Annotated in this window: 49 protein-coding genes and 2 pseudogenes; 15 read left to right on the top strand and 36 right to left on the bottom strand. The window is 72.8% G+C overall.

Going from position 1 to position 54524, the window contains the following annotated elements; genetic code table 11:
• The 4 genes and pseudogenes from AB0D29_RS35025 to AB0D29_RS35010 all read left to right on the top strand — a co-directional run.
• Positions 1 to 128 (top strand): annotated as a pseudogene (locus AB0D29_RS35025) (4-hydroxy-3-methylbut-2-en-1-yl diphosphate synthase); the annotation flags it as partial.
• A 33-nt stretch (positions 129 to 161) separates the two neighbouring features.
• The gene (dxs, locus tag AB0D29_RS35020) at positions 162 to 2159 is read left to right on the top strand and encodes a 1-deoxy-D-xylulose-5-phosphate synthase (RefSeq protein WP_362859845.1); all 1998 of its coding nucleotides are present in this window, start codon (positions 162 to 164) and stop codon (positions 2157 to 2159) included.
• 14 nt (positions 2160 to 2173) lie between these two features.
• Complete coding sequence (locus tag AB0D29_RS35015) at positions 2174 to 3172, top strand: 4-hydroxy-3-methylbut-2-enyl diphosphate reductase (RefSeq protein WP_362859848.1); 999 nt, start codon at positions 2174 to 2176, stop codon at positions 3170 to 3172.
• 96 nt (positions 3173 to 3268) lie between these two features.
• Complete coding sequence (locus AB0D29_RS35010) at positions 3269 to 4411, top strand: alpha/beta hydrolase (protein ID WP_362859844.1); 1143 nt, start codon at positions 3269 to 3271, stop codon at positions 4409 to 4411.
• A 168-nt stretch (positions 4412 to 4579) separates the two neighbouring features.
• On the opposite strand, the gene AB0D29_RS35005 is transcribed toward AB0D29_RS35010, so the two are convergent.
• The 5 genes from AB0D29_RS35005 to AB0D29_RS34985 all read right to left on the bottom strand — a co-directional run bounded on the left by AB0D29_RS35005 (position 4580) and on the right by AB0D29_RS34985 (position 9597).
• Positions 4580 to 5440 carry a methyltransferase domain-containing protein gene (locus AB0D29_RS35005; protein ID WP_362859842.1) on the bottom strand — a complete coding sequence of 287 codons (861 nt, stop codon included), beginning with the start codon at positions 5438 to 5440 and terminating at the stop codon, positions 4580 to 4582.
• The gene (locus tag AB0D29_RS35000; RefSeq protein WP_362859841.1) at positions 5437 to 6438 is read right to left on the bottom strand and encodes an NAD-dependent epimerase/dehydratase family protein; all 1002 of its coding nucleotides are present in this window, start codon (positions 6436 to 6438) and stop codon (positions 5437 to 5439) included. Before AB0D29_RS35000 ends, AB0D29_RS35005 begins: the two co-directional genes overlap by 4 nt.
• A gap of 224 nt (positions 6439 to 6662) precedes the next feature.
• Positions 6663 to 7469, bottom strand: a complete 807-nt coding sequence (locus AB0D29_RS34995) for a class I SAM-dependent methyltransferase (RefSeq protein WP_362859839.1) — start codon at positions 7467 to 7469, stop codon at positions 6663 to 6665.
• 82 nt (positions 7470 to 7551) lie between these two features.
• Positions 7552 to 8439, bottom strand: coding sequence for a methyltransferase domain-containing protein (locus AB0D29_RS34990; protein WP_362859837.1), 888 nt, complete (start codon positions 8437 to 8439; stop codon positions 7552 to 7554).
• 45 nt (positions 8440 to 8484) lie between these two features.
• Positions 8485 to 9597, bottom strand: a complete 1113-nt coding sequence (locus tag AB0D29_RS34985) for a cytochrome P450 (RefSeq protein WP_362859836.1) — start codon at positions 9595 to 9597, stop codon at positions 8485 to 8487.
• Positions 9598 to 9818: 221 nt separating this feature from the next.
• On the opposite strand from AB0D29_RS34985, the gene AB0D29_RS34980 reads away from it, so the two are divergent.
• From AB0D29_RS34980 to AB0D29_RS34970, 3 genes and pseudogenes are all read left to right on the top strand, one after another.
• Entirely contained in the window at positions 9819 to 10409 is a 591-nt protein-coding gene (locus AB0D29_RS34980) for a helix-turn-helix domain-containing protein (RefSeq protein ID WP_362859835.1), read from the top strand.
• A 537-nt stretch (positions 10410 to 10946) separates the two neighbouring features.
• Positions 10947 to 11552 (top strand): annotated as a pseudogene (locus AB0D29_RS34975) (cation:proton antiporter); the annotation flags it as partial.
• The gene (locus AB0D29_RS34970; RefSeq protein ID WP_362859833.1) at positions 11531 to 12226 is read left to right on the top strand and encodes a cation:proton antiporter; all 696 of its coding nucleotides are present in this window, start codon (positions 11531 to 11533) and stop codon (positions 12224 to 12226) included. The pseudogene AB0D29_RS34975 and the gene AB0D29_RS34970, both read left to right, overlap by 22 nt.
• A 104-nt stretch (positions 12227 to 12330) precedes the next feature.
• Here AB0D29_RS34970 and AB0D29_RS34965 read toward each other — a convergent pair whose 3' ends face one another.
• The 8 genes from AB0D29_RS34965 to AB0D29_RS34930 form a co-directional block, all read right to left on the bottom strand.
• Positions 12331 to 12543 carry a helix-turn-helix transcriptional regulator gene (locus AB0D29_RS34965; RefSeq protein ID WP_362859832.1) on the bottom strand — a complete coding sequence of 71 codons (213 nt, stop codon included), beginning with the start codon at positions 12541 to 12543 and terminating at the stop codon, positions 12331 to 12333.
• 80 nt (positions 12544 to 12623) lie between these two features.
• Positions 12624 to 13490, bottom strand: coding sequence for a TauD/TfdA family dioxygenase (locus AB0D29_RS34960; RefSeq protein WP_362859830.1), 867 nt, complete (start codon positions 13488 to 13490; stop codon positions 12624 to 12626).
• Between the two features lie 68 nt (positions 13491 to 13558).
• Positions 13559 to 14866 carry an NAD(P)/FAD-dependent oxidoreductase gene (locus tag AB0D29_RS34955; RefSeq protein ID WP_362859829.1) on the bottom strand — a complete coding sequence of 436 codons (1308 nt, stop codon included), beginning with the start codon at positions 14864 to 14866 and terminating at the stop codon, positions 13559 to 13561.
• A complete protein-coding gene (locus AB0D29_RS34950; RefSeq protein ID WP_362859827.1) occupies positions 14863 to 16587 on the bottom strand; it encodes a prenyltransferase/squalene oxidase repeat-containing protein in 1725 nt (574 codons plus the stop codon). Before AB0D29_RS34950 ends, AB0D29_RS34955 begins: the two co-directional genes overlap by 4 nt.
• Before the next feature lie 39 nt (positions 16588 to 16626).
• Positions 16627 to 17625 (bottom strand): UbiA family prenyltransferase, encoded by a 999-nt coding sequence (locus AB0D29_RS34945; protein WP_362859825.1) that lies wholly within the window; start codon positions 17623 to 17625, stop codon positions 16627 to 16629.
• 1 nt (position 17626) lies between these two features.
• Positions 17627 to 18658 carry a polyprenyl synthetase family protein gene (locus tag AB0D29_RS34940; protein WP_362859824.1) on the bottom strand — a complete coding sequence of 344 codons (1032 nt, stop codon included), beginning with the start codon at positions 18656 to 18658 and terminating at the stop codon, positions 17627 to 17629.
• On the bottom strand, positions 18655 to 19491 hold the full coding sequence (locus AB0D29_RS34935) for a fumarylacetoacetate hydrolase family protein (RefSeq protein ID WP_362859822.1): 837 nt from the start codon (positions 19489 to 19491) through the stop codon (positions 18655 to 18657). Before AB0D29_RS34935 ends, AB0D29_RS34940 begins: the two co-directional genes overlap by 4 nt.
• A gap of 135 nt (positions 19492 to 19626) precedes the next feature.
• Positions 19627 to 20694, bottom strand: coding sequence for a cytochrome P450 (locus AB0D29_RS34930; protein ID WP_362859821.1), 1068 nt, complete (start codon positions 20692 to 20694; stop codon positions 19627 to 19629).
• 787 nt (positions 20695 to 21481) lie between these two features.
• On the opposite strand from AB0D29_RS34930, the gene AB0D29_RS34925 reads away from it, so the two are divergent.
• The 8 genes from AB0D29_RS34925 (at position 21482) to AB0D29_RS34890 (ending at position 28698) form a co-directional block, all read left to right on the top strand.
• Positions 21482 to 23017, top strand: a complete 1536-nt coding sequence (locus tag AB0D29_RS34925) for an AMP-binding protein (RefSeq protein WP_362859819.1) — start codon at positions 21482 to 21484, stop codon at positions 23015 to 23017.
• A 2-nt stretch (positions 23018 to 23019) separates the two neighbouring features.
• The gene (locus AB0D29_RS34920; RefSeq protein WP_362859817.1) at positions 23020 to 23277 is read left to right on the top strand and encodes a phosphopantetheine-binding protein; all 258 of its coding nucleotides are present in this window, start codon (positions 23020 to 23022) and stop codon (positions 23275 to 23277) included.
• Complete coding sequence (locus tag AB0D29_RS34915) at positions 23274 to 23858, top strand: flavin reductase family protein (protein WP_362859815.1); 585 nt, start codon at positions 23274 to 23276, stop codon at positions 23856 to 23858. Before AB0D29_RS34920 ends, AB0D29_RS34915 begins: the two co-directional genes overlap by 4 nt.
• A complete protein-coding gene (locus AB0D29_RS34910; RefSeq protein WP_362859813.1) occupies positions 23855 to 25063 on the top strand; it encodes a cytochrome P450 in 1209 nt (402 codons plus the stop codon). Before AB0D29_RS34915 ends, AB0D29_RS34910 begins: the two co-directional genes overlap by 4 nt.
• Before the next feature lie 75 nt (positions 25064 to 25138).
• Positions 25139 to 25990, top strand: coding sequence for an alpha/beta hydrolase (locus tag AB0D29_RS34905; RefSeq protein ID WP_362859811.1), 852 nt, complete (start codon positions 25139 to 25141; stop codon positions 25988 to 25990).
• A gap of 44 nt (positions 25991 to 26034) precedes the next feature.
• A complete protein-coding gene (locus tag AB0D29_RS34900; protein WP_362859810.1) occupies positions 26035 to 26766 on the top strand; it encodes a tryptophan 2,3-dioxygenase family protein in 732 nt (243 codons plus the stop codon).
• A gap of 38 nt (positions 26767 to 26804) precedes the next feature.
• Positions 26805 to 28385, top strand: coding sequence for a tryptophan halogenase family protein (locus AB0D29_RS34895; RefSeq protein WP_362859809.1), 1581 nt, complete (start codon positions 26805 to 26807; stop codon positions 28383 to 28385).
• Positions 28386 to 28389: 4 nt separating this feature from the next.
• A complete protein-coding gene (locus AB0D29_RS34890) occupies positions 28390 to 28698 on the top strand; it encodes a DUF6059 family protein (protein ID WP_362859807.1) in 309 nt (102 codons plus the stop codon).
• On the opposite strand, the gene AB0D29_RS34885 is transcribed toward AB0D29_RS34890, so the two are convergent.
• From AB0D29_RS34885 to AB0D29_RS34775, 23 genes are all read right to left on the bottom strand, one after another.
• The gene (locus AB0D29_RS34885) at positions 28622 to 29332 is read right to left on the bottom strand and encodes a hypothetical protein (RefSeq protein WP_362859806.1); all 711 of its coding nucleotides are present in this window, start codon (positions 29330 to 29332) and stop codon (positions 28622 to 28624) included. The two genes, AB0D29_RS34890 and AB0D29_RS34885, sit on opposite strands and share 77 nt — an antisense overlap.
• Positions 29329 to 33432, bottom strand: a complete 4104-nt coding sequence (locus AB0D29_RS34880; RefSeq protein ID WP_362859805.1) for a CHAT domain-containing protein — start codon at positions 33430 to 33432, stop codon at positions 29329 to 29331. The genes AB0D29_RS34885 and AB0D29_RS34880 overlap by 4 nt, the downstream gene beginning before the upstream one ends.
• Before the next feature lie 62 nt (positions 33433 to 33494).
• Entirely contained in the window at positions 33495 to 33968 is a 474-nt protein-coding gene (locus AB0D29_RS34875) for a S26 family signal peptidase (protein WP_362859803.1), read from the bottom strand.
• Positions 33969 to 34042: 74 nt separating this feature from the next.
• Complete coding sequence (locus AB0D29_RS34870) at positions 34043 to 35914, bottom strand: ABC transporter ATP-binding protein (protein WP_362859802.1); 1872 nt, start codon at positions 35912 to 35914, stop codon at positions 34043 to 34045.
• Between the two features lie 14 nt (positions 35915 to 35928).
• Positions 35929 to 36462 carry a hypothetical protein gene (locus AB0D29_RS34865; protein ID WP_362859800.1) on the bottom strand — a complete coding sequence of 178 codons (534 nt, stop codon included), beginning with the start codon at positions 36460 to 36462 and terminating at the stop codon, positions 35929 to 35931.
• 19 nt (positions 36463 to 36481) lie between these two features.
• Positions 36482 to 37051, bottom strand: coding sequence for a MauE/DoxX family redox-associated membrane protein (locus AB0D29_RS34860; RefSeq protein WP_362859799.1), 570 nt, complete (start codon positions 37049 to 37051; stop codon positions 36482 to 36484).
• Positions 37052 to 37130: 79 nt separating this feature from the next.
• Positions 37131 to 37337 carry a hypothetical protein gene (locus AB0D29_RS34855; RefSeq protein ID WP_362859798.1) on the bottom strand — a complete coding sequence of 69 codons (207 nt, stop codon included), beginning with the start codon at positions 37335 to 37337 and terminating at the stop codon, positions 37131 to 37133.
• A gap of 82 nt (positions 37338 to 37419) precedes the next feature.
• Positions 37420 to 38280, bottom strand: a complete 861-nt coding sequence (locus AB0D29_RS34850) for a helix-turn-helix domain-containing protein (protein ID WP_362859797.1) — start codon at positions 38278 to 38280, stop codon at positions 37420 to 37422.
• A gap of 25 nt (positions 38281 to 38305) precedes the next feature.
• On the bottom strand, positions 38306 to 38629 hold the full coding sequence (locus AB0D29_RS34845) for a hypothetical protein (RefSeq protein WP_362859796.1): 324 nt from the start codon (positions 38627 to 38629) through the stop codon (positions 38306 to 38308).
• A gap of 320 nt (positions 38630 to 38949) precedes the next feature.
• Positions 38950 to 40011, bottom strand: coding sequence for a hydrogenase expression/formation protein HypE (gene hypE / locus AB0D29_RS34840; protein WP_362859794.1), 1062 nt, complete (start codon positions 40009 to 40011; stop codon positions 38950 to 38952).
• The gene (gene hypD, locus AB0D29_RS34835; RefSeq protein WP_362859792.1) at positions 40004 to 41146 is read right to left on the bottom strand and encodes a hydrogenase formation protein HypD; all 1143 of its coding nucleotides are present in this window, start codon (positions 41144 to 41146) and stop codon (positions 40004 to 40006) included. The genes hypE and hypD overlap by 8 nt, the downstream gene beginning before the upstream one ends.
• Entirely contained in the window at positions 41143 to 41478 is a 336-nt protein-coding gene (locus tag AB0D29_RS34830; RefSeq protein WP_362859791.1) for a HypC/HybG/HupF family hydrogenase formation chaperone, read from the bottom strand. The genes hypD and AB0D29_RS34830 overlap by 4 nt, the downstream gene beginning before the upstream one ends.
• A complete protein-coding gene (gene hypF, locus AB0D29_RS34825) occupies positions 41447 to 43828 on the bottom strand; it encodes a carbamoyltransferase HypF (RefSeq protein ID WP_362859789.1) in 2382 nt (793 codons plus the stop codon). Before hypF ends, AB0D29_RS34830 begins: the two co-directional genes overlap by 32 nt.
• Positions 43829 to 43836: 8 nt before the next feature.
• The gene (hypB, locus tag AB0D29_RS34820; RefSeq protein ID WP_362859788.1) at positions 43837 to 44637 is read right to left on the bottom strand and encodes a hydrogenase nickel incorporation protein HypB; all 801 of its coding nucleotides are present in this window, start codon (positions 44635 to 44637) and stop codon (positions 43837 to 43839) included.
• Positions 44638 to 44640: 3 nt separating this feature from the next.
• Positions 44641 to 45036 carry a hydrogenase maturation nickel metallochaperone HypA gene (locus AB0D29_RS34815; protein WP_362859786.1) on the bottom strand — a complete coding sequence of 132 codons (396 nt, stop codon included), beginning with the start codon at positions 45034 to 45036 and terminating at the stop codon, positions 44641 to 44643.
• Between the two features lie 214 nt (positions 45037 to 45250).
• Positions 45251 to 45805 (bottom strand): hydrogenase maturation protease, encoded by a 555-nt coding sequence (locus AB0D29_RS34810; protein ID WP_362859784.1) that lies wholly within the window; start codon positions 45803 to 45805, stop codon positions 45251 to 45253.
• Entirely contained in the window at positions 45802 to 47244 is a 1443-nt protein-coding gene (locus AB0D29_RS34805) for a hypothetical protein (protein WP_362859782.1), read from the bottom strand. The genes AB0D29_RS34810 and AB0D29_RS34805 overlap by 4 nt, the downstream gene beginning before the upstream one ends.
• Complete coding sequence (locus AB0D29_RS34800) at positions 47241 to 47945, bottom strand: DUF6084 family protein (RefSeq protein ID WP_362859846.1); 705 nt, start codon at positions 47943 to 47945, stop codon at positions 47241 to 47243. The genes AB0D29_RS34805 and AB0D29_RS34800 overlap by 4 nt, the downstream gene beginning before the upstream one ends.
• An 86-nt stretch (positions 47946 to 48031) precedes the next feature.
• The gene (locus AB0D29_RS34795) at positions 48032 to 48691 is read right to left on the bottom strand and encodes a DUF5947 family protein (RefSeq protein WP_362859780.1); all 660 of its coding nucleotides are present in this window, start codon (positions 48689 to 48691) and stop codon (positions 48032 to 48034) included.
• The gene (locus tag AB0D29_RS34790; protein WP_362859778.1) at positions 48688 to 49215 is read right to left on the bottom strand and encodes a hypothetical protein; all 528 of its coding nucleotides are present in this window, start codon (positions 49213 to 49215) and stop codon (positions 48688 to 48690) included. The genes AB0D29_RS34795 and AB0D29_RS34790 overlap by 4 nt, the downstream gene beginning before the upstream one ends.
• On the bottom strand, positions 49212 to 50996 hold the full coding sequence (locus AB0D29_RS34785) for a nickel-dependent hydrogenase large subunit (protein ID WP_362859776.1): 1785 nt from the start codon (positions 50994 to 50996) through the stop codon (positions 49212 to 49214). The genes AB0D29_RS34790 and AB0D29_RS34785 overlap by 4 nt, the downstream gene beginning before the upstream one ends.
• Before the next feature lie 79 nt (positions 50997 to 51075).
• The gene (locus AB0D29_RS34780) at positions 51076 to 52131 is read right to left on the bottom strand and encodes a hydrogenase expression protein HypE (protein WP_362859774.1); all 1056 of its coding nucleotides are present in this window, start codon (positions 52129 to 52131) and stop codon (positions 51076 to 51078) included.
• Positions 52132 to 52203: 72 nt separating this feature from the next.
• Positions 52204 to 53913 carry a hydrogenase maturation protein gene (locus AB0D29_RS34775; RefSeq protein WP_362859772.1) on the bottom strand — a complete coding sequence of 570 codons (1710 nt, stop codon included), beginning with the start codon at positions 53911 to 53913 and terminating at the stop codon, positions 52204 to 52206.
• Between the last annotated feature and the right edge of the window lie 611 nt (positions 53914 to 54524).

Below are 54524 nucleotides of genomic sequence, written 5' to 3'. Positions count from 1 at the left end.
GCGAGGTCATCAAGACCGTCCCCGAGTCGAAGATCGTGGAGACCCTCATCGAAGAGGCCATGAAGATCGCCGAACAGATGGAGAAGGACGGCGTCGAAACCGGCGCACCCGCCGTACTCGTTCCCTGACCCCCACCCGCCACGGCATACGAAGGGCGGAACATGTCACTACTCTCTTCCATTCGGGGACCGCGCGACCTCGATCGGCTCGGCCCGGCACAACTCACCGCGCTGGCCGCGGAGATCCGCGGCTTCCTGGTCGAGGAGGTCTCCAAGACCGGTGGCCACCTCGGGCCGAACCTCGGCGTCGTCGAGCTGACGATCGCCCTGCACCGGGTCTTCGACTCGCCGCGCGAGCGCATCCTCTTCGACACCGGCCATCAGAGCTACGTGCACAAGCTCCTCACCGGCCGGCAGGACTTCTCCGGGCTGCGCGCCAAGGGCGGCCTGTCCGGCTACCCGTCCCGCGCCGAGTCCGAACACGACGTGATCGAGAACTCCCACGCCTCAACCGCGCTCGGCTACGCCGACGGCCTGGCCAAGGCCAACCAGATCCTGGGCCACCGGGGCCGTCCCGTGGTCGCCGTCATCGGCGACGGCGCGCTCACCGGCGGCATGGCCTGGGAGGCGCTCAACAACATCGCCGACGCCAAGGACCGTCCACTGGTCATCGTCGTCAACGACAACGAGCGCTCATACTCCCCTACCATCGGCGGCCTCGCCAACCATCTCGCGACCCTGCGGACCTCCCAGGGGTACGAGCGCTTCCTGTCCTGGGGCAAGGACGCGCTGCAGCGCACCCCCGTGGTCGGCCGGCCGCTCTTCGGGACGCTGCACGGAGCCAAGAAGGGACTCAAGGACTTCATCGCCCCGCAGGGCATGTTCGAAGACCTCGGCCTCAAGTACATCGGCCCGATCGACGGCCACGACCTCGAGGCCATGGAGTCCGCGCTCGTCAGGGCTCGCGGATTCGGCGGCCCGGTGATCGTGCACTGCCTCACCGAGAAGGGCCGCGGCTACCACGCCGCCGAGAGCCACGAGGAGGACCGCTTCCACGCGGTCGGCGTGATCCACCCGGAGACCGGGCTGCCGGTCAAGACCGCGGGCAAGGACTGGACCTCGGTCTTCGGCGAGGAGATGGTCGCCCTCGGCCGCGAGCGCACGGACATCGTCGGCATCACCGCGGCCATGCTGCACCCGGTGGGCCTGGCGCCGTTCGCCGAGGTGTTCCCGGAGCGCACCTTCGACGTCGGTATCGCCGAGCAGCACGCCGCGGTGTCCGCCGCGGGGCTCGCCACCAACGGCCTGCACCCGGTCGTCGCGCTCTACGCGACCTTCCTGAACCGGGCCTTCGACCAGGTCCTGATGGATGTCGCCCTGCACCGGCTCGGCGTCACCTTCGTACTCGACCGCGCGGGCGTCACCGGCGCCGACGGCGCCTCGCACAACGGCATGTGGGACATGTCGATCCTGCAGGTCGTCCCCGGCCTGCGGCTCGCCGCCCCGCGCGACGCCGATCAACTCCGGGCCCAGCTGCGCGAGGCCGCGGGGGTCGGCGACGCGCCCACCGTGGTGCGCTATCCCAAGGGCGCGGTCGGTCCCGCGGTGCCGTCGCTGGGCAGGATCGGCGGCATGGACGTGCTGCGCGCCAAGGCGGGATCGGGCGGCGTGCCGCATCGAGCCGACGCGCTTGACGACGTACTGGGCGGCGCGCTGGTCGGTGTACGGGCCGACGCATCACCCGACGTACTGGCCGACGTACTGATCGTCTCGGTCGGTGCCATGGCCCCCGTCTGTCTGGAGGCCGCCGAGCTGCTGGCCGCCCAGGGCATCACCTCCACCGTGGTCGACCCGCGTTGGGTCATACCGGTGGACCCCGCCCTGCCGGGCCTCGCCGCGCGGCACCGGATCATCGTCACGGTGGAGGACAACGGCCGGGCCGGCGGCGTCGGTTCGGCGATCGCCCAGGCCCTGCGCGACGCCGATGTGGACCTGCCGCTGCGCGACTTCGGCATACCGCAGCAGTTCCTGGACCACGCGAGCCGGGAGCAGATCACGGCCGGGATCGGACTGACCGCCCCGAACATCGCCCGCCGGGCCGCGGCCCTCGTGAGGGCCGGCCGCCCGACCCTCGAACACAGCGGAGGAATAGCATCGTGACCACGAGCCAGCGTGTGCCGGATCCGGACCCCGCCCCCGTCCCCGCGGCGGCCCCGGCACCGCGACGCCGCGTCCTGCTCGCGTCCCCGCACGGCAGCTGCGCGGGCGTCGACCGTGCGGTCGCGACCGTCGAGCGGGCCCTGGAGATCCACGGCCGGCCCGTGTACGTCAGGAAGCAGATCGTCCACAACTCCTTCGTCGTGAAGGACCTGGAGGACAAGGGCGCGGTGTTCGTCGAGGAGACGGACGAGGTGCCCGAGGGCGCCGTGGTGATCTTCTCGGCGCACGGGGTGGCCCCCGCGGTGCGCGGCGAGGCCGCGTCCCGCAACCTCCGCGCCATCGACGCGACCTGCCCGCTGGTGGCGAAGGTGCACCACGAGGCCAGGCGGTTCGCCGACGACGGCTACGACATCCTGCTCATCGGGCACGAGGGCCACGAGGAGGTGGTCGGCACCCTCGGTGAGGCCCCCGGCCGCATGCAGCTGGTCGACGGGGCGGACGACGTGGCCCGGGTGGAGGTGCGAGATCCGGCGAAGGTGGCCTGGCTCTCCCAGACCACCCTGTCGGTGGACGAGACGAGGGCGACGGCGGAGTTGCTGAGCCGGCGGTTCCCGCAGATCGTCGCACCGCCGAGCGGCGACATCTGCTACGCGACGCAGAACCGGCAGCAGGCCGTCCGTGCCATCGCCGGCGACAGCGATCTCGTCCTGGTCGTCGGCTCCCCAAACTCCTCGAACTCGATCCGCCTGGTCGAGACCGCCCTCGCCGCGGGCGCCCCCGCGGCCCGGCTCGTCGACGGTTTCCGCGACATCGACCCCGCCTGGCTCGCCGGGGTGTCGACGGTCGGCCTGACCAGCGGCGCCTCGGCACCGGAGGTGTTGATCACCCAGGTGCTCGACTGGCTGGCGGAGCAGGGGTACCTCGAGACGGTGAGGGTCAGCCCGGTCGAGGAGAACGTGACCTTCGCCCTGCCCGCGGAGGTGCGTGGGGAACGCGGTACGTCGACCGCGTGAGCACTGCCCCGGCCGCTCTCCGCGCCCCCGCGAACACTCGCACAGGCCTTCGAAAATCAAGGCGGGCGGGCGGGGCTCGCGTTGTAGCGTGAGGCCATGTCGCAACGATTAATTCGCCTTGTTGCCACGCTGGTTGCCCTCTTCGGCGTCCTGGTGACCGTGGCAACACCGTCCTCCGCCGCCGCCCCCCGCCCGCCCGTCGTGCGGACGGCCGCCAGTGGTCCCGAGCTTCCCGCGCCGACGGGCAGGTACCTGGTCGGCGCCAGGACTCTGCATCTGAAGGACACCTCACGGCCCGACCCGTGGAAGCCCGGCACGGCCTTCCGCGAGCTGATGACCACCGTCTGGTATCCCGCGCTCGTCCCCTCGGACCGCGAGACCCCCTTCATGTCCGCGCCGTTGTCCACCGCGGCGTTCGGCACGGCCGAACTCAGCACCGTACGCACCCACTCCACCACCGACGCGATCGCCCTCCCCGGCCGCAGGCCGCTGGTCGTCCTGTCCCCCGGCTTCGGGATGAGCCGCGCCTCCCTGACCGGGCTGGCCGAAGACCTCGCCTCCCGGGGGTACGTGGTCGCCGCGCTGGACCACACGTACGAGGCGGTCGTGGAGTTCCCCGGGGGCCGTCTGGAGCCCTGCCTGAACTGCACCGGCCAGGGTGGTCCCGATGTGGTCCGCAGCCGCGTGAAGGACATCCGCTTCCTGCTCGACCAGCTGACCAGTCCCTCCTCCGGACTGCCCGTCGACTGTTCACGCATCGCCGTCGTCGGCCACGCCATCGGCGGTACCAGTGCCGTCGAGGTCCTGGGCGAGGACGCGCGTGTCGACGCCGCCGCCAATCTGGACGGCACCTTCTTCACACCTCCGCCCGCACGGCCGGTGACGCGGCCGGTCCTGCTGATGGGTGCCCAGTGGCCCACGGCCAACGGGACCCCCGCCGCCAACTGGGTCGACCGCTGGTCCGCCCTCGGCGGATGGAAGCGGTGGCTGAGCGTACCCACCGCCGGCCACATGTCCTTCAGCGACGCCCACTGGCTCTACGAGCACATCGACCTGACGGGAACGATCCCGCCCGTCCTGGCACCGGCCCTGTTCGGGACCGTCGGTGGCGAGCGCGCCACGGCGATCACCCGGAGCTACGTCGGTTCCTTCCTCGACCTCCAGCTGCGCGGGGTCCCGAGCCCGCTGCTCGACCGCCCCTCACCGGCGCATCCCGAGGTCTCGTTCGTCCGCCCGTGACGGACGCGGCGGCTTCGACCGTGCCGTCGGCGCCGCCGTGGCCGTAAGTCGTAGCCGTAGCCGTAGCCGTAGCCGTAGCAACGAACCGGCCCGCATCCGCCCCCGTAGGGGACCGGTGCGGGCCGGTTCGGCTCGTTGCGACGGCCGGTTCCGGCCGGGTGGACGGCTCTACGGACGGCCGCCGGGGCGCTCGGCGACGACGATGCCGTAGCCGAATCCGGCCGCCTCCAGCCGCAGGACGATGCCGTCGAACTGGTCGACGACCTGGGCACCGAAGCGCCGGGTGAGCGGGGCGCGGTCGGCCACCAGCTTCTGCCGCATGGAGGCCATCGTCCGGGCCACCGTACGGTCGCTCACGTCGGTGATCTCCACGGGGACCAGACCTGCCTCTTCGAGCAGCGACGGGTAGTCCCGCAGTGCCATCAGTTTGTCGGCCAGGACGGCGTACTGCGGTGCCGCCGCGTCGCGTTGGACGCCGTCCCCGGACACCGTACGGTCCAGGAAGTCGGTGAGGGCGAGGCGGCCGCCGGGTCTGAGGACGGATGCCGCCTGCCGGAGCACGGCGAGCCGGTCCGGCATCGCCATGATCGACTCGAACAGCCAGACCGCGTCGAACGACTCCGCTGCGAAGCCGAGGTCCACGGCGTCCTCGCACCGAAAGCTCACCAGGTCGGCCGCTCCGCTCGCTTCGGCGTGCTGCGTGGCCAGACGTGCCTGCACCGGGCTGTTGGTGATGCCGACGACCGAGGCGCCCGTCGACCGTGCGAGCTGGACGGCAGGCGCGCCCGTGCCGCAGCCGATGTCGAGGACCCTGGTCCCAGGGCCGGCCTTGATCCGTTCCGCCATGAGATCGGTGAGGCGGCGGGACGCCTCGGCCATCGTCGCCCGGTCGGACGGGGAGTCCCAGTAGCCCATGTGGAGGCTGCCGCCCGACAGTTCGGCGAGGAACTCGCTCGTGTCGTTGTAGAAACCGTCCTCCGCCTCCTGCTGCGAGAGGTGTTCCGCCGGGGCGCCGGACCCGCGCGTCATCGCCCCTCACCGCCGATGCCGTCGAGCACGCGCTGCTCGACGGCGGGCTCCAGCCCGCGGGTGCCCCCCGCCTGCCACGGCGGCTCGCCCTCCCGCTCCAGCCAGGACCATGAATCGGCCAGGGTGTCCCGGAGCGGTCGGGTGGTGTCGAGTCCCGCGCCGTGGGCGGCGGAGACGTCGACGTCGTTGATGCCTCCCCGCATCGCGGCGGGCAGCCACAGGGGGATGTCGAGATAGGGGCGGATCCCGGCGGCCAGGAGTTGCTCGTCGGGGACCCAGACCGGTTCCGCGTCGGAGCCCGTCACCTCGCGCATCGTCTCCAGGAGATCGCCCATCGTGTGGCGGCCCCGGGCGCACACGGTGTTGAACGCACCTCCGGTACCGCGCTCGACGGCGTCCAGCATCCAGGGGGCGTGGTCGCGGACGTCGATGTACTGGAACGGGTCGGACGGCCGGCCGGGGGCCAGCACCCGCCCGCCGCGTCGTATGCGGCGAAGCCACCAGGTCAGCGAGCCGACGTCCTCGTACGGGCCCAGCATCGGCCCGGGACGGGTGATCAGCGCGCGCTCGCCGAAGGTCCGCTGGACGGCGAGTTCGCAGCCGCGCTTGGCCACCGGGTAGAAGGCGTCGGCCTCGTCGTCCGGATCGCCCTCGACGGTCGCGGCGCTCTCGTCGGCGCCGGCCGGAGCCGGCGGCCGGTACACCGCCCAGCTGGATACGTAGCCGTAGTGCCCGACCCGATCGGCCAGCAGTGCGCAGGTGTCGCTCAGCACGCGGGGGGAGCCGGTCCAGGTGTCGATCGCCCCGTCCCACTTCTGGTCGCCGATCGCCCGGCGCAGGGCCGTTGGATCGGTCCGGTCCGCGACCAGGGGCTCGACGCCGTCGGCGGCGGGGCGGCTGCCGCGGTTGAGGGTGGTGACGTCGTCACCGCGCTCCAGTGCCGCGTCGACGATGCTGCGTCCCACGAAGTGGGTTCCGCCCAGCACCAGAAGTCTCATGACGTCCTTTCGGAGGAAGGTGATCCGGGCCGGGCCCGCGGTGGCACGGGCCCGCGGACGCCCGGCCGGCGGCCCGGGTGTCGCGACGCCGGGGGTGTCGGGCCGTCTCACGGCCCGACCACCGCGGGACCCTGGCCGCCGGCCGGTGCCCCTCCCGCAGCGGACGGACCGTGCGGGTGGATCAGGGCCCGGTTCCTGGGGCGCCGTGTGTCAGGCGCCGTGGGTCAGGAGCCGGTGCGCACCGCGGAGATGGCCACCGTGGCGTAGTTCATCGTGAAGCTGCCGCCCATCGCGTCGATGGCGGCACCGGCTCCGTCGAGCACCTCGGCCATCTTGTCCGGGGGAAGCCGGGTGAAGGCGCCCAGCGTGGGCATCTGGTCCAGCCAGGCGTCCCGGGTGTAGGTCCACTCCCAGTCGAAGCGCCACTGCTCCGGCTCCCCGAAGCCGCCGGCCTCGCGGATCCCGTCGGAGGTCTTCGCGAAGAAGGCCTGGTAGCCGTCCATGGCGCCGGTCAGCATCGCCCGGAAGTCGAACGGCGCGTCGGGCATCACCCGCTGGCAGACCTCGGCGATCGCGTCCGCCACCTCGGCCGGGAAGTGGAAGACGTTCCAGAAGGCCGCCAGGCGGCCGCCGGGGCGCAGGATCTGCGCGGTCTTGGCCGCGCCCGCGACCGGATCGACCCAGTGCCAGGCCTGTGCGGCCACCACCGCGTCGTATTGCCGGCCGGCCGGATCCCAGTCCTCGAACGTCGCCACGTCCACCGCGAGGCCGAACTGGCGGGCCAGTTCGGCGAGTCGCGGATCGGGCTCGACGCCGGACACCTGGCAGTCGATCGCCTGGAACTGCCGGGCGGCGATGCCGGTGCCGGTGCCGACGTCGAGGACGTCCTTGCCGGAACTGCCGGCGACGATCCGCTCCACCATGGTCTCGGGATACCGGGGCCGGGCCCGGTCGTAGCGTTCGGCGTCCGCGCCGAAGGACTCCGCGACCTGTCGCTGCTGATGTACTTCACCGTGAGGATTAGTGGGCATGCGCCCACTTTAAATGGGCGGGCGCCCACTCGTCAACTCCGCCCACGGAAAGCCCGCTTCGGGGCTCCGCGCGCCGGTCCGGCTACGCGGGAGCCTGCGCGACCACGACGCCGTAGCCGAAGCCCGCCCGCTCCAGGAGGGGCAGGACCGTCTCGTACTGCCGCACGACCTGGCCGCCGTACTTCCGCACGAGCTCCTCGTGGTCGTCGGTGAGCTTCCTGCGGAGGCAGTCGAGCGTCCGGGCCACCGTGTGCTCGGTGACGTCGGTCCCCTCGACCGGCACCAGCCCGGCCCGCTCGAGCAGGGACGCGTACTCCTCCAGGCGGATCGGCTTGGCCACCAGCGGGGAGTGCCCGTGCTCGCGCGAGTGCTCGGCCAGGTCACCCACGGCCTGGCGCATCGGGTCCGGCGCCGGGTCCAGGTCCAGGAGGTCCGTCAGCGCGACCCGTCCGCCGGGCTTGAGCACCCGCGCGACCTGGCGCAGCGCGCCGAGCCGGTCCGGCAGGTGGAAGATCGACTCGATCATCAGGACCGCGTCGAACGACTGCTCCTCGTAGTCGAGGACGGTGGCGTCCGCGCACCGGAACGCCACCTGGTCACCCAGTCCGGCCTCCTGCGCGTTGCGGACGGCGGCTTCGATCTGTACGGCGCTGTTGGTGATGCCGACGACCTGCGCGCCCGTCGTCTGCGCGAGCCGGACGGCCGGCGCACCGGAGCCGCAGCCCAGGTCGAGGACCCGGTCCCCCGGCTTGACCGCCATCTTGCCCACCAGCAGATCGGTGAGCTGCCGGGACGCCTCGGCCATCGACGCGGGGTCGGACGAGGAGGTCCAGTACCCCTCGTGCAGGCTCCCGCCGAACAATTCGGTCAGCAGGCCGCTGAGATCGTTGTAGAAGCCGGCCACCTCCTTCGACGGCGGGGCCTCCGCTCCCGCCTCCTGCGCGCCGACTGCCGTGATCTGATCACTCACTGAGCTCATCTCCTGTCGAATGGGGGCGAGGGACGTGCGGCGGAGTCACCAGGTGACGGGGAGTTCCCGCATTCCGCTGATGAGCCGCCCCTCGGCGTTGGCGAGTTCACCGGCGGGTACGGCCAGCCGCAGTCCGGGGAACGCGGCGAGCACGGCGCGCAGCGCCACCTCCAGCTCCATCCGCGCCAGTTGGGCGCCCAGGCAGCGGTGCGCGCCGTGGCCGAAGGTGAGGTGTCCGCCGGCACCCTCGCGGGCGACGTCGAACCGCTCGGGCTCGGGGAACGCCTCCGGGTCGAAATTGGCACCCGGCAGGCTGGCGAAGACCACGCTCTGCGCGGGGATGACGACGCCGCCGAGCTCCACCTCACAGGTGGTGGCCCGTACCTGACCGGCGTTCTCGCGGGCGCTCAGCGGCGCGTACCGCAGCACTTCCTCCACGGCACCGGGTACCAGGGAGGGATCGGCGCGCAACGCCGCCAGCTGGTCCGGGTGGTCGAGCAGGGCCGCCAGCCCCTTGCCGAGCTCCGTCGCGGTGGACTCGTTGCCGGCCATGAGCAGGCCGCAGCCGAGGTGGACGAGCTCCGTCTCGCTCAGCCGGTCGCCCTCGTCGCGGGCCGTGATCAGCTCCTGGAGCAGGCTGTCGTCGGGGGCCAGGCGCTTGGCCGCCACCAGGTCGGCCATGTACGAGACGACCGCCTCGAGGGCCTGCAGGGACTCTCCGGGCGGGTAGGCGGTGGTGGCCATGACGCGATCGGCCCAGCCGCTGAACAGTTCCCGGTCCTGTTGCGGAACACCGAGGTTCTCGAAGATCACGGTGAGTGGCAGGGGGCGGCACAACCCGGCGACCAGGTCGGCGGTGGGCCCGGCGGCGGCGAGACGCGCGACGAGCTCGTCGGCGATCTGCTCGATGCGCGGCCGGAGGGCGCGGATCCGGCGGGCGCTGAACGCCCCCGCCACCAGGCGGCGCATCCGGGCGTGTTCGGGTCCGTCCAGGTCGTTGATCCCGGGTTTCGCCAGGACCGCCGACGGAACGACCACCGCGCCGATCCGGCGCGCCTCGGCCCGGCTGAACCGCGCGTCGGAGAGCACGGTGCGGACTTCGTCCATTCCGGTGACGAGCCAGCCCTTCTGGCCGGACTCGGTGGTGACTTCCCGCACCGGCGCCTGCCGCCATGCCGCGAGGACCGGCGCGGGTACCGTATAGGCGTCACGCCCTGCCACTGCCGCCGTTTGCGGGCACCCCGAGGGCATGCCTGTAGACGCATTCAAGGGTATAGTGGGCATGCGCCCACCGTAGTGGGCAGATGCCCACTCGTCAACGCCTGGGCTCGTTACGCATGAAACGCACGAGGTCCGCGAGAAAGGCGAGGGAGGCCCGAATGCCGACAGGGGTAGCGATCCGCGACGTGTCCCAGCAGCTGTTCGACGCAGCCGAGCGAGTCCTGCTCCAGCACGGGCCGAACGCGCTGACCAGCCGGGCGGTCACCGCCGAGGCCGGCTGCGCCAAGGGCGTCCTGCACCGGCACTTCGCCGACTTCGACGCCTTCCTCGCCGAGCTCGTCCTGGACCGCATCGGCCGGATCCAGGCCCAGGCCGCCGCCATGTCGGCCTCGGTCGGCACGGGGACGGTCGTGGACAACCTCACCACGGCGCTGACGGACCTCTTCGAGTCGGTCGCCGTGGCGATCGTCGGCCTCGTCACCGCCCGGGACGAACTGCGCGCCCGGCTGCACCAGGCGGGCTCCATGGGCGTCCCGGTCCTGGCCGAGGCCACCGCGATGTTCGCCGCGTACCTCGCCGCCGAGCGCGAGCAGGGCCGCCTCGTGAGCGACGCCGACGTCGACACGCTCGCCCTCACCCTGATCGGATCCGGCCACCTGCTGTTCGCCGGCCGCGGGGGTGTCGCGCCCGACGTCGCCGACGTCCGTAAGGTCGTGAGCTCGGTCGTCGCCGGCGCCGCTCGACCGTAGCGACGCCCCGGGACCCCGGACCGGGGTCTGCGGACCCGCCTCCGACCCGGCCCGAACCCTTCGGCGGGACGAGCGCGTCCCGACGGCCTCGTTGACGCGTGGGCGGTCGCCCACTATCGTGCGGGCATCTTCATCTCCGCGCTGACGCAAGCGAGTTGCGCCGTCGCCGGCGTCCATGACGCCGGGCCGGGTGCCGCTCGCAGGGACGGACCGCAGCACGGGATCAGGAGCTCCGGCGCCACGGCCCGGAGCCCGGTGCCGCGGCTCTGCGCCCGATCGGCGCTCCCCGTACCGAAACGCCCTCCGGGATCCGGCCGAACGTGCCGGTGCGGCACCGGCCTTGACGCCTCCACCGCCGAGTACGCCCGACCCTCCGCGCAGCCCGGAAGAACGGCGCGCCGGAGTCCCGCGGCCCCCGCCGCCCGCTCGGGCACGGCCGGCGGGACGTCCGCCGGCAGCCGTCACACCCGTGCCGTGGCAGACGAGTTGCCGGCCCGCCACGCACCGGCTCCCACCCGTCCGACAGAAACGGGTCACATGAAAGCCCAGCACATCACGGAACTGCTCATCGGGCTCGCGACGGTCGTGCTGCTCGCCCGCCTGCTGGGCGCGCTGGCCCGGCGCCTCGACCAACCGGCGGTGATCGGCGAGGTCCTGGCCGGCATCCTGCTGGGGCCGACGCTGGCCGGCGACGTGATCTCCGACCACCTCTTCCCGACGGACATCCGGCCGCAGCTCACCGCCCTGGCCACGGTCGGGGTCGCCGTCTTCATGTTCACCGTGGGCCTGGACTGGGACCTCGACCGCGCCCGGCGCTCCGGTACTCTCGCGGTCACCGTGTCCCTGAGCTCCGTCCTCCTTCCCTTCGGCCTGGGCAGCGCTCTGGGCCTGTACCTCCTGCGGGATCACCACAGCCCGAACGACGTGGCGTTCGTCCTCTTCATGGGCATCGCGATGTCGATCACGGCGTTCCCGGTACTCGCCCGGATCCTCACCGAACGGGGCCTGGACCGTACGGCCCTGGGCGCCCTCGCGCTCGCCTGCGCCTCCATCGACGACGTCCTGGCCTGGTCGGTGCTCGCCGGTGTGACCGCCGTCAGCGGTGCGGCCGGTGTCGGCCAGTGGCGGCTCCTGCTCATGGTCCCCTACCTCCTGGGCATGCTGTTCGTCGTACGGCCACTGCTGCGGCGCCTGTCGGCGCGCGGCACCGGCACCGGCACCGGCACCGGCAGCTCACCCCGACCGGGTTCGCGTGCGTCCTCGCCGGGCTGCTGCTCTCCGCGGCCGCGACGGAGTGGGCCGGCCTGCACTTCATCTTCGGCGCGTTCCTCTTCGGCGCCCTCATCCCGCGCGAGCAGTCCGCGTCCCTGCGCGCGCAGATCCACGACCGGCTCGGGCAGCTGAGCCAGACCCTGCTGCTGCCGGTCTTCTTCCTCACCGCCGGCCTGGCGGTCGACCTGTCCGGGATCGGCCTGGGCGGCCTCGCCGACCTGGCGCTGATCCTCCTGGTCGCCGTGGGCGGGAAGTTCGTCGGCGCGTTCCTCGCCGCACGCGGCCACGGGGTACCGGCCCGGCAGTCCGCGGCGCTGGCCACGTTGATGAACACCCGCGGACTGACCGAACTCGTCGCGCTGAGCGTGGGGCTGAGTCTGGGCATCATCGACCGGGACCTGTACTCGCTGATGGTGGTCATGGCGGTGGTGACCACGGCGATGGCCGGGCCCCTGCTGCGGTGGTTCCTTCCCCGGCGCCGCCCCGAGGCCGAGGACGACTGGGAGCCGGTCGCCCGGGACACGCCCGCCGCCGTCCGCCGCTGACTCCCGGTGGACCGCACCGGCGGACGGGTAAGGACGGTGGCCCGGCTGATGCTCAACCGGGCCACCGCCCCTTGCGTCGTGCAGGCGCCTTCGGGAACGGACCGTCAGAACTGGACGATCCCGGAGGCGACCGCCCACCCGATCAGCCGGGACTTGGTGCGTGCCCCGACCCGCACCCGGGCGTCACGCAGGTGCTCGTCCACCGTGTTCTTCGAAATGCCCAGTCGACGGGCGGTTTCCTTCGCGGTCAGGCCCAGAACGGCGAGCCGGACCACCTCGGTCTGCCTGGGGGTGAGTAGTTGCGATGTTCCTAACACGTCACTCAACACCTCGCTTTAGCCTGCGCATGAACGCATATGAGATCGAGCTGTCCGTCGGATCCGTCGCGAAAAGGCCGTCAGTAGGACTCCTTGGCATTGATCCGGGCCGGCGCGTAGCGCTCGCCCGGCTTGGGCTCGTACCGCGCCCACCGGGCCTCGTTCCCGGTGGGCGTGTCGCCGAGCACGACGACCCGCAGACCCGTGCGGCGCTGTTCGTAGTCGTCGACGGCGTAGTGCTGCGTGACCCGGTTGTCCCAGATCGCCACGTCCCCCTGCCGCCACCGGTACCGGCAGGTGAACTGCGGGGAGGTGGAGAACTCGGCGAGGTACTGCAGGAGAGCATCGCTCTCGGTCCGGCTGAGCTGCACGATGTGCGAGGTGTGGGCCCGGTTGACGAAGAGCGAGCGGCGGCCCGTCTCGGGGTGGACCCGGACCACGGGGTGCTCGGCCCGGCTGTCCAGTCCGGGGATGTGGATGGCGTGGACCGCGGTGAGCCCGTCGAGCAGTTCCCGCAGCGGGGCGGAGAGCGCCTCGTAGGCCAGGTACTGGTTCGACCACATCGTGTCGCCCCCCACGCCGGGGCTGCGCACGATCTGCAGGATCGACCCGATCGGAGGGTTCGGCGAGTAGGTCATGTCGGTGTGCCAGATGGGGATCTTGCCGTCCTGCTCCGAGTCGATGATCTGGATCTCGGGATGTCCGTCGAGGTGGGGCAGGTAGGGGTGGACCTCCAGTTCGCCGAGTCTGCGGCCGAAGGCGGTGCGCGCCTCGGGCGACCATCCCTGCTGGTCCGGGATGAAGAGAACCAGGTGCTCCAGCAGCAGACGGCGCAGCTCGGCGAACTCCTCGTCGGTGACGGCCTCCAGTCGCAGGCCGTGGATCTCCGCGCCGAGAGCAGCGGTCAACGGGCGGACTTCGAAGGCCGTCCCGCGTAAGTTCGACATGGTTGCAACCCTTTCACTCGTCTTCCAACCCCTGTATGGGTCCTGCTCGTTCGGCCCGCGGCGACGGATCACCCGGCCCCGCCGACGGGCCGTGCCCTCCGCTCGGGCAGCAGCCCGAGCTGGACCAGCCGGTCCAGAGCGGTGAGCGGGCGCATGCCGAGGCCCGACATGTTGTAGGTCGTCAGGTGGCGCAGCCGGGGGCTCCTGGACGTTCCGGTGAGCAGGCGCCGGCCCAGCATCCGGCCGCCGCGCGAGGTGCTGGTCATCATCCGCGCGGCGTTGTGGCTCATGGTGTGGATCGCCTTGACGCTGCCGAGGCGTTCGCCCTCGTACGCGCGCAGCGCGGCGTCGGCGGCGGCCGGATCGGTGAGGTCCACCGCGGCCAGCCGGGAGGCGAACGCGGCGGCATCGGCGATGGCCGTGTTCATGCCCTGGGCCGCCAGCGGGTGCACGCCGTGCGCCGCCTCACCGATCAGCGCGATGCCCGGCCGTACCAGGGACGGCGCCCGGAACTGGAAGACCGGCAGCAGTTGCCGGCTGTCCAGGCCGCCCTTCAGCGCCGTGGCGAGCGGAGCGAGGGCGGGCACGTCGGCGAGGAGCTCGTCGCACCACTGCTGGAGCCGCGCCTGGTCCGCCTTGCGCAGCTCGTCCGCGGCGACCTGGACATAGACCCGGATCCGCTCGTCCGGCAGCGGATAGACCATCACCAGCCCGCGGTCCGTGACGTAGGCGGAGACCTCGTCGTCCACCGGCGGCTTCCCTTCGAGTTCGAAGGAGAGCAGCCGGTGGTCGTACGCGACCGGGTCCGCGGTCATCCCGGACAGGCGGCGCAGGCGTGAGGACCTGCCGTCGGCGGCCAGCACGACCCCGGCGCGGATCTCGCGCTCCTTCCCGCCTTCGGTGACCCGCAGCCCTACGACGCGGCCTCCGCCGTCCCTGACCAGGTCGTTGACCAGTACCCCGCGCCGCCGGCGCACGACGGCGCCGAGCGACTCCTCCAGGCATTCCAGGATCGTCGCGTAGTCGAGGGAGAGCATCCAGGGCCGCTCGCCGTCGAGCGCCCCGAAGTCCATGGTGAGCAGTTCGCTGCCGTCGGCGCGCCGGGCGACGAGCCGCTCGAGGCGGACCGCCCGCCGGGCCTCCAGCGCCGGCAGGACGCCCCAGCGGTGCAGGAGGTCCAGCGAACCGGGCTGGAGCACCTCGCCCTTGGCGACCGGGGGCTGCTTGCGCTGCTTCTCCAGCAGCAGGACGTCCACGCCCTGCCGGCCGAGTGCGCAGGCCGCCGCGAGGCCGGCCACTCCGGCCCCGCAGATCACGACACCGGCCTCCTCGGCTGCGTTCGTCTCCCGCACGTGCCCCTGCCCCGGGCCCCTCACACCTCCTCCTTCTCGGCAGCCGTCGTGGTCGTGGTCGTGGCCAGAGCGGACCGGTAGCCGCCCAGTGCCGTCAGGGCGAGACCGTTCACGATGAGTCCGTCCACGTAGTAGGCGAGGTTGCGGACGTGCATGCAGACCTGACCCGCCGGCCACAGCCCGTCCGGCTGCTGCGCCGCCAGGATCCAGTCCGCCGCACTCCGGATCCGGGGGGCGTCGGCCGGCATCCCGCCGGCGAGGAGTGCCCGCAGGGCCCAGGCGGTCTCCTCCACCGTCCCCCGCGCGGGGTCGTCGCCGAGGATCCCGGTGTCGCCCGGCCCCCAGGAGCCGTCGGGGAGCTGGGCCCGCAGCAGGGCCTCGCGGGCCCGCCGGGCCACCGGATCCGCGGTGAGCCCGGCACGGCCGAAGGCCACCAGCACCATGGCGGTCCCGGGGGTGAGCCCCCGGTACCACAGGGCCTCGTAGGTGCCGTCCGGCCGCTGGCGGGCGCGCAGCCAGTCCAGGGCACGGCGCACACTGGGGTGGTCCGGGGAGGCGCCGCCGGTCAGGGCGACGTCGACGGCCTGTGCGGTGACGTAGGGGCAGGGGCCGTCGTTGGCGAGTGTGGTGTCGGGGACGAAGGTGCCCCACGAGCCCGTACGGTCCTGCCGGGACTGGAGCCAGCGCAGCCCGCGGCGCAGTTGCTCCTCGCCTTCTGCCTCACCGCCGGTCTGGAGGGCGGACAGTACGTTGGCGCTGTCGAGGAAGTTCGGCCAGCCGCGCGGGCCTTCCCACCCCCAGCCGCCGGGCGGAGCGTCGAACACGGGGAAGGGCTGGTCCTGCTGGCAGCCCCGCAGCCACTGCCGTGCCCGCGCCAGGCGTTCGTCACGGGCGTAGCCGGCCTGGGCCAGGCCGCGGGCAACGAAGGATCCGCCGATCAGGTCGAGGCCCTGCATGATGTGCCAGGAGCCGTCCGCCTGCACGTGGGAGCGCAGGTAGTCGACCGTGTCCGCGGTCATCGCGGAGGGGGCCCCGGCGCCGCTGAGACCGAGGCACACCACGGCGACCAGCCAGTTGTCCCCGCCGTATCCGCCGCGCTCGTTCTCGCCCGCTTCCACCCGGGCGAGCGTGCGCAGACCGGCCCGCCGGGCGGAGCGGTACAGGAGGCGGCCGAGCCCGGCCGGCGGGGCGAGGTGCGCCTGGAGGAACGCCATCGCGACGAACGGCGCCACCCGGAAGGACAGCCTGCCGCGCCACAGCCGGCGGGGCAGGAGGAGGAGCTCCAGCGGGATGCGCCGTGAGCCCTTGACGTCCCCGAGGCCCGCGAGGGCGAGGAACGTCCTCGCCAGGTGGGCGATGCCGGGATCGGCGAGCGCCTCCACGCCGCCGTGCGCGCGGACCAGGTCCAGGGCGCGGCGTACGGGCTCCCGGTGCCCGGCCGGATCCAGCAGGTGCAAGCTCGCCGCCGCGATCACGGTGGGGACGAGCTGGGTGGGGGCGCCGCCGACTCCGCCCCAGCCGCCGTCGGCGTTCCTGGCGGCCAGCAGCCACCGCGCTCCGCCGTCGACGAGATCACGGGAGCGCTCGCGGTCGGCGATGTGCAGGGCGGCCACCGCTCCCGCCGTCCCCAGCACGGCGGTGGGCCGTCGGTTGGGCCAGGAGCCGTCGGGGCGCTGTAGGGCGAACATGGTCTCGGCGGCCTGCGTGATCGACGCCTCGACGCGACTGTCCAGAGCTGAGCACACGGAATGCGTTCTCCTTCTCCCCGCCAGGGGTCGGTCGGTTCATGGGGCGGACGGTGCGCGGTCCCCCGGTGCGAACTCGTGCCGGGAACGCATCGTCCGCTGGGTGCCGATGGTCAGTACGAGTGCCAGGGCGAGGATGCCGAGTGCCGCCGGCAGCCCGAGGCCCGGCACGAGCAGGGCGTCGGCGAGGACGAGCCGCTCGGCGACCAGCACTTCGTGCGAGCTGAGGGCGACGCGCGGGGTGAGGGCGCGCCCCGGGACGAAGAGCAGCCGGAAGGCTCCGCATCCGCCGATCGCGGCGAGCAGCACCAGCAGGAGGTAGCCGGTCTCCCGGCCCGGTACCACCGCCGCCCCCGCCAGCGCGGTCGCGACGGCCGCGCCGTAGAGGACCGCCGCCGTACGCGCCGCCGTACGCAGGCCGTGGCGCACGGCGAAGGTGGCGTATCCGCCCTCGCGGTCCCCGGCGACGTCGCGCAGGGTGCCGACGAGGTTCGAGGCGGCGTCGTGCGCCCAGAACACCGCGGCGAACAGCAGCAGTCCGGCCGGCGGAAACGGTGCCGCGGTCATCGTGCCGAAGACGAACGCCGCGCCGGTGAGGGCGCCGCGGACGATGTTGCCCCAGATCCCACGGGCCTTGAAGAGGCCGTTGTACGCGATCGCCCCTCCGATTCCGACCGCCAGGAGCAGGATCGTGTGCCAGTTGAGGACCACCGCGACGACGGTCGCCGCCGCGGCCAGGACGGCGCCGCAGGCGAGCGCTGTCGGGGGGCTCATCCGGCCCGAGGGGATCGGCCGCTGCGGCTTGTCGATGGCGTCGAGGTCCCGGTCGAGGTAGTCGCCCAGGTAGTGCGCGGCCGTCCAGACCGCGGTGGGGACCAGCCAGGCGACCAGCATCCGCGCGGCCGAGAGCGGGGCGGAGTGCGCGGCGGCGGTCAGGGTGGCGCCGGCCAGCCCGACCAGACCGGGATACCAGAGCGTGTAGGGCCGCCAGGTGTGCAGGTGCGCGCCGAGCGTCCGGCCGAGCGGGGTGCCGGCCACGTCAGAACGCGCGGCCGGACGAGTAGTCCGCGATCTGGGCGAGCGTCTCGGTGCTCTCGCCGGCGGGCAGTCTCGTGAGGCAGTCCTTCGCGTCGGCGATCAGGTCGGCGGCGAACTGCTGCGCCGCCTCGCGGCCTCCGGTGCTCTCGACGATCTTGCCGACCACGGCGAAGGACTCCTCGCTCGCGGAGTCCTCGCGGAACACCCGCTCCAGCTCCCAGCGTTCGCCGGGTGAGGCACGCTGGTAGCTCAGCAGGATCGGCAGGGTGGGCCGCCGGTTCTCCAGGTCGCTCTCGCGCGGCTTGCCGATGGGCGCCGAGGAGTCGTCGAAGGCCAGGAGGTCGTCCCGGACCTGGAACGCGGTCCCGAGCCGCATGCCGAAGGTGCCCAGGGCGTCGATCCAGTCCTGGCGGTCGGTGCCGAGCACCGCACCGATCCGGCAGGCCGCCTCGAAGAGCGCCCCGGTCTTCAGCTGAGCCATGGTCACGTACTGGTCCACGCCGCAGTTGAGGTCGCCGACGAACTCGGACTCCAGTAGCTGTCCGCGGCACACTCCCACCCCGGCCGAGGCCATGATCGACGTGACCGCCACGATGTCGGCGGCCGAGACCCCCGCGGGCCGGGCGCCGGTGAGGGCGGCGAAGGTCTCCAGGATCAGACCGTCGCCGGCCACGATGGCCGCGGGGATGCCGAAGGCGGCCTGGACGGACGGGCGCCCGCGCCGGATGTCGTCCTCGTCGATGATGTCGTCGTGGATCAGCGTGGCCACGTGCAGGTACTCGACGGCCAGGGCCAGTTCGGTCAGCTCTTCCGGGGACCCGCCGACGCACCGGGCCGACTCCAGCACCAGGAGGGGCCGGAGCAGCTTCCCGGCCGGGACCAGGGCGTGCTCGGCGATGGCGCCGAGCGGCTCGCGGCGTCCGCTCCAGATCGCGGTCAGCTCGCGTTGCAGCAGGTCGCCGCCGGCCAGGAAGGAGGTCAGGCCGGACAGCCCCGACTCCCCGGGCCGGGTCATGTTGTTGACGGTCGTCATCCCTCGCACTGCCTTTCTTCCGGCTTGCCGATGGTGGTGGTGAGGGTGCCGATGCCCGCGATGGACACCTCGACGCGGTTGCCGGGCGACAGCGGACCCGACCCCGCCGGTGTCCCGGTGAGGATCACGTCTCCGGGCAAGAGCGTCATGTGCTCGCTGACCGCCGCGATCACCTCGTGGACGGGGGTGAGGAGGTCACGGGTCGTCGCGCGCTGGACGGTCTCGCCGTCCACCGCGCAAGTGATCTCCACGTCCGCCGGATCGAGGTCCGTGGCCATCCAGGGGCCGAGGGGCGTGAACCCGTCGAAGTGCTTCGCCCACACGGGCGGGTACGGCGTCCGCGCGGCTCCGTCCGAATCGTCCGCGGCGGGCAGCGCGTACGCCGTGAGGTCGTTGGCGCAGGTGTACCCCGCGACCACGCGGGCCGCGTCCCCGGGCCGGACCCGCGTACAGCGCACTCCGACCACGACGGCCAGCTCGGCCTCGTACTTCAGCTCCCAGGCGCTTCCCGGATGGACGACGGTGTCTCCGGAGCCGGTCAGCGAGGACGGCGGTTTGAGGACGACCGCGCACGAGGCGGCGCCGGCCGGACGCCCGCCGGCGCCGGGCACGTGACCCTCGGGCGCCCGGTTGAGCGCGACGCAGACGATCTTGCTCGGCTCGGCGGGCGGCAGGAGGGTGACCTCCGGGAGCGGGCGGGCCGGGCCGCCGGCTTCCACCCAGCGGCCGGCCGCCCGGTCGTACGCCACGGGAACGACGTGGCTGCCGTCCCCACGGAGCTCCAGGCGGCCGTTACGGGGCCGCCCGTCATCGATATATCGACAGACAAGCATGTGCAGGTTTCCTTCCTGGCCGTGACAGACGAGGACGGACGAGGGGGGAGGGCCGTACCGGGGAGGCCGGTCCTCGCCGCGTGACGGGATGCCGTCACGTGCGGCGGGCACGCCTCACCCGGTGACGGGTGGGCCTCACCAGGCGACGGGCAGCGCCGTCAGCCCCAAGGTGACGTGGCCGCCGCGCCAGCGCAGGCTCTCCGGGGGCACCGCCAGGTGCATGTCGGGGAAGCGCCGGAGGATCGCCGAGAACACCGCTCTCATCTCGACCCTCGCCAGGGCGGCGCCGAGGCAGTGGTGGGCTCCGTGGCCGAACGCGAGATGCGGGTTGGGTCGGCGCTCCACGTCGAACCGCGCGGCGTCGGGGAAGACCTCGTCGTCACGGTTGGCGGCGTTGACGGAGATCTGGACGAGTTCGCCGGCGCGCACGAGCCGGCCGCCCAGCCGGACGTCCTCGGTCGCCACCTGGACCCGGTTCAGGTCGATGACCGGCTGGTGGCGGAGCAGTTCCTCGATCGCCGGGTCCAGCAGCCCGGGGTCGTCGCGCAGTCTCGCCAGCTGATCGGGATGCCGGAAGAGGCGGAGCAGTCCGGCACTGATCGCGGTCTGGGTCGTCTCCAGTCCTCCCGCGAGGACCACGATGACCAGCGTGACGAGTTCCTCCTGGGTGAGCGCCCCCTCCTCGTCGTGCGCGCGGACCAGGGTGCTCAGCACGTCCTCGTCCGGCGGGGCTTCCTGCCCGAGCGCGGCGCGCTTCGCGTCGGCCGCGCGGGTCACGTAGCCGCTGAGCTCCCGCCACGCCTCCTGGTCGACACCACCGGCGCCCACCGTGGTGATCCGGTCGCACCAGTGGCCGAGCACCTCGTGGTCGGCGACCGGGAAGCCCAGCAGTTCGCAGATGACGATGGCGGGCAGGGGGGCGGCGACATGGCGGACCAGGTCAGCGGGTCGGCCGTCCTTCTCCATCGCGTCCAGCAGGCCGTCCGTCAGCTCCGCCACGCGCGGGCGGAGCGCGTCGATCCGGCGGACCCCGAAGGCCTTCGAGACCAGACGGCGGAGTTCGAGGTGCGGACGGCCGTCCATGTTCACGGTTCGCATGGGGCTCGCACCGGCTGCCGGCCGCGCGCCAGCGGCAGCGGCCGACAGGTCGCGGGTGAAGCCCGCCCCGGAGAGCACCGTCCGCACGTCCTCGTGGCGCGTCACGAGCCAGGCGGTCCTCCCGTCCGGCAGGCGGACCCGGGAAACCGGATCCGCCCGGCGTAACCGTTCCAGCTCTTGCGGGACTTCCCCCGCATGGTCGGCCGAGCTCGGGTAATCGGCGATGTGGTCCATAGACTGAATTCCGATCTGCACGCGTTCGCGACGGAGCGCGCGCCGAAGCGGCCCACGATGTCGGACACCGCGCGGCACAGGTGACAGGGAATACCGGTGGACGTGTGAAGAGGAAATGACCGGAGGCCGGCGGCGTCTCAGACTCGGGCTCGGCCCGGGAGCGCCGAACGGGTCCACGGGAAACCAGGAGCACCCTGTTTCGGAATATCAGATGCCATCTCACTACCCCCGTACGATCGCAACTCTTCGGCAACGAAGCAGCGATGAGGGCGGAGTCGGGGAGCCGACCCGCCGGAACATCTCGCGCTTGTACCGCTTCCGTATCAATAGAAACATCGCCGAGGGACCCTCGACGTAACAACCCTCATTTTGGAGGGTACCCAAATCCCTTAGGACTCGCTATAATTCGCCCGCCGTCGGGCCCGCGTGGACGCGAGCGTGAATAGCTCACGACTCCCCTCCATTCGCAACTCATTTTCCGCAGCCCCGGCGATGATCTCCGACGTCGGCCGGCGTGCGCGGAGTCGGTCCATTAGCAGACGAATGCCCGATCGGGTACCCCAGCAAAGTGAGGGTTGTTGGCGCAACCCCTGTCCCGGCAATGTGCCTGTTGCCGATCAGGACCAGGAATACCGAGAGAGGGGGGAGGTGTTCATCCATGTCATGGATGGCTCAACTACTGGAGAGAGGCCGGCAGCGCCAGGGCGAGCGGATTGCGGTCCGCGACGGCGAGAGGCAATGCACCTATGCCGAGCTGGACCGGCGGACCGACGCTCTGGCCACGGCTCTCCTCGGCCTGGGTATCGGCCGCGGCCACCGGGTCGTGGTCGTCTCGCACAACCGCCTGGAGGTGCTGGAGACCTACTTCGCCCTCGGCAAGATCGGGGCCGCCGCGGTTCCGCTCCACTACGGGGCGGTGGCCGGGGAAGTGGCCTCCGCAGTGCGGAGGTTCGAGGCCGCGGCCGTCATCGGCGAGGCGGGGCTCCCCGGTACGGCGGATCTCGGCCACGGCCTTCCCGTGCTGCGGTACGAGAGTGAGGAGTACCGGCAGGCCGTTTCCCGCGAACCCGACCTGCCCGACGGCGAGGTTCCCGACGACGAGTTGATGTTCATCCTGCAGACGTCGGCGACGACGGGCCGGCCCAAGGGCGTCTGTGTGGACCACCGTTCGCTGCGCTCCGTGGCCCTGGGCTACCTGGCCGACGTCCGGACGGACCAGGACACCGTCTTCCTGCACTGCGGGCCGCTTTCCCACGGGGCGATGGTGATCCCGCTGATCTACCTCGCTGCCGGCGCGACGGTGGCGCTGATGCGCATGTTCAGTCCGCAGGAGTGCCTCGCCACGATCCGCCGGGACGCGGTGACCCACCTGTTCGTCGTCCCGGACATGCTCAGGTTCCTGCTCAGGGCCAAGGGGTTCGCGCCGGAGCGGATGGCCGGCCTCCAGGAGGTCGTCTACGGTGCGGCGCCGATGCCGCGGTCGCTGCTCCTCGAGGCCCACGACGCGCTCGGATGCGGGTTCCGCCAGCTGTACGGGCTGACCGAAGCCGGCGGCCCGGTGGTGACCCTGCCACCCGCCGACCACGACTACACACCGGGGGAAGCCCGGGGCCGGGCCGCGTCGATCGGCCGGGCCACCGCGGGCACGGTCGTCCGGAGCCGCGACGACCGGGAGCACCCCTCCCCCACCGGGCGGATCGGCGAGCTTTGGGTACGCAGTCCGGCCGTCATGCGCGGCTACTGGGCGGACACCGCGGCGAGCGAGGACGCGTTGCGCGACGGCTGGGTGCGCACGGGGGATCTCGGGACGGTCGACGAGCAGGGCTACATCCACCTCACCGGCCGCGTCAAGGACGTCATCGTCCGCGGCGGCCAGAAGGTCTATCCCGCCGAGGTCGAACAGGTCCTTCTCGGCCATCCGGCCGTACGCGAGGCGTGCGTCGTCGGAGTTCCGAGCGAGGACTGGGGCGAGCTCCCGTACGCCTGCGTCGTGGCCGACGGACCGGATCCGGGGCTGGCCGGCGAACTGCGCGACCTCACCATCCGAGAACTGGCCCGCTACAAGCGGCCGGTGGAGTTCCTGACCGTGCCGGAGCTGCCGCGCAACAACGCCGGGAAGATCGACCGGCGCAGCCTCCGCGCGGCGGCGGCCGAAGCGGCCGCCCTGACCGCCCGACCGACGCAGGGAGAGTGAGCATGGCGAGCACCGAGCTGGAACACGTCCTCACCCGACTCGAGTCCCTCCTGGTGGAGGTCTGGGACGAGCTCCCCGACGGTACGCCGGTCCCCCACGACGTCTCGCTGCTGGACCTCGGCGTCGATTCGCTCACCCTGACGATCCTCCTGGACCGACTGGAGAACGAGTTCCGAGTCGAATGGGACGCGGACCGGCCCCCCTCCGCCTTCAGTTCGCTCCTCTCCCTCGCCGAGTCGGTGACCGGACGGTCGGAGTGAAACCCCTTCCCACCGCCGCCCCCGGCCCCGAGCCGGCGCGCGCCGCCGACCGGTGCCACGTCGACGGAGCCGGTTTCCGGTCGCTGATGAGCTCGTTCCCCACCGGGGTGACGGTCGTGACGAGCACCGGCTGGGACGGGTCGCCCCGCGGAGTCACCTGTTCCTCGCTCAGCAGCGTGAGCCTCGATCCGCCGACCCTGCTCGTGAGCTTGAAGACCCAAGGCAGCACCCTCGACGCGATCAGGTCCCGGGGCCTGTTCGCCGTGAACCTGCTGCACGCGCGGGCGCGCCGTGCCGCGGAGGTCTTCGCCTCCCCGGTGGAGGACCGCTTCGCACACGTCAGCTGGCGCCCGACCGGGGCGGAGGGACTCCCGCGGCTGGTCGAGGACGCCTTCGCGGTCGCCGAATGCGCCGTCTCCTCGCTGTTCGACGTCGGCGACCACACGGTCGTCCTCGGCGAGGTGGCCGCGGTGGACGCCCGGCCGGACGTACCGCTGCTCTACGGCCTCCGGGAGTTCTCCGCCTGGCCTGCGACCGGCCAGGACCACCGTGCCGACCGAACGAGGGGGATACCGCGATGACCGCAGCCGAACGCGGGGCAGGGCTGGCCGACCAGTCCGCAGACGCAGAGACCGTACTGGCCTGGTTCCGGCGGATGAGGAAGGAGGAGCCCGTCAGCCACGACGAGCAGGCCGGCGTCTGGCACGTCTTCCGGTACACCGAGGCGGAACAGATCCTGGCCGACCCGGTCACCTTCTCCTCGGACTTCAGCGATATCACCCCCTCCCAGGAGGACGTCGACCTCTTCTCCCGGGGCAACCTCATCCGCAAGGACCCTCCCGACCACCGCAAGCTGCGCGCCCTGGTGGGCAAGGCGTTCACGCCGCGTGTGGTGGCCCGGCTGGCACCCCGTATCGCCGAGATCACCGCCGAGCTGCTGGACGACATGCGGGGATCCGAGCGGATCGAATTGGTCTCGGACCTGGCCTACCCGCTGCCCGTCATCGTCATCACCGAGCTCCTGGGCATCCCGGCCGAGGACCGGAAGACCTTCCGGCGGTGGGCGGAAGCCCTCGTGTCGCCGGACGGACAGACCGGGGGCCTCATCCCGAACGAGCAGCGCGTGCAGTCCATGGCCGCGGTCATGCGCGAGATGAACCCCTACTGCCTGGAGCACATCCGCTCCCGGCGCGCCCGGCCCCAGGACGACCTGATCAGCGCGCTCGCCGCCGCGGAGGTGGACGGACAGCGTCTGGAGGACGAGGAGATGGTGGGCTTCGTCAGTCTGTTGCTGCTCGCCGGCCACATCACCACCACGGTGCTGCTCGGCAACGCCGTGCTGTCCCTGTCCGAGCACCCCGAGGCCGCCCGGGCACTGCGCGCGGACCCGGGCGGGCTGCCCACCGCGATCGAGGAGGTGCTGCGCCACCGCGCGCCGCTCGCCCCCATGACGCGGAGGACCAGCAGGGACGTCCGGATCGGCGGGCACACCGTGCCGGCGGGCCAGATCGTCGTCACCTGGCTGTCCTCGGCCAACCGGGACGAGCACCGGTTCGCCGACCCGGACCGCTTCGACTTCCGCCGCACGCCCAACCCGCACCTCAGCTTCGGGCACGGGATCCACTTCTGCGTGGGCGCTCCGCTGGCGCGCCTGGAAGCCCGGATCGCGCTGGAGATGATGCTCGACCGGTGGAGCGGCTTCTCGGCCGGCCCGGACGTCGAGTTCCACGACTCGCGCGGGATCTTCGGCCCGAAGCGGCTCCCGCTGCGGCTGAGCTGGGCCTGAGCCCGGTCCAGCCCGCCGCCGCGCCCGCGTCTGCGGGACACAGACCACGAGAACCAGAGAGAGGACGAGCCGGACATGGCGACGACCACCGACCCGACCGCCCGCACGCTGGACGTGCCGGGCGCACGCATCTGCTACGAGACCAGCGGAACGGGCCCGCTGCTCCTGCTGGTCGGTGCGCCGATGGGCAGCAGGGGATTCGCGACCATCACACCGCTGCTCGCCGAGCACTTCACCGTCGTCACCTACGACCCCCGCGGCATCCTGCGCAGCACCGTCGAGGACCCGGACGCGGAGGTGACGCTCGACCTGTTGACCGACGACGTGCACCGCCTGTTGGAGGCGCTCGGCGGGGAGCCGGCGTACGTCTTCGGCAGCAGCGGCGGCGCCTCCATCGGCCTCGCGCTGGCCGCCGGCCACCCCGCGCAGGTCCGCACCCTCGTGGCCCACGAGGCACCCCTGGTCGAACTGCTGCCGGACCGGGCGGAGTTGCGTGCCGGGATCGAAGAGGTCTACGCGACCTACGCCGGCGAGGGCCGCAACGCGGCGCTGAAGAAGTACGCCGCCCTGACGGGCGTCGAGCGCTTCTCCCGGCCGCCCGGCGGCGGCCGGCACGAGGTGACCGACCTGGAGTCGTTCACCCCGCCGGACGACGTCCGGGCCATCCTCGACCGGTTCTTCCTGCACATCCTGCGCCCCACCGCTCTCCACCGCCCCGACCTGGCCGCGCTGCGGGCCGTGGCCGACCGCATCGTGGTGGCGGGCGGTACCGCCGCCGAGGGTCAGCTCTCCCACCGGTCCGCGACCGCGCTGGCCGAGGAGCTCGGCACCAAGCTCTTCGAGTTCCCCGGCGACCACACCGGCTTCCAGGGCGAGCCCGAGCCGTTCGTCCGTCTCCTGCGCCAGGTGCTCACCGAGACGGCCTGAGCCGGCGCCGTGCCATCGACCGCGTGCTGCACCCGGAGTGACCCATGACCGATCTGACCACGACCGATCCGACCTACTCGGACTACCTGCAGGTGGACACCCTGCTCTCGCTGCAGACTCCCCGTACGCCCGCCACCGCCGACCGCGCGGTGGCACTGTCCGAGCACTTCTTCATCGTCGCGCACCAGTCCTGCGAGCTGTGGCTCAAGCAGGTGATCGCCGACCTCGACGCCGTGGTGGAGGCCCTCGCGCCGGAGTCCGGCCCCGAAGGCATCGAGACCGGCGTGGAGCTCCTGCGGCGGGCGGGCGATCTGCTCCGGGTGCTGCACGAACAGGTCCTGGTGCTGGAGCGGCTGCCCCTACGGCACTTCGCCGAGTTCCGGCCGTACCTCGGCACCGCGAGCGGTGCCCAGTCCGAGCAGTTCGCCCGGCTCGCCCGGCTGATCGGGGACGGCCGGCGGGCGGGCGCGCTGTACGAGGCGTTCGCGGCCGCCGCGGCCTGCCGCGGCGCCTCGGTCGCCCAGGTGTGCCGCCCCGGGAACGACGAGGGCGGGCTGTACCGCGTCGGCGAGGGGCTGCTCGACGTCGGCGACGGATTCTGGCGCTGGAAGGTCGCCCACCTCGGTCTGATGTCGAGGATGGTCGGCGACGAGCCCGGCACGGGCGGCAGCAGCGGGGTCGACCACCTGGTGCGGCGCATCGTCCTGCCCTTCGCCGAGCTCCGGCGGCACCGGGGCGCGTCGCACGCTCCGGAGCTCGCCGGCAGCGCCGGCTGACGACCCCTTCGACTACGGAAAACCGAGGTGAGGACCAAATGATCTCCCGTGTGGTAATCGTCGGCGGCGGGACCGCCGGGTGGATGACCGCCACCTACCTCAAGGCCGCCCTCGGCGAGCGGATCGATGTGACCCTCGTCGAATCGGAGAACGTCTCGACGATCGGGGTGGGCGAGGCGACGTTCAGCACCGTGCGGCACTTCTTCGAGTTCCTGGGCCTGGCCGAGCACGAGTGGATGCCCGAGTGCCACGCCTCGTACAAGCTCGCCATCCGCTTCGAGGACTGGCGCGCCAAGGGGCACCACTTCTACCACCCGTTCGAACGCCCGCGGTCCGTCGGGGGCTTCTCGCTGGCCGACTGGTGGCTGCACCTGCGGCCGGGTGACCGGTACGACCGCGACACGTCCGTGCTGGCCGCGCTGTGCGAGGCGAAGAGCTCGCCCCGGTACCTCGACGGGACCATCTTCGAGCAGGAGGTCACGGCCGGCGGCGACCGCCCCATGCACCGCGCGGCGCCGACCGGCCAGGGCACGCAGTTCCCGTACGCCTACCATTTCGACGCCACCCTGCTGGCCCGCTTCCTCACCCGGTACGGGACCGAGCGCGGTGTCCGGCACGTCGTCGACCACGTCCTCGACGTACGCCTCGACGAGCGCGGCCACATCCGGAACGTGCTCACCAAGGACCACGGCGAACTCGCCGGAGACCTGTTCGTCGACTGCACGGGCTTCCGCGGCATGCTGCTGAACCAGGCCCTGGGCGTGCCCTTCCTCTCGTACCAGGACAGTCTGCCCAACGACAGCGCGGTGGCCCTGCGCGTGCCGGTGGACGTGGCCTCGCGGGGAATGCGCCCGTGCACCACGGCCACCGCCCAGGACGCCGGTTGGATCTGGACGATCCCGCTGCTCGACCGGCTGGGCACCGGGTACGTGTACGCCGGCGACTACCTGTCGAAGGAGGGCGCGGAGCGGACCCTGCGGGAGTTCGTCGGCCCGGCGGCGGACGACCTGGAGGTCAACCACATCCGGATGAGGATCGGGCGCAGCGCGCAGTCCTGGGTGAAGAACTGCGTGGCGATCGGGCTCTCCAGCGGGTTCGTCGAACCACTGGAGTCGACCGGCATCTTCTTCATCCAGAACGCCATCGAACAGCTGGTGCGCCACCTCCCCGACCGGGAGGACGACGAGCGCCTGCGTCAGGCGTACAACCGGCAGGTCGGGCGCGTCATGGACGGTGTCCGGGAGTTCCTCGTCCTCCACTACTACGCCGCCGCCCGCGACGACAACCAGTACTGGCGGGACACCAAGACCCGTCCGCTGCCGGACGGCCTCGCCGAGCGCATCGAGCAGTGGCGCACCAAACTGCCCGACGCGGACTCGGTCTACCCCTGTTTCCACGGCTTCGAGCCCTACTCGTACACCGCGATGCTGTTGGGCCTCGGCGGTCTGCAGATCCCGGCGCTCCCGGTGCTGGGCAGGCTCGACGAAGCCGAGGCGGTCAGGGAGTTCGAGCTGGTGCGCCACCAGGCGAAGACCTTCGTCGACCGGCTGCCGAGCCAGTACGCCTACCTGGCGCACCAGCACGGCGCCGCCGCGGCCCGGACCCCCGCGGGCACCTGATCGCATGTCGCACCGAGAACGACACTGGCTGGTCAGGTTCACGGAGTGGATGCAGCCGGGGTTCATGGCCTTCGGCACGCTCTGGGGCCTCACACCGCCCCTGGAATGGATCACCGCGGACGAGGTCCACCCGCCGGAGCGCCCCTCGCCCCCCGGCCCGGGCCACCCGGAGTCCCTCGTCCCCGACCTCCCGCCCTCCCCCGCCGAGCGGGCGCTGTGGAGCCAGCTCACCACCGTCAGCGGACGACGACGGTGCGCAGGGCAGGGGGGAGTTCGGCACGATACGGGATCAGGCCGAGGCGGCGTTGTCTGACGGTCGCGGCCACCGTGATGTGGGCCCGCGTCGGCGCGCCGGCCGGGGTGCGGACGATGACGGCGAGCGATTCGTCGCCGACCAGGGGGGTGCCGGGGGTGGCGGTGAACCTCCACTCGGGATCGCTGTCGCGTTCGCCCATGCCGACCACGAACAGCTTCTCCTGTCCGCCCTGGTGCGGCGTGTACTCCACCCCCGCGTCGACGAGCATCAGATTGGCGGTGAGCGTCAGCGAGCCGGAGGGGGTGACGGGGACGGCCCGCTTCTTCGGCGAGATGGACCACGCGATGGGCTGCCGGTCCGCAGGCTCTCCGGGGGCCTCCAGCAGGATGCCGATGCCCGCGTCCGTGAACGGCGCCCCGTCGGAGACGGGGCGGAACGAGCAGACGAGGCTGAGGAGGAGGTAGTCGTACTGGTCGGCCTGAGACTCCAGGAAGGCCCCCCAGTCGCCGTCGCCCTCGGCGGCCTGTACGCCGGTGAGCGGGCGGACCACCGGCTCGCCCAGCGAGATCCGCCCGGTCAGCGGGGGTTGCGGGGTGGGTGTCTGCAGGAGGAGCGTCGGCAGCAGGGTGAGGTCGTAGGAGGCCCCTCCCCCCGCTTCCTTCGCTCCCGTCGGCCGGTCCGGAGGGATCATTCGGTGGCTCCGTGTGAGTCGTCGGTGGTGGTGGTGCCGGTGCGCCAGTCCCCGATGAAGCAGAAGGCACCCCAGTCCCGGTATGCGGGGTGGCGGGCGCGGGTCGTGGACTGGGCCGTACGGAACGCCGTGCGCCGGTCCCGGGTGAGGGCGAGCTGTTCGTACAGGGTGCCGAAGAACGCGGTGGCCACGTCCGGGGCCACCGGCCAGAGGCAGCCGACGATGGCGGCGGCGCCGGCCTGGAGGAACGCGGCGGGCAGGCCGTGCAGGTTGTCGTTGATGTCGAAGCGGCCGAGCGCCGACTCGCACGCGCTCATGGTGACGAGTTCGACCCCGCGCAGATCGGTTCTGAGGACGTCGTGGGCGTGGACCCGGCCGTCGTCGCCCCGTTCCGGATCGGGCGACAGGAACAGGCACTGGTGCCAGGGCGCCCACTCGTTGTGCGAGCCGTGGGCCGCCACGTGAACGTAGCGGGCCCCGGACAGTGCCTCGAGGAAACGGCGCGGGGTGGCGGCGGCCCCCAGGACCGGTGCGGCGCTGCCCATCGAGGCCGCGACCCGCGCGGTGTGGGCCTCCAGGGTGTGCGTACCCGCGCTGTCGAAGGCGAAGGCGGCCAGCCCGCGATGGGGTGACGAGGATGCTGCGGGGCGGCTGAGGAAGGAGAGGCTGGGCACCTGGGTGACGGTCCAGTCGTCGGCCAGCGGGCGGCCGCCGGCGGACAGCAGGTGGAAGGGAAGGTAGTGCAGGGGCCCGTTCGGCCAGACGCAGAGGTGGGTCTTGCCCCGGCGCAGCCAGGACGGCAGGGAGTCCGTGAACCCGGCCAGGTAGGAGGCGGAGTCGTCGGCGAGCAACCGCGCCGCCGTGCGGGTGACTTCGCGGTGCAGCGGGTCGGCGGTGATCTCCTCGCGCACTCCCGCGACCTGCAGTGCGGCGGGCGACACGTTGAGCGTGTGGCCGGCCTTGGACATCCGGAACAGCGTGCCCTCGTACGTCGGGAAGAGCATGGTGCGGTGGAACAGGTCCTCGCGCGTCATCGCCATCCCCTGCAGGGACATGACGGTTTTGCCGGAGGCCTGGTGGTGGGCCTGGCCGAGGAAGAGGGAGAGCAGCACGGTGTCCGGTGGCAGGAGCTCCCGGACCTCGTCGACCTGCATCAGCGGGAACCACGTCGAGCCGCGTGCGGCGCGCAGTTCCCCGCTGATCCAGCGGTCGGCGGCCCGCTGCAGATTGCGCACTTCGGCCTCGGCGTCGCCGTCCGGTTCGGATTCGCCCGAACCGAGGTAATAGAGCATGGCCGTCTCGGCCCCGCCGGGCAGGTCGAAGTCGGGCAGCGGTCCCGGCAGGGCCGCCTCGGCGCGCCGGGCGCGGTCGAGGATCCCGTGCAGGCCGCGCGAGAACTCCAGTGCTCCCGGGCGCCCCGCCGAGATGGTGAAGTCCATGCCCTTGGCGGCCTGGTGGATGCCGGACATCAGCGACAGGTTGACGGTCGGGCCGCTCACCTTGAAGGCCAGTGACTGGTAGAGGTCGCGCAGCTTCCAGTCCACCGTCTCGTCGGATCCCTGGCGCAGGAACACGGAGGCCGGGATCAGCGCGGTGGCCGCCCGCTCGGCCGCCTCCCCTTCGGCCTGGGTCGCGCACCCCAGCCCGGCGTCGAGGGCCGCGAGGGCGAGATCGGTCTGCCGGCACAGCGCGAAGAGGAAGGCGGCGGAGGCGAACCGACCCGCCGCGGTCTCCGGCTGCCGCTGCGCCTGGGCTCCTACGCCCAGGTCGTGGGCGAGTACGGCATCGAGGTAGTCGACCGCGTCTGCGTGCTCGCGCACGAGGTCGGGCGCCAGCCGCCGCGCCTCGTCGACGAGTGCGCGGCAGGCCTCGCCGTCCTGCGCCGGGTCGGCGTGCGCTGCGAGGTGGAGGAGCGTCGCCGCGCGGTCCGCGGCGGGCCACGCCCCGGCCTCCGCGGCGGACCGCACCCGGTCGGCGAGCGGGCCCACCGCCATCGGTCCCGGATCGCAGATCAGGTGGCCTCCGGCGAGGCAGTGCACCTCGCTCGACCAGCGCAGCCGGCGGTGGGCGTCCATCGAGAGGCGCGGCAGGTCACGGTCGGCCGTCGCGAGCAGCCGGGCCTGCAGGTCGACGCGGTGGGCCTCCTGGGCGAGGGTGAGCGCTTCGGCGAAGACGCAGGACGCCTCGTGGTCCCCCTGCCGCTCCCTGATGGCCGCCAGGGGTACGGGGAGCAGCCCGGGCAAGCCGGCGGGCAGGGCCAGTTCGCCGCACCGGTACAGGATGCGCAGGACGTACAGGCGGCCCAGCGGATCGCGTCGCGGATCGAGGACGTCGAACGCCTTCCGGGCGGCGAGCAGGATCTCGCCGTCGTACGACTCCTCCCGCATCCCGGCGAGGAAGGTCAGCGCCTCGGCGAGGGCCTTGAGCACCCGCCCCAGCTCGTGCCCCGACGCGAGGCCGGCGGCGTCCACGAGGTACTCGACGGCGGCCTCGGCCGCGTCCGCGGGGGACGGCATATCGGGGGCCGTGGCGTGAGCGGGGTCGTCGGGGTGGAGGGACCGGTACCGCTTCTGGCGTTCCTCGCGGATGCCGAGCCCGCCGGCGAAGTCCAGTCCCGGCTGTTCGCCGAAGTACGGGCTGAGGTGGAGCAGTCCGGCGGCGAAGAGGGTCTCGGCGAGCTCGTGGGCCGCCTCGGCGCCGGGGGTCGCGCGCAGTGCGTCGATCTGGGTCCGTACGGTGTCGTGCGCGCGCCGGAACAGCAGTCCGTCGGGGCGCGCGACCAGGCTGAGCCGCGCGGCCTCGACGTAGACGTCGGCCGCCCGCCACCAGGGGCTCTCCGGCCCCGTTCCCCAGCGCGTGGCTGCGGCCTCCAGTACGAGGGTGAGTACGGGCACCGCGTCCCGGGGCGATCCGGAGCCGACGAGTCGCGCGGCGCCGGTCAGCACGGAGGTGACGGCCTCCTCCGTGAGCGCGAAGGCCGGGTCCACGACCCGGCGCATGGCTTCGGCCTCCGGGAGGATGCGCGCGATGATCTTCGAGCCGAGTCCGGCGAGGTCCCGTGCCTGGCGCACGGTGTCCGGGGACACGACCGCCGGGGCGGCGCCGGCCGCCTCGGCCGCTCCCCCGTCCTGGTCTTCGTGTTCCGCGTGTTCCTGCGCGGGTGGCGGGGCCGTGCGGTCGAGGAGGAGCCCCATCGCCCTGCGCAGGTTCGCGCGGTCCGGCTCCCGTCCCGAGGCCGTTTCGAGGTCCACGGCCAGGCGCAGCCATGCGACGGCTTCCCGCAGCAGGTCGGCGTCGTCCGGGCGGTCGGCCGCCTCGGCGCGCCGGCCGAGGGACATTCCGATGGCCGCCGCCGCGTCGGCCCGCACGCCCGAGCCTTCCGGAGCCTCGGCGAACGCCGTGCGTGCGACGGATCCCGCCGCGGCGAGGTCACCCGGCTCGGCGCAGAGCGCGAAGCGCTGGATGTGGGCCGAGGCGAGGGTGAGCCGGCGCCTGGCCCTTCGGCCGGGCGACTCCTCGGGGAGCGCGGCCACGCGGGCGTGCAGCTCCACGGCCGCGTCGGCGTCGGCCAGGCGGTCGGCCGCCGGGCGGGCGGGGTCCGCCGCCCGCCCGCGGAGGGCGAGGCCGAGCGTGGTGTCGCGGTAGGGGCCGGCAGGCGCGCCGTGCAGGAGGTCCACCGCCTCGTCGAGGGCGGCCGGATCGCCGCCTTCCTCCACGTCCATGACGAGATCGCTCGCGTGGTCCACCGGATCCTGCCACGGGTCGTGGCCGGTCGCCTCGGTGAGCCGGGGCCACAGTGCGCGGGGCACGCGCCGGTGGTCGGCCAGGTACAGGAGCCCGAAGACGTCCATCGCCCGCGCGTGCTCGGCGGCCGACAGCGCGGCGTCACCGTGGGCGAGGGACCGTGCCCAGTGGTAGGCGGCGACCGTGTGCAGGATGTCGGTGTCCACCGCCCGGGGGTCGCCCCGCTCCAGGCCCGCGAGCCCCAGCAGCTGCGCGGCGGTCCTCGTCCCCGCTTCGTCGAGCACGGCGTCCGGCGCCCGGCCGTCGCCGAAGTCCCGGATCCTGTCGGTCAGTTCCCTGAGCAGTGCGTCCCTCACGCCCGTACCCCCTGAGGTCCCAGGGTAGACCGGCCGGCGTCGGCCGGGCGGCGCATCTGCGGTCAGGGGCGGCGCCAGAGGTCCCGCAGGAGCCGGCCCAGGACGGCCGAGGCCGGGAAGTAGCCCAACTGCCGGGAGTCCAGGCTGTGTCCGGGGTTGTCGCCGACGAGCACGAGCCTGCCGGGGGGCACGTACTGCTCCGGTACGCCGGCCAGGGCGGGGGCGAGGTCCCTCGGGACGGGGTCGCCGGGCACGGCGAGCACCCGCTTGATCAAGTGGGCCCCTTCCGTACGCGGGTTGACGACCACGACGACCCGGCCCCGGCGGGCCTTCGTGCCGCGGACCACCAGGACCCGGTCCCGCTCGTGGTAGGTGGGCTCCATGCTGCGGCCTCGTACCGTGACCAGGACCAGCCGGCGCGCCGGCAGTGCGGTGAGGGCCCGCGCGAACCGTCCGGGCCGGGACCCGTGTGCTCCGGGGGCCCGGGGCGAGGGCCAGGACCCCGCGAGCGCGTCGAGCTCTTCCCGGCTCGGCATCACCCCGGCCGCCGGATCGTACGAGGGGCCGCTCCCGGAACCGCGGCCGGTACCGGCACGCGCCGGACGGGGCCTCACCGCGGTACCGCCGCGTCGGGGACGGCCGGGGTCCGGTGCGTGGACCCGTCCTGGTAGTCCTTGGCCTGCAGGTGGAACAGGTCGGCGTACGCCCCGCCCGCCGCCAGCAGTTCCTCGTGGCCGCCCTGCTCGACGATCCGTCCGTTCCGGAGCACCACGATGACGTCGGCTTCCCGCACCGTGCCGAGCCGGTGGGAGATGAGCACGCTGGTGCGCCCGGCGCGGAAGCTCCGCAGTGAGGCGTGGATCTCGTGTTCGGCCTCGGCGTCGAGGCCGGAGGAGGGTTCGTCGAGGATCATCAGTTCCCGGTCGTGCCGCATCAGGGCGCGGGCGAGGGCGACCCGCTGGTGCTGTCCCCCGGACAGCAGGACGCCCACCGAGGGGTCGGACTCGTCCGGTGCCGTCATGAACTTCCGGGAGAGCAGGGTGTCGTAGCCCTGCGGCAGCGAGGCCAGCACGCCGTCGATCCCCGCGCGGCGGGCCGCCTCCCGGATGCGCGAGCGGTCGCCCAGCGCCTCCAGGTCGCCCAGCCCGATGTTCTCGGCGGCGGTGAGGTCGTAGTGCATGGAGTCCTGGAAGACCGCACCGATCCGGGACCGCAGCTCGGCCGGGTCGATCTCCCGGATGTCGACCCCGTCCCACAGGACCGCGCCCCGCGTGGGGTCGTAGAGCCGGCACAGCAGTTTCACGAAGGTGGACTTGCCGGCGCCGTTGAGGCCGATCAGGGCCAGGGCCCGGCCGTGGGGGATGAAGACGTTCACGCCCCGCAGCACCCACGGCAGTTGATCCGCGTACCGGAACCACACGTCGCGGAACTCGATCCCGCGGCGCATCGGGGGCAGCGGCTCGGGCCGCTCGGCCAGGGGCAGGTCGGATCCGAGGGCCGTGACGTCCCGGTAGCGCCGGAAGAGGAGCAGGGCCTCGGCCGTCGACGCCATCTGCGTGGCCAGCGCGCCGAGCGCGCCCTGGACAGCGGTGACGGCGGCGACGAAGAGCGCGATGCCGCCGACCGTCATGCTGCCGTCGCGGGCGGCGCCCACGGCCCACAGCAGGCCGCCGCCGGACACGGCCGCGGCCACGCCTTCCAGGCAGAACTGCACGGACAGTTCCTTGCGGTCCATCCGTTTGCGGGCGGTGTTGTTGGCGAGGCGTTCACGGCGCATCGACGTCCTGAAGAACCCGCCGAGCCCGAAGAGCCGTACTTCCTTCGCGCCCTCGACCGTGCTCAGGAGCTGGCTGTAGAAGAACTCCTTGCGTTCGATGGGGCTGACGTCCATGACCAGTTGGGCGCGCCGGCGCGAGAGCAGCCATTCCGCGATCACGGCGGGGACGGCGGCCGCGAGGACGACGAGGGCCATGACCGGGCTGAGCGCGAAGAGGGAGGCCGCGAATCCGAGGACGGGGAGCACCTGGCCGGCGATGTCCAGTCCCCCGCTGACGATCTGGACCGGTGCGCTGCGGCTCGCCGTCTGGGCGAGCCGCAGTTCGTCGAGGAAGCGGGGGTTCTCGAAGCGGCTGATGCCGATGGACCGGTCCACGGCGGCGAACAGCCGGTCCATGGCCACCACGCCGGTCCTGCGGTCCAGCTCGGCGTGCAGGTACTGCGACACCAGGGGGGTGACCGCCGAGGCGACACCGACGGCGGCGAGGGCGCCCGCCAGTCCGACCAGGCCCGACAGTTCGACGCCCCGGACGAGGTCGTCCAGCAGTGTCTTCATGAGCCATGCGGTGGCCAGCGGGAACGCCCCCCTGCAGAGGGTGACCACGGCGAAGGCCGACAGGTGCCAGGGGACGGTCCTTCCCACCAGCAGCAGGGCCGCGGCCACGAGGCGGACGGTCCGCAGGAGCCCGGACGGTGCGGCGCGCATGCGATCGCCCCTGGTCATACCGCTGTCGCGGCGGGCATGGCCAGGACCCGGTCGGAGGTCACCACGGTGCGGCCGCCGGTGGTGCCGATCCGGAGCACGGTCGGCGTGCCGGAGGTGCGGAAGGCGGTTCCGACGGGTCCCAGGGGCTCCTCGACGACGACGTGCGCGACGGGGCTCAGCAGGGCCACGAGGTCCTGGGAGGCCTCCGCGGTGCCGATCACGACCGCTATCCGGTGCTCCCTGCCGTGCTCGTCGGTTTCCGCGAACCGGATGAACTCGGGGAGCAGGACCTTGCACGGCGCGCAGTCGGGGGCGAAGAAGGCGACGACGCTGTCGTCCGCCAGGGAGCCGCGCTCCAGCGGCCGGCCGTCGACGGTGACGGCCTGGAAGTCGCCGACCTCGTCTCCCGTCCGGATTCCGGCCTGCTGCCGGATGGGGGCGAGGATCTCGGTGTGTTCGCGCAGCCGTTTGACGACGCCGACGGTCAGCAGCAGGTTCAGCAGGCACAGCGCCGAGAGCAGCGCGGCGGCTGCTGTCAGGACATACATCGGGACTCCTGGGGTTCGGTCATGGGGCGTACGGACGGACGGGCGCTCGGGACGTGCCGGTGTCCGGGAGGGGCCGCAAGAGCGCGACGATCTCGTCGAGGGCCGTGGTCACCAGGCCGGTGACCAGGCCTGCGATCGCCGCCACCAGTACGTGGCCCGCGCCTGCCGGGCCGCGCGCGGCGGGCGCCAGCAGGCAGCCGAGGGCAACGGCCGCGAGCAGGACGTTGCGTACGAGGTGCCGCCCGCCGACGGGTGTGGTGGAGAGCCCGAAGCAGTTGCAGGCCACGGGAGAGCGTCGGCGCAGGGTCCGGGCGATACCGAACGTGAAGGCGGCGAGCAGCAGGGTCGCGAGGAGCAGCCCGAGCCGGCCGGCCGGCGCGGTCGGTACCGCCAGGAGCATCCAGGTCGCGAACTCCGCGGCCAGGACCGTCCTCGCGGTCGGCTCGTCCAGGGCCGGGGGTCCGACGCGCATGTGGGCCAAGGACCGTACGAACCCCCGGTACGCCGCCCGGTTGCGCGCCTTGCTCAGGGACGAGACCAGGAAGACCGTGCCGATGAGGCTCCGCACGGCGATCTCGAACGAGGACATGGGCGTTCCCTTCGGCGGTGGGCCCCGCCACCGGTTCGTCCGGCAGCGGGGCGGTGTTTCACCCGTGTGTGTTTCGGGTTCAGCCGCAGATGCCGCGCGTGAACTTGGCGCCGTTCCAGTACGCCTCGCAGGGGGCGTTGTAGCCGAAGTGGCCCCACGGGCCGCTGTTGCACTGCCAGCACTGGGCGTAGTGGTACCAGCCGGGCGCGGCGGCGGCGTCCGCGGTGACGGTGGGGACGACGCGCTCGAGCAGGGCGGCACCCATGGCTTCGATCTTGGCGAACATGTCTGTCTCTTCTCTGTCGTGGTGTGTCCACCGCTCCGTCGTGGCGCTTGCGGTGGTATGTCATGAGCATGTCGGAGCACGGTCAGCGTGTCGTTGACTGCGCGAACACGCTTGTTGACGGTTCTTGTACGCCGTGCGGGAGCGCGGCCGCGTGCCGGTACTCCTTCGGCGACATCCCGTAGGCGGCGCGGAAGGCCCGGCTGAAGTGGGCGTTGCTGAGGAAGCCCCAGCGCGCGGCGATCACGTGGACGGGGTGGGAGTCCAGGCGGGGGTCGGACAGGTCGCGGCGGCAGCTCTCCAGGCGCCGTTGCCTGATCCAGGCCGCGACGGTCAGCCCCTCCTCCTGGAAGAGCTTGTAGAGGTAGCTGACGGAGATCTGGTGGGCCGCCGCCACGACCTGGGGCGAGAGGCGGGCGTCCCCGAGGTGGCGCTCCACGAAGCCCTGCACGCGGAGCATCAGCGCGCGCCGGTACGACTCGGGCGCCGCGCAGGCCGCGGTGTCCAGCTCGTGGGCGAGCAGGGCCGTCAGCAGGTCGAGGAGGACGCCGCCCAGCCGGGCGGTGTCGGCCGGCCGGTAGTGCCGGGCGTCCCTGACCAGGCGGACGAGGAAGTCCGTCAGGAGCGGGCCGATCCCCTCACCGCCGGACAGCCGCCGGCCCGCGAGACGTTCCATGCGTACGGGAGGCAGGGGCAGCAGGGTCCCCGGGAACCGGATCTGGATGAGCTCGACTCGGTCCCGGTGTGCCGTCACCACCGAACGGAACGGCTGCGAACCGTCGTAGAGGACCATCTCCCCCGGTCCGAGCACGGTCTCCCGGCCGGCACGGGTCAGGAGCGGCCGGCCGTGCAGCGGGAGCGCCAGGTGGAACAGTTCGGGATCGGCCCCGCGGATCAGGTGCGGGGTCCGGAGCACTTGCAGCGAGCGGAAGGCCAGCGCGGGCACGTTCGTGACCTGTGCGGCGTCGTCCTCACCACGGATGGCCGTCTGTAACAGGATCCTCTCCTTCCCGGTGGATTCCCCCGAAGGGGACGGGGTCGGTGCGCCAGCCGGCCAGTGCGGGTGCGCCGGCCAGGGCCCTGCGAACGATCCGCCCGCCGGCCGAAGCGGCCTCCTCCGCGCCGGCGGCCAGGAGGAACAGGGCGATGTCCAGGCGCCCTTCGGCGGAGCGGGCGTACACGTGCTCCAGCCGGTCGGCGGGGGCCGCGGTGGCCCAGATGACATCGGTGACGAGATGGCGGTCGACGCGCCGGACGGGATGGTCGGGCGGCGCCGACAGGGACACGAGGGTCATGACGAGGTGCACGACCCCGGTCAGTCCCAGATCAAGCCGAAGAAGATGAAGAACACGGCGTGCCTCGTTTCTGACGGTCGAGGGAGATCACTCGGTCGGTGTGCAGGGAGGCGGGCCCGCCTTGTTCCTGGTGACGAGTCTTGCGACCGGCCGCGGCGCGCGGAAGGCGGATCGGGTGAGAGCAACCGCTCCGGAGCGCTTGGTGTCACCCGCTCGCCCGCGTGCGGTGTCATGCACGAAGCCCCTGGCGGAGCCGGGGATCTCGGTCGAGAACCCGTCCCGCCAGGGGCTTCTTCGTACGCTGAGGACTGCGGCCGGCGCTAGCAGATGCGCGGCAGCTGCTCCCCGAGCGGGAGGTCGACGACGCGGGTGCCGCCGAGGGCGGTGCGGGAGACGACCATGCCGGGGTGCGCGTCGACGGCCTCGCCGATCACCGTGGCGTGCCGGCCCAGGGGGTGGGCGCGCATGGCGTCGAGGACGGCGTCGGCGTGTTCGCGCGGGACGAAGGCGACCAGCTTGCCCTCGTTGGCCACGTAGAGCGGGTCGAGGCCGAGGATGGAGCAGGCGTTCGCGACGGCCGGCGGGACCGGGACCCGGCTCTCGGTGATCACGACGCCGGTGCCCGAGGCGGCCGCAATCTCGTTGAGCGCGGCCGCCAGGCCGCCGCGGGTGGGGTCGCGCAGGACGTGCAGGTCCGGGGTGACGGCGAGCATGCTCTGCACGAGGCCGCCCAGGGCCGCACAGTCGCTCTCGATGTCCACGCCGAATTGCAGCCCCTCGCGGACGCTCATGATCGCCACCCCGTGGAGGCCGATCTCGCCGCTGACGATGACGACGTCGCCGGGCACCACGCGCTGCGGACGCAGGTCCACCCCGTCGGGGATGATCCCGATGCCCGCGGTGTTGATGTAGACGCCGTCCCCGTGGCCCACTTCGACCACCTTGGTGTCGCCCGTGGCCACCTCCACGCCCGCGGCCCGCGCGGCGGCGCCCATGGCCTCGGCCACGCGCGCCACCGCGGACATCTCGACGCCCTCCTCCAGGATGAAGCCGCAGGAGAGGTAGGCCGCCCGGGCCCCGCTCATGGCAAGGTCGTTCACCGTGCCGTTGACGGCGAGGTCGCCGATGGTGCCGCCGGGGAAGAAGAGCGGCCGCACCACGTACGAGTCGGTGGAGAAGGCCAGTCGCACTCCCCCGAGGGAGATGGCCGCGGAGTCCCCGAGCTGGGCCAGCGCCTCGCCGCCGAAGGCGGGCGCGAAGAGGTGCTGGACCAGTTCGGCGGAGAGCGCTCCCCCGCCGCCGTGGCCCATCACCACACGGGGGTGGTCGCGCAGCGGGGCCGGGCAGGTCCAGCCCGTGATGTCGAGTGCGGTGTCAGACAACGGGACTCGCCTCCAGCGGAGCGGTCGGGGCGGCGGGCACGGTCTTCAGTTCCAGCCGCCGGTAGAGGTAGTACGCGGCGCAGGCCCCCTCGCTGGAGACCATGGTGGCGCCGAGCGGGCTGCGCGGGGTGCACAGCGTGCCGAAGGCCTCGCACTCGTGCGGCTTGAGCAGCCCCTGGAGCACCTCGCCACTGCGGCACGCCGCCGGCTCGCGGGTGTTGATGCCGGTCACCGAGAAGCGGTGCTCGGCGTCGAAGTCCCGGTAGCGGGCGGACAGCCGCCAGCCGCTGTCGGGGATGACGCCGATGCCGCGCCAGGCCCGGTCGGTGACCTCGAAGACGTCCTCCAGCATGGCGAGGGCCGCCGGGTTGCCCTCCGGGCGGACGGCCCGCGCGTACGCGTTGTCGACGGTGTGCTCGCCGCGCTCCAGCTGCCGCACCGCCCGCCGTACGCCCTCCAGGATGTCCAACGGCTCGAAGCCCGTCACCACGATCGGCACGCGGTGGCGCTCGGCCAGCGCGGGGTACTCGCCGACGCCCATCACGCTGCACACGTGCCCGGCGGCGAGGAAGCCCTGGACCCGGCAGCTCGGCGACTGCATGATCGCCTCGATCGCCGGGGGCACCCGGACGTGGGAGACCAGCAGGCTGAAGTTGCGGATGCCCAGCTTCTTCGCCTGGTGGACCGTCATGGCGTTGGGCGGCGCGGTGGTCTCGAAGCCGATCCCGAAGAACACCACCTGCCGGTCCGGGTTCTCCTGGGCGACCCTCAGGGCGTCGAGCGGGGAGTAGACGACGCGTACGTCGCCGCCCTCGCTCCGCACCCGGAACAGGTCGCGGCCGGTCCCGGGCACCCGGAGCATGTCCCCGAAGGAGCAGAAGATCACGTCGGAGCGGGAGGCGATCTCCAGCGCCTTGTCGATGACCTCCAGCGGGGTCACGCACACCGGACAGCCCGGACCGTGGATCAACTCCACCTGATCCGGGAGGAGTTGGTCGATGCCGTGCCGGATGATGGTGTGGGTCTGACCACCACAGACCTCCATCAGCGCCCAGGGGCGGGTCACGGTGGCGTGGATGTCGTCGAGCAGCCGGCGGGCCAGCTCCGGGTCCTGGAACTCGTCGATGTACTTCACGGCGCGACCTCCCCCTGCGGCGCGGCGACGGCCGGTCCGTCGGAGAAGGGCCAGGCGTCGCCGCCGGCTTCGGCGGCCTGCTCCCACGGATCGCCGAACTCCTCCTGGAGCATGCCGAGTTCCGCGAAGAGTTCGAGGGTCTTGCGCGCCGACTCCTCGTCGAGGCGCTGGAGGGCGAAGCCGACGTGGACGATGGCGTACTCACCCACCTGGAGGTCCGGCAGGTACTCCAGACAGACCTCCTTCTGCACGCCGCCGAAGTCGACGGTAGCCATGCGGGTGCCGTCCTTCTCCCCGATGTCAAGCACTCTGCCGGGTACCGCCAGGCACATGGGCTTCTCCTTGCTGTGAGTGGTGCGCGGTGTCGGCGGCGGCCGCCACCACGAGCTGACCGAGGGACAGACCGCCGTCGTTCGGGGGGACCCGGCCGTGGCGCAGGACGGTGAAACCGCTCACGCGCAGGGTTCGGGCGCACGCGGACGACAGCAGGGTGTTGGCGAAGACCCCGCCGGTCAGTGCGACGGTCTCCAGTCCGTGCCGCTCGCGCGCGAGGGCGCAGAGCGCGCCGACGAGGGAGCCGACGGCGGCGTGGAAGCGGGCGGCGATCAGCCCCGGGGGCGTGCCCGCGCGTACGTCGGCCACCACGGCGGCCAGTACGGGCGCGGGATCGGCGGTGACCGGGCCACTGCCGGCCGGGCCGGGCGGGAGGCGCAGGCCGAAGGAGTAGCCGGGGCCGGCCGCGCCCGCGCCGAGCGCCGCGCCCTCCAGCTCGACCGCGGCCTGCGCCTCGTAGCCCGCCCGGTGGCAGACGCCGGCCAAGGAGGAGACGGCGTCGAAGAGCCGGCCCATGCTGGAGGTCGGGACGCAGTTCAGGCCGCGCTCCAACTGGCGTTCCAGTAGCGGGATTTCGTCCGGCGGGCAGGCTGCGGCGCAGGGCAGGTCCGGGCTCCAGTCGATGCCCGCGGCCCGCAGATGGGCCAGCGCCATGCGGTACGGACGCCGCACGGCCGCGTCCCCGCCCGGGAGCGGGACGTACCCGAGGTGGGCGAAGCGGGTGTACCCGGCGTAGTCGGCGAGGAGGACCTCGCCGCCCCACACGGCCCCGTCGTCGCCGTAGCCGGTGCCGTCGAAGGCGATGCCGATGACCGGGCGGCCGCCGTCCAGGCCGTGCTCCGCCATGGCGGCGGCGATGTGCGCGTGGTGGTGCTGGACGCGCACGAGAGGCCGGCCGGCGGCGGTGCGCCGCGCCCAGCGGGTGGAGCGGTAGCCGGGGTGCCGGTCGGCGGCGAGGAGTCGGGGGCCGACGCCGGTGATGGACTCCAGCTGGTGCTCGGCGCGTTCGAAGGCGTACTGGGTGGCGAGGTCGTCCATGTCGCCGACGTGGGCGGACAGCCAGGCCTGGCGCCCCGCCCCGAGGCAGAAGGCGTTCTTCAGGTCCCCGCCCACGGCGAGGGTCGGGGGGACCGGCAGGGGCAGGGTCAGCGGGAGCGGGGCGTACCCGCGCGAGCGCCGCAGGGTCAGGGTCTCGCCGTCGCAGACCCGCACCACGGAGTCGTCGCAGGGCACGTGGATGGGACGGTCGTGCGTGAGCCAGGCGTCGGCGAGGCCGGCGAGCCGGTCCAGGGCCTCGTCGTCGTCGGTGACGATGGGCTCGCCGGCCAGGTTCCCGCTGGTCATGACGAGCAGGCGGGGGCCCGGTGGGTCGCCGGGCAGGCCGAGCAGCAGGTGGTGCACCGGTGTGTACGGGAGCATCACGCCGAGGTCGGGACAGCGCGGGGCCACCCCGTCGGCGAGGGCGCCCGGACCCGCCGCGCCGCCGTCGCGGCGGCGCAGCAGCACGATGGGCCGTGCGCCTCCCGCCAGCAGCGTGCGCTCCTCGGGGCCGATGTGCGCGAACCGCTCGGCGTCGGAGAGGTCCCGGGCCATCAGGGCGAAGGGCTTGTCACCGCGGTTCTTGCGGCGGCGCAGTTCGGCCACGGCTCCCGGGTGGGTGGCGTCGCAGGCCAGGTGGTAGCCGCCCAGGCCCTTCACGGCGAGGACCGCCCCGGCCGCCAGGAGCCGGCGCGCCTCGGCGACCGGGTCGACGCCCGGGGTCTCGCGGGGCGGCCGCCCGGTGAGCAGCCTCAGCCGGGGGCCGCAGGCCGGGCAGGCGACCGGCTGGGCGTGGAACCGGCGGTCGGCGGGGTCGCCGTACTCGCGGGCGCAGTCGGCGCACATCGGGAAGCGGGCCATGGTGGTGTGGGCGCGGTCGTACGGCAGCCCGGTGACGATGGTGAACCGCGGCCCGCAGTGGGTGCAGGTGATGAAGGGGTGCCGGTGGCGGCGGTCGGCCGGGTCCGCCAGTTCGGTGAGGCAGTCGGCGCAGGTGGCCACGTCCGGGGAGACCAGGGTGCGGGCCGGGCCGCCGGTCCGGGAGGCGATGATGGTGAATCCGGCGCCGCCCGAGACCGGGACCTCGCAGTGGTCGACGGCGTCCACGACGGCCAGCGGGGGCGCGTCCGCGGCGAGCCGCTCGCAGAAGCGGTGGACGGCGGCCGGGGCGCCCTCGACCTCCGCGACGACGCCCTCGGGGGTGTTGGTGACGTGCCCGGCGAGGCCGAGTCCGGTCGCGCGGGTGTAGACGTAGGGCCGGAAGCCGACGCCCTGGACCACGCCGCGAACGGTGACCCGGCGGCGCTGCACGGCCTCCATCAGCGGGTCTGCGCGGCGGAACGCACGTGCGGGTGGTGGTCGTGATCGTGATCGTGATCGTGGCTGTGGTCGTGGCCGTGACCGTCCCCGTGGTCGTGGCCGTGCGACTGCTGCATCCCGGCCATGACCGGGGTGTGCGTCCCGGCGCCCTCCCCCGCCGCCAGCGCCCGGTCGAGGAGCAGGCCGATCCCCTCGCCCGCGCGGGCCGAGGTGAGGACCACCTCCACACCGGGATTGACCTGCTCCACGTGGGCGCGGAAGGCGGCCTCGTCGAATTCGACGGCGCGCGCGATGTCGGTCTTGGTGACCACCACCAGCTGGGCCAGTCCGAAGGCGGTCGGGTACTTCAGCGGCTTGTCCTCGCCCTCCGTCACCGACGCCAGGACCACGCGCAGCGACTCCCCCAGGTCGTAGGAGGCCGGGCAGACCAGGTTGCCCACGTTCTCCACGAAGAGCAGCCGGGTGTCCTCGGGCAGCCAGCCGTCCAGGTGCCGGCCGAGCATCCCGGCCTCCAGGTGGCACAGCCCGTCGGTGAGGACCTGCTTGACCGGTACGCCCGAACGGGCCAGCCGCTGCGCGTCGTTCTCGGTGGCCAGGTCCGCCGTCAGCGCGGCCACGGCCACGCCCCGCTCACGGGCGAGGAGCAGTTCGCGCTCCAGCAGCGCCGTCTTCCCGCTGCCGGGGCTGGAGAGCAGGTTGACCACCGTCGTTCCGCGGGCGGTGAGTTCGGCGCGCAGGACCTGGGCCGCCATGTCGTTCTTGGCGAGTACCGCCTGCCGCAGATCGACCACTCGGCACATGGTTCAGGCCTCCTCGGGAATCGGTTCGCGGGTACGGGCACCGGCGGGGCCGTCCTCCCAGCGCACGCTGAGGATCTCCAGCTCACGGCCCGACAGCAGTTCCACGTCGGTGGCCCTGCCGCATCCGGGGCAGCACAGTTCGGGGGGCATCCCCACGGCCCAGGTGCCGGGGCAGGAGGCGCAGCGGGCGCGGGCCGGCACGGACTCGGTGGCGAGCGACGCGCCGTCGAGGACCGTTCCGGCACAGGCCAGTTCGAAACAGAAGGCCAGCGCGTCGGGCACCACGCCCGCCAGCTCGCCGACCCGCAGCCGTACGGAGGTGACGGCGCGTGCGCCGCCCGCCCGGGCCGCCTCTTCCACCTGGCCCACTACGGCCATGGCGATGGACATCTCGTGCATGGGACTCCGTCCTGCCGGGGCTCATTACACCGGCGGGACGGGGTCGTCACGGTCGGGCACGCCGGTGCGCGGCGCGCCCCGTACGCCATTCGGGCGCGGCAGGGGCAGCGGCGTCACATCCTGCGCATGCGCAGGTAGCGCCTGAGGTCGGGGAGGACCACGGCCAGGAGAGCGGCGAGGGCGGCGGCAGCGGCCCCGCCGATGACGGCGTTCTTCATGGGGTTCTCCTCAGTTCGCGGCGGAGGCCGCCGGTTTCGTCGGGGGCCGGGGGGCGGATCAGGTCCAGGGCCATGCGTACGGCTTCCGGCACGGCGGCGGTCACGGCGGCGCTGAGCCCGATGCCCTCGTCGAGGCAGGCCGGTTCGCAGCCGAGGACCAGCGTGCGCCGTGGTGGGGTGGTACCGGTGCCCGCGCACAGGGTGCCGAGCAGCGCGAGGACGGCGTCGGGGGACATGTGGTGGCCGTCGAGGACGGGGGCGCCGGGCGCCGTGCCCACGGGGCCGGCGCCGCCCGGATCCCCGCTCCCGTCGGCCTCGATCAGGTAGAGCGTGCCCGGCTCGCCGCCGCGTGCGGTGGCGTCGACGAGCAGGAGCGTGTCGTAGCCGTCGAGGAGCTGGTAGGCGAGGTGGACCCCGCGTACGCCGAAGTCCACCGCCTCGACCCCGTCGGGCAGCGGGTGCGCGGACAGCGCCCGTACGGTCTCGACGCCGAAGCCGTCGTCGCCGAGGAAGACGTTGCCGATGCCCGCGATCAGGACCCTGTCGCTCACGCGTCCTCCAGGGGGGTGACCTCGTCGGGCTGGAAGTAGAGGAACCGGCCCTGCTCCCGGCGGATGTCCGCGCCCGGGTCCTCCTCCACGGTGACGGCGAGGTGGACCCCGCCGTCGACGTCGTGCAGGACCGCCTCGACCAGCGCGGCACGGCCCTGGAGGAACAGGTCCTGGGCGTCGGTGCGCCGCAGTCCGGGGCGGAGCAGGACCCGGCTGCCGGGACCGACCGAGGTGCCGGCGATCGTGATGCGGTCCCGGGCCGGGTCCGCGGTCTCCGCCCGGGCCGGGTCCCACCAGGGGGTGTCCGGGCTGAACACCGTGTCCTCGGAGGGGAGTTCCGTCAGCAGGGGCGGCTGGTCCGGGCCGGTGATCTCCCGCAGGGCGCGCACCGCGCCGTGCAGGCGGTCCAGTACCTCGGGGGGCATGGAGTCGGCGAGGTCGATCACGGCGGCCGCGCGGGCGTCCGTCCCGCGTGCCTCGCGCTTCTCCCGGTCGGTCAGGGCCGCCGTGCGCAGGGCGAGGATCTCGTCGATCTCGGTGGAGTCGTACATCGCGCCCGCGCTCTCGGGGGCGATGGCCGCGTGGTCCTCCAGGATGATCGGGGAGGACAGGACCACGTCGGCGCGGCCGGGTTCGCCCGCGAGCACCGGCCAGGTGTGGCGGTTGACGCACGCCGCCGCCGCTTCCCGGGCCCACTCGGGCGGGTCGGTCATGGACAGGAAGGAGCCGGAGTCGAGGCCCAGCAGGAGGTGGGCGGCGACCAGCGCGTACGGCAGGGCGGCCTCCCGGTCGGCGGAGCCGTTGCCGGACCCGGCCGCCGGGGCCCACGGACTGGTGTTCTCCACCACCGCCCGGAGCCTGAACACCCGGTAGGCGCCGTCGAGTTCGGTGGCCCGGAGCCGGATGAGGCCCTCGGTCTCCTCGGTACGCCGCACCAGGCGGCCCACCGTCCGCCCGTCGGCGCCCCGGACGGTCTCGGTCTCGTCGCGGGCGGGGCGGTGGAAGGGGACGGTCACCTCCCCGGCCACCAGCTCGGCGACGGGGACGGACAGTTCGACCCGCTCCTCCACGCCCTCGTCCCAGGGGACGAGTACGCGGTCGTCGAGGTGCAGCTCGGCCACCTCGGCGAAACGGCCTCCGTCCAGGGCCTGTTGGACCGTACGGCGCTGCGCCCGCAGGAACCGCAGCTCCAGGGCGAGGGTCGCCCCGCCCCGCGGCTCCATGAGGATCTCGGTCTGCTGGAAGGCGTGCTCGTCGTGCGCGCGGCCCCACGCCGGGGGGACGAGCACGCCGAACTGCCAGCGCAGCCGGTTCTTGGCCGCCGAGGCCCGGTACGGGTAGAGCACGTACCCCTCGAGGAGGACGGCGTCGGCCACCTGCCGGGCGACGGCGAAGCGGGACTCGGCGGCGGTGGTCGTCGTGGTCGGGGAACCGGTCACGGGGCAGTCCTCCCGGTGCGGCGGGGCAGGACCGCACCCGGCCGGGGCGCCCCCGGCGGGGGCGGCTGCGGGGGCGGGGCCGCCGCGTCCAGCAGGGCCCGTACGGTCGCCTCCCACGAGGCGAGCGCGTTGCGGGAGCGGAAGGCGAGCAGCTCGTCCATGGTGTCGCGGGGCAGCCGGAGCCAGCCGCAGCCGGGGAAGTGCTGCTCGACCATCTCGCGCCACACGGCCACGGGCATCCGGTACGCGGCTTCGCGGTCCCAGGGCACCGGCTCGACCCGGAAGCCGCCGTCACCGGTGAAGGCGGTGCCGGAGAAGAGCATCAGCAGCGGTACCTCCCCGTCCGCCAGGGCTTCGAAGTAGCGGGTCGCGGCGATGTCCATGTCGTAGGTGCACGGCACGACCAGGTCGGTCTCGGTCTCCCCGGTGAAGCTCGGGACCATGGCCTGGACCTGGGCGAACTGCACGGGCTTGAGCGTGGTCCCCCATCGGGAGCGCTCCCCGAACAGGTCCGCCAGCCCTTCGGCCTCGGCGGGGCCGTAGCCGCGCCGGGCCGGTTCGATGCGGATCTGGCAGCGCAGGGCGAGGGCGTGGACGCGCGCTCCCTGGGCGGCGGTGATGCGCAGCCGGAAGACGAGGGTGGGGCCGGCGGCGTAGGGGTCGGCCCGCACCCCGGTACAGGTGAAGCCGAGCTCCGTCATCCCCGCCGCCCCCGTGGTCACCGGCGTTCCCGTCGGTCCCGTCGGTCCCGTCGATCCCGTGGTCACCGGCGTAGAAGGCATCGCCGTCATCGGACCCCTTCCTCCGCCAGGACCCTGGCCCGGCGCTCCACCTGCGCGAAGAACTCGCGCAGTGCGGCCCGGGCCTCGGCCCCGCCGTCGAAGCCCTGCCACAGCAGTCGCATCCGCCCCACCAGCTCGTAGCAGATGTCGATGGGCACCAGGTAGCACTCGGTGCGGCCCTCCGAGCGGCGCAGCAGCAGCGCCTCGACGTCCGGTTCGAGCAGCTCGGCGAGCCGGCCCGCGCCCAGTACGGTCTGCCAGGTCTCCGGGGCGAGTTCGCTCTCGGTGGCTCCGGCCGGGCTCGGGTAGAGGGCGACGAGCCGGTCGAGGGCGGCGTTGCGGAAGAAGAACGCGACCCCGACAGGGATCTGGAGGAGTTCCCAGGCGCCGTCGTCGAGCCGGTGGCCCGGGTCGGTGAGGTAGCGGACGGGAACGGCCCGCAGCCGCCCGGTGGCCGCGCCCGGCCGGTCGAACAGCAGGGCGCAGGGGGTGCAGGCGCAGAGCAGCGTCCGCTTCTCGGTCTCCACCAGGTGGCGGTGGGACTCCCCGGGCACGATCACCCCGCACAGTTCGCAGGTCTCGGGCCGGGGCGGGCGCGGGCCCGCGAACCGGCGCAGCCCGCGCGGGGCGCGCGGGCCGTCCGTACGGATTCCGGGCCCGGTCACGAGACCCGCGCCGGGCTGGGGGGCCGGGTGCCGATCTGGAGGAGGGCGGGCGGCGGGGCCGCGGCGGGTTCCATCTCCACGCTCGTCACCTCGGGCGCGAAGCAGGCGAGGGTGTCCTCCAGGGTCCGCAGGGCGGCGTCCTGGGCGCCGCCGCCGCAGCCGCAGCCGCCGGAGGCGGCTCCGGGGCGCAGCCGCAGGACACCCGTGGTCTCGTCGAAGCCGACCAGCTCCACCGGGTCGGCCACGCAGGCCAGGGCGCGGGCGATCCGGGTGCGCGCGTCCTCGGGGTGCAGGCCGTGCAGGGAGAGCAGGCTGGCCACGAGTTCGTCGTCGAGCACCGCGTCGAGCGGGCCCTTGCCCACTGCGTCGACGATCCGGGCGAGCCCGGCGCCGTAGAAGTCCATGAGGACCCGCACCAGTTCCTCGGCGGCCGCGCAGGCCGCCCGGTCGCCCGTGGCGGCGATCCGGTCGAGCACCTCCTCGACCCTGCGCCCCGCCTGGGCGGCGTCGAGCACCGCGCTCATCCGCCCAGTCCGCTCAGGCCGGTGGGCACGTGCATGGTCTTCACGGTCTTGCCGCCGCCGACGTACATGTGGACGCCGCAGGGCAGGCAGGGGTCGAAGCTGCGCACCGCGCGCATGATGTCGATGCCCTTGAAGTTCTCCGGGGTGTTCTCCTCGAAGATCGGGGTGTTCTGCACCGCGTCCTCGTACGGTCCCGGCGTGCCGTAGCTGTCACGGACGCTGGCGTTCCAGGGCGTCGGCGGGTACGGGTGGTAGTTGGCGATCTTCCCGTCGCGGATCACCATGTGGTGCGACAGGACACCCCGTACGGCCTCGGTGAAGCCGACCCCGAGACCCTCGTCGGGGACCTCGAACTTCTCCCAGGTCTGCGTGCGTCCCGCGCGGACCTCGGCGAGGCCCTTCTCGGCGCAGTGCAGGGCGATGGCGGCCGCGTACGCCTGGAAGTAGGTGCGGGCGCGGTTGCGCTCCAGCGCGTTGCTCCACTTCGGGATCTTCCACTCGAAGCGGGTCTCGGGCTTGGTCATCGTGCGCGGCAGGGTGATGACGACGCTGTTGCCCGTGGCCTGGACGTAGTCGGTGTGGACCAGCCCCGACAGGGCGGTGGACCACAGGCGGGCGATGGGGCCGCCGCCGGTGTCGAGCGCGAGGTGGTCCTTGCCGTCGAACCAGCGGGGCGACATCACCCAGCTGTACTTGTCGTCGAAGTTCCGCTTCTGCGGGGCGGGGATGGTGTGCTGGTTCCACGGGTGGCGGGGGTCGACCGGGTTGCCGAGCGGGTCGTGGGTGACGAACTGCTCCTGGCCCTGCCAGTCGTCGTAGTACGAGCTGCCGAGCAGGATGCGGATGCCGAGGTTGATCTCGGTGAGGTCGTTGGTGACCAGTTTGCCGTCGACGATGACGCCCGGGGTGACGAACATCTTCCGTCCCCAGTCGGTCATGTTGGCGTACGTGAAGTCGCAGTGCTCGGGGTCGTTGAGGGCGCCCCAGCAGCCGAGCAGGACGCGCCGGCGGCCGACCTCCTCGTACCCGGGCAGGGCCTCGTAGAAGAAGTCGAAGAGGTCGTCGTGGAGGGGGACGACCTTCTTCATGAACTCGCAGTACCGCATGAGGCGGCTCATGTAGTCCGTGAAGAGCTGGACGGAGGCGATGGTGCCGACGCCGCCCGGGTAGAGCGTGGAGGGGTGCACGTGGCGCCCCTCCATCAGGCAGAACATCTCGCGCGTGTAGCGGCTGACCTGGAGGGCCTCGCGGTAGAACTCGCCCTCGATGGGGTTGAGGGAGCGCATGATGTCGGCGATGGTCTTGTAGCCGTGCTCCCCGGCGTGCGGGGACGGCGTGCGCTCGGCGAGCTCCAGGACACCGGGGTTGGTCTCGCGGACCATCTTCTCGCAGTAGTCGACCCCGACCAGGTTCTCCTGGAAGATGTTGTGGTCGAACATGTACTCCGCCGACTCGCCGAGGTTGATGATCCACTCGGCGAGGTGGGGCGGCTTCACCCCGTAGGCCATGTTCTGCGCGTACACGGAACAGGTGGCGTGGTTGTCACCGCAGATCCCGCAGATGCGGCTGGTGATGAAGTGCGCGTCGCGGGGGTCCTTGCCCCGCATGAACACGCTGTAGCCGCGGAAGACCGACGAGGTGCTGTAGCACTCCGCGACGCGCTTCTGCTTGAAGTCGATCTTCGTGTGGATGCCGAGACTGCCCACGATCCGGGTGATCGGATCCCAGGCCATCTCCACCAGGCCGCTGCCGTCGCCGGCCGCCTTCGTGTTCGCTGCCATCGTGTCTGCCGTGACCCTTCTTCGGTGCGGGGAGCGGGGGTTGCTGCGCGTGCGCTTCGGGAGAGGGAGGAGCGGGCCGTCACCAGGGCGGGCGGTAGCCCGTGGTCAGGCTGCGGCCGCCGTGCCTCCACTTCGGTTCCTCGTCCACGGTGTGGGCGGTGACCGACCGGAGCTTGCGGACCAGGGCGCCGTACGCGCCACTGGCCTTCGTGGAGACCTTGGCGCCGGGGGGTTCGTCCATGAACGGCATGAACTTGTCGGGGAAGCCGGGCATCGTGCAGGCGATGCAGATGCCGCCGACGTTCGGGCAGCCGCCGATGCCGTTCATCCAGCCGCGCTTGGGGACGTTGCACTTGACGACGGGACCCCAGCAGCCGAGCTTGACCAGGCACTGCGGCGAGTCGTAGGTGTGCGCGAACTGGCCCTGCTCGTAGTAGCCGGCGCGGTCGCAGCCCTCGTGGACGGTGGCCCCGAAGAGCCAGGTCGGGCGCAGCTTGTCGTCGAGGGGGATCATCGGGGCCGAGCCGGCCGCCTGGTAGAGCAGGTAGGTCAGGGTCTCCGAGAAGTTGTCCGGCTGGATGGGGCAGCCCGGTACGCACACGATCGGGATGCCGGCCTTCGACGTCCAGTCCCAGCCGAGGTAGTCGGGCAGGCCCATGGCGCCCGTCGGGTTGCCCTCCATGGCGTGGATGCCGCCGTACGTGGCGCAGGTGCCGATGGCCACGACCGCGAGGGCCTTGGGGGCCAGCCGGTCGATCCACTCGCTGGTGGTGATGGGCTGTCCGGTCTCCGGATCGTCGCCGAAGCCGCACCAGTAGCCCTCGGGCTTGATCTTCTCGTTGGGGATCGACCCCTCGACGACCAGGACGAAGGGATCGATCTCGCCCCGCTCGCCCTTGAAGAACCACTCGATGAACGTGTCGGCGCCGCCGACCGGTCCGCATTCGAAGTCGATCAGCGGCCAGTGCACGGCGATCTTGGGCAGACCGGGCAGCACGCCGGTCACGATCTCCTCGATGCTCGGCTGCATCGCGGCCGTCAAGGACACGGAGTCGCCGTCGCAGCTCAGTCCCGCGTTGATCCAGAGGATGTGGATCGGGGGGTCTTCGACCGGGTCCTTCGTCACTGCGGCCATGGGATGCCTCCTCGGGGAGGGGGTCGGGAAGGGGGTGCGGAGAGGCGGCCTGTCTCGTCCTCACCCTTCTTGCTAACAGCAGGCCGGCCCGGGCGCCGCGTCTGATACGGCCAGTCCAGTGACGGGCGGGGTCTGCGCCGCGCGCTCCTTGCGCACGAAGGCGCGGCGCAGGGCGTGGTAGGGGGCGTCCGGGTCGAAGAAGGTGCGGTGCATGCGGGCCAGCTCGGCCTCGCGGTAGGCGGCCAGCGGCCGGTCCGCCTCGTCGCGCTCGCGCGCCGCCTTCTTGGCGGCGATCCGGGCCGTGGTGGCGGGCAGGGCGGCGAGGCGGGCCGCGAGGCGCTCCGTCTCGCCGGTGAACTCCTCGGGCGCGCAGGGCACCGTACGGTCGACCAGGCCCAGCCGGAGCGCGGCGGCGGCGCTCAGCGGCTGGGCCTCGGCGGTGAGGCGCTCCGCGACGGCCGGGCCGACGCGGCGGGGCAGGGTGTACGTCCAGTACTCGGAGCCGTACAGCCCCATCAGGCGGTAGTGCGGGTTCAGGACGACGCCCGAGCGGCACCAGACCTCGTCGGCCGCGAGGGCGAGCACGGCCCCTCCGGCGGCGGCGTTGCCGCCCAGCGCGCTGACCACGAGGCGGTCGGTGGTGGTCAGGACCGCCTCGACGAGGTCGTCCATGGCGTTGATGTTGGCCCAGGACTCCTCGGCCGGGTCGGCGGCGGCCTCGATGACGCCCAGGTGGATGCCGTTGGAGAAGAAGTCGCGGCCGCCGCCCAGGACCAGCACGGAGGTGGGGCGGCTGCAGGCGGTCCGGTACGCGTCCAGCAGGCGGTGGCAGTGCGCGGTGCTCATCGCCCCGCCGGGGAAGGAGAAGGTCAGGAACCCGGCCTGGCCCTCCTCGTGGTAGCCGATGTCGGACCAGGTGCGGCGGCGGGGGCCGGAGTGCGGGGGCGCGGGCACCTCGGGAAGCGGGGGCAGACGGTCCGCGAGGGCCACGGTCGCGGGCAGTTTGGGTTCGGCCGGCCGGCCGGGCCGGCGGCGGGCGCGCAGCTCGGGGATCCAGACGGCGCCGTCGATGGTGGCCCGGCAGACCGCGCCGGCGCGGGTGGCCAGCAGCTCGCCGGGGCGGCCGCGCAGGTGGTCCTCGCGGTGCCCCCCGTGCAGGAACCACTCGCCGCCGAGCAGGTCGTCCCGGACGCCGGGCTGCGAGTCGGCGGCGCGCAGCGCGCGCAGGACCTGCTCGGTGCCGTCCGCCTCCCAGTCGATCCGGCGTTCCTGCTGGCGCAGCAGGGGCCGGGCCAGGCCGCCGGTCTGCGGCCGCGGGACGTAGGTGCCGGAGGCGAAGCGTTCCACCGCGAGGAGGACGGCCTCCAGGGCCGCGTCGGCGATCTCGCCGCGGTAGAGGTCGCTCTTTCCGACGGGCGGCACCGGGCAGTCGACGCTCGCCCAGACGTCGCCGGCGTCCATCTCCGCGTTGGCCTGCAGGACCGTGACCCCCCATCGGGTCTCCCGGTCCTGGATCGCGCGGTCGAGGGAGGAAGGGCCGCGGTCGCCGACCGGCCCCGGGTGGACGATCAGGCAGGTGTGGGCGGACCACACCTCCTCGGGGAGGGCCGTGCGAAGCATCGGGGCGATGACGAGGTCGGGCCGGTGCCCGCGGACGGCTTCGGCCAGGGGGGCGCCGGGCAGGGCGAGTTCGACCGCGACGCGGTGGCCGTGGTCGCGCAGCTCGGCGTGGACTCGCTGCGTGAGGCTGTTGAACGCGCTCGCGACGAGCAGGACGTACACGTGATCTCCCAGCGGCGGCCCGGAGCCGCGGTACGGCGGTGCCCGGCCCTAGCGGCCGTGCCGCCTGAGATGGTCGAGGACTCCGGGGCCGCGGCGGCCGAAGCTGCGCGGCGATGTCACTCGAAAGCGCCGCTTCCGACGGCCGATCAGCCGCGCCGGCCGGGCCCCACCCCGCGCCTCAATCGCCGGCGGGGCCGAAGCAATGCGGCAAGGCCGAAAGCCCGGGTCTCCGCCCCGCGCCTCAATCGCCGGCGGGGCTGAATCTGGTGCGGCGATGGCTGCGGCTCAAAGATCGGGGCTCCGCCCCGCACCCCGCTCCTCAATCGCCGGAGGGGCTGAATCTGGCGCGGCGAACCCGGATGGTGCGGCTCAGAGATCGGGGCTCCGCCCCGGACCCCGCGCCTCAAACGCCGGCGAGGCTGGATTTTGGTGCGGCAAAGCTGGATTGGGTGCGGCGTAGCCGAAGGTAGTGCGCCAAGGCTGGAGTAGTGCGGCGCAGCCGAATGGCCACAGAGCCTGGGATCGAAGCGGGCCGGTTGGGGCGGGGTCGGGTGTGTGTCGGGGTGATCCCCGCAGGGCGTCGAACGCACTGCCGCCGAGCTCTCCGACCT

Source organism: Streptomyces sp. NPDC048424 (assembly GCF_040651555.1).
Classification (GTDB): Bacteria; Actinomycetota; Actinomycetes; order Streptomycetales; family Streptomycetaceae; genus Streptomyces.
The sequence above is the reverse complement of the archived record's forward strand: the minus strand, read 5'-3'. Positions and strand labels throughout refer to the sequence as shown.

Coding starts and splice junctions, on each gene's coding strand:
- dxs (WP_362859845.1), top strand. CDS start 162: ATGTCACTACTCTCTTCCATTCGGGGACCGCGCGACCTCGATCGGCTC.
- AB0D29_RS35010 (WP_362859844.1), top strand. CDS start 3,269: ATGTCGCAACGATTAATTCGCCTTGTTGCCACGCTGGTTGCCCTCTTC.
- AB0D29_RS35005 (WP_362859842.1), bottom strand. CDS start 5,440: ATGACGCGCGGGTCCGGCGCCCCGGCGGAACACCTCTCGCAGCAGGAG.
- AB0D29_RS35000 (WP_362859841.1), bottom strand. CDS start 6,438: ATGAGACTTCTGGTGCTGGGCGGAACCCACTTCGTGGGACGCAGCATC.
- AB0D29_RS34995 (WP_362859839.1), bottom strand. CDS start 7,469: ATGCCCACTAATCCTCACGGTGAAGTACATCAGCAGCGACAGGTCGCG.
- AB0D29_RS34980 (WP_362859835.1), top strand. CDS start 9,819: ATGCCGACAGGGGTAGCGATCCGCGACGTGTCCCAGCAGCTGTTCGAC.
- AB0D29_RS34960 (WP_362859830.1), bottom strand. CDS start 13,490: ATGTCGAACTTACGCGGGACGGCCTTCGAAGTCCGCCCGTTGACCGCT.
- AB0D29_RS34940 (WP_362859824.1), bottom strand. CDS start 18,658: ATGACGACCGTCAACAACATGACCCGGCCCGGGGAGTCGGGGCTGTCC.
- AB0D29_RS34935 (WP_362859822.1), bottom strand. CDS start 19,491: ATGCTTGTCTGTCGATATATCGATGACGGGCGGCCCCGTAACGGCCGC.
- AB0D29_RS34925 (WP_362859819.1), top strand. CDS start 21,482: ATGTCATGGATGGCTCAACTACTGGAGAGAGGCCGGCAGCGCCAGGGC.
- AB0D29_RS34920 (WP_362859817.1), top strand. CDS start 23,020: ATGGCGAGCACCGAGCTGGAACACGTCCTCACCCGACTCGAGTCCCTC.
- AB0D29_RS34910 (WP_362859813.1), top strand. CDS start 23,855: ATGACCGCAGCCGAACGCGGGGCAGGGCTGGCCGACCAGTCCGCAGAC.
- AB0D29_RS34905 (WP_362859811.1), top strand. CDS start 25,139: ATGGCGACGACCACCGACCCGACCGCCCGCACGCTGGACGTGCCGGGC.
- AB0D29_RS34900 (WP_362859810.1), top strand. CDS start 26,035: ATGACCGATCTGACCACGACCGATCCGACCTACTCGGACTACCTGCAG.
- AB0D29_RS34895 (WP_362859809.1), top strand. CDS start 26,805: ATGATCTCCCGTGTGGTAATCGTCGGCGGCGGGACCGCCGGGTGGATG.
- AB0D29_RS34890 (WP_362859807.1), top strand. CDS start 28,390: ATGTCGCACCGAGAACGACACTGGCTGGTCAGGTTCACGGAGTGGATG.
- AB0D29_RS34885 (WP_362859806.1), bottom strand. CDS start 29,332: ATGATCCCTCCGGACCGGCCGACGGGAGCGAAGGAAGCGGGGGGAGGG.
- AB0D29_RS34875 (WP_362859803.1), bottom strand. CDS start 33,968: ATGCCGAGCCGGGAAGAGCTCGACGCGCTCGCGGGGTCCTGGCCCTCG.
- AB0D29_RS34870 (WP_362859802.1), bottom strand. CDS start 35,914: ATGCGCGCCGCACCGTCCGGGCTCCTGCGGACCGTCCGCCTCGTGGCC.
- AB0D29_RS34865 (WP_362859800.1), bottom strand. CDS start 36,462: ATGTATGTCCTGACAGCAGCCGCCGCGCTGCTCTCGGCGCTGTGCCTG.
- AB0D29_RS34860 (WP_362859799.1), bottom strand. CDS start 37,051: ATGTCCTCGTTCGAGATCGCCGTGCGGAGCCTCATCGGCACGGTCTTC.
- AB0D29_RS34855 (WP_362859798.1), bottom strand. CDS start 37,337: ATGTTCGCCAAGATCGAAGCCATGGGTGCCGCCCTGCTCGAGCGCGTC.
- AB0D29_RS34845 (WP_362859796.1), bottom strand. CDS start 38,629: ATGACCCTCGTGTCCCTGTCGGCGCCGCCCGACCATCCCGTCCGGCGC.
- AB0D29_RS34830 (WP_362859791.1), bottom strand. CDS start 41,478: ATGTGCCTGGCGGTACCCGGCAGAGTGCTTGACATCGGGGAGAAGGAC.
- hypB (WP_362859788.1), bottom strand. CDS start 44,637: ATGTGCCGAGTGGTCGATCTGCGGCAGGCGGTACTCGCCAAGAACGAC.
- AB0D29_RS34815 (WP_362859786.1), bottom strand. CDS start 45,036: ATGCACGAGATGTCCATCGCCATGGCCGTAGTGGGCCAGGTGGAAGAG.
- AB0D29_RS34800 (WP_362859846.1), bottom strand. CDS start 47,945: ATGACGGAGCTCGGCTTCACCTGTACCGGGGTGCGGGCCGACCCCTAC.
- AB0D29_RS34790 (WP_362859778.1), bottom strand. CDS start 49,215: ATGAGCGCGGTGCTCGACGCCGCCCAGGCGGGGCGCAGGGTCGAGGAG.
- AB0D29_RS34785 (WP_362859776.1), bottom strand. CDS start 50,996: ATGGCAGCGAACACGAAGGCGGCCGGCGACGGCAGCGGCCTGGTGGAG.
- AB0D29_RS34780 (WP_362859774.1), bottom strand. CDS start 52,131: ATGGCCGCAGTGACGAAGGACCCGGTCGAAGACCCCCCGATCCACATC.